The following is a 56324-nucleotide window of genomic DNA, read 5'->3' on the forward strand; positions in this document are numbered from 1 at the left end:
CACGCCGACGTCCGCCTCCTGGCTCAACATGGTCGAGCGCTTCTTCCGCAGTTTGACAACGGATCGACTCCAGCGCGGAGTCTTTCGTAGCGTCCATGAACTGACCGTCGCAATCCATGAATATATTGCGGCCCATAATCAGAATCCGAAGCCGTTTGTATGGACCGCCAAGGCTAACGACATCCTGCAAAAAGTGATCCGTGCCAATCGGAGGCTTAGTTCAAAGAATAACGAAGCACTACACTAGCTGGGTCGAAACCGGCCGGACCGCTGTTGACGGCCAGCCAGAACATCAGGCCGACACGGAAGAACCACACGCCGCTGACCGCCAGGAATAGCCGCAGCGCCCAGCGCCGGTGCGCGTGCCCTTACGCGTGGCGTGAATGACACGGCACAGTTGTAGCTGCGGGGCAGCAGCGCAACTTTGCCCGTCAGCCGCAGCTGTCTGTACCATTTCCGGAAGATGTGATTGCATTGATGGGCAACTGCAGCACCACCTTGCCGCGCGCGCGCCCCTGTGCCAGGTAAGCAAGAGCCTGTTTTGCCTCAAGAAAAGGAAATACCCGGTCGATCACAGGGCGGATGCTTCCCGTTTCCAGCAGGCCGGCGATCTGCGCCAGCTGGCTGCCGTCGGGGCGCACGAAGTGGAAGGCATACTCGGCGCCGCGCCGCTTTGCCAGGCCGATGATCTTGCGGCTGAGTAAACCAAACACCAGTTTCAGCACCACGTTCATGCCGCGCGCGCGGGCAAAAGCCACGTCTGGCGGGCCGATCAGCGAGACGACATGGCTGCCGGGCTTGACGATGCGCAAGGCCTTTTCCAGCCCGTCGCCGCGCACCGTGCCCAGCACGGCGTCGTAATCGCGCAGCACCTCTTCGAAGGCCTGTGTCTTGTAGTCGACCACTTCATCGGCGCCCAGGCCGCGCACCAGTTCGACGTTGGCCGTGCTGGTGGTGCTGCCCACGCGGGCGCCCAGGTGCCTGGCCAGCCTGCAACTGCATGCGCTCATGCATGGCTTGCCACGCCGTCAAGCCCACCATGGGAATCGACGCCGCTTGCACGAAATCGAGGTTGGCTGGCTTGAGGGCGGCCGCAGGCTCGAGCACGACGGCAAATTCTGCCAGGCTGCCATAGGGCGTGTCGAAGATGCTCGCATACACGGCGTCGCCCACCCGGAAGCGCGTGACGGCGCTGCCCACGGCGACGACGGCGCCGGCCAGGTCGCTGCCCAGGGTGGCCGGCAAGCGCAGTTTTAATATCGGCTTGAAGTCACCCTTGGGGATCAGATAATCGATGGGGTTCAGTCCCACGGCGTGCACCTGCACCAGCAATTCGCCGGGGCCGGGCGCGGGACGGGGCAGTTCGCCAAACGCAACATGATCGAGGCCACCGTATTGTTTGAGTTGCAATGCTTGCATGATGTTCTCGCTGAAGGATGGAAAAGGGCGGAGAGGCGTTCAGGCCAGGCGCAGGTCCTTGCGCAAGCCGGCGTCCATCAGCGCGGCGGGCATGAAACGGCGCATCAGGCGCAAACGCCCTGCCAGAGGACCAGCCGTGTAGCGCGACTTCGGCTGGCGTGCCTGCGCCGCCGCCAGGACGGTTTCGGCCACCGCGCCGGGGTCATCGGCGCCGGCCATCAGTTCCTGCAGCCGGCGCATGACAGCCGTGCGCACCTGCCGGTAGGCGGCGAGCGGCATGTCGGGCGCCAGCAGATTGGCTTCGAACGTGGTGTTTGTGTAGGCCGGTTCGATGACGCTGGCGCGGATGCCCCAGCCGCGCACTTCATGGTCTAGCGATTCCGTATAACCTTCGATGGCGTGCTTGGTGGCGGAATACAGTGCGCCGTAGGGCATGGGCAAAAAGCCCACGACGGAACCGATGTTGAGGATGCGCCCGCCGCCCTGAGCCCGCATGTGCGGCAGCACGGCCAAGGTCATGCGCACGACGCCGAAGAAATTCGTGTCGAAGATGGCTTGCGCCTGGGTAATGCTGCTTTCCTCGGCGCCCGCCGGGGCCACACCGAAACCGGCGTTATTCACCAGCAGGTCGATGCGGCCTTCCGCCTGCATGACGGCAGCGACGGCCGCCGTCACCGAGGCATCGCTGGTGACGTCGAGTGCCAGCATCGTGTAGCCAAGCCCGGCCGCCTGGTCGCCGCGGCGACTGGTGCCGTAGACCATATAGCCGGCTTGCGCCAGGTGCCGGGCCGTGGCGGCGCCGATGCCGGACGAGGCGCCGGTGACCAGGGCAATCTTGTGGTTTTTCATGGCAGTTCCTTCAGTGATTGACAGCTTGAGAAATGGAATATGACCATCATCATATTATTGTTGAAAAAAGCCCGGAGCGGACCAGCGCCACGGGCAGCACGGCTAGCTTGTTGCGGCTGGAAACTGCGCCAAGGTGGCCGCGCACAGCGCGTCCGACAGAGCGGGTTCGTCGACGGCGCGCGCCAGGATGGTGGTGCCGATCATGGCGCAGACCATGGCCATGGCTTGTGCGTGCGCTTCAGGCTGGCCCCAGTTCGGCAACTGGCGTGCGAACAGGTCAATCATTTCCTTGATGTGGATGGTGGCGGCGCGCCGCACTTCGGGCGCCTGGCGCGGCATTTCCGAGCCCAGCGCCGACACGGGGCAGCCCAGTTCGATGGCGGCGATGTGTTCGGGCGACAGATACGCAGCCAGCATGGCTTGCAGCGCCTGGCCGGGCGGGGCGGCGGCCGCTACCCTGGCCGCCAGCGCCACCGCTTCGGCGCCCGCGCGGTCGCCCGCTTCGGCCAGCAGGGCGTCGCGCGAAGCGAAGTGCGCATAAAAGCCGCCGTGCGTCAGGCCCGCTTCCTTCATGATGTCGGCCACGCTCGTGCCCGCATAACCGCTGCGGCGGATGGCGCGCGTGGCCACCTCGACGATGCGTTCATGGGTGGCTTCCTTGCGGCTTTGCGCCGCGGGTTTGGCAGCTGAGTTGTTAGATGATTTCTGCATGACGGTCATCATATAGCAATTTTCAGCATCGTGCACGCTGTGCGCCGCCACACGATTGACCTGCCCCACGGTGCAGGTGAATAATGTAATGGCCCGATTTCAGCACCATCGCGCTACCCATGGACTGGTTTCATGACTGGCTGGGTTAGCTGGAATAAGGAACGACAAAGGAGCGGCAATGACATCTTTTACAGCGGAAACGCCAGAACAGCTGTTTTCCTACGGCACCTTACAGCAGGCCGATGTGCAGCTGGCCACCTTCGGGCGCCTGCTGGACAGCCGGCCCGACCAATTGCCCGGCTACCGCCTGGCGCTGCTGGCCATCTCGGCGGATGAATTGCGGCAGGCGGACCAATACGAGGTGGCCGCCTACCGGTGCGAGCGCGTCACCCTGGCGTCAGGCATGCAGGCCTGGGCGTACGTAGATGCGCGCGATGCGACGCCGTGACCGCTGGTTCCGGCGTCGCTTGAATTGGAAAAAGAACGGCTAGTTTTTCAGGCTGCAGAAGGAAGTATAGTGGTCCTGCGTATAGTAGCGTTCCACCAACTTGCGTTTGCCCGCCGGAGTCTGCACCAGCAGTACCGCACGATGCGAACCTGCCCCGCCGTCGCCGCCGATACCCAAATAGTATTCATAATAAACCTCGTCCTTGCCGGCGGCGGGGAGGCGCTTTTCATTATTATTGAATACGGTATTGCCCGGCCCACCCGCCACCGCGCTCGTCTTGGCGTTGCGGTAGGCGTCATATTCGCTATTTTGCGGGGTAGGCAGGGTTTTGCTCGGTTCCCTTTTGCCGCAGTCAGGGATCTTCGCCGCATAGGCATGGGAAGATAACAGGGCGCCTGCCATAACAAGACCCAGCGACCATATTGTTGCGTGTTGAACTTTCATCGATCAGCTTTCGTTGGTGGTGCGTTTAACGGATAGGCTTCTTTTGATACGGGATACGGCCGGTGTTCGGTCGACCGGTGCAATCTCTGCAATACTGAATATAGTTAAAATTTTGGAAATGTAACTATCCAATTGTCACCTGCCGACAATAGTTTTATGTCTTCTTCAGAGAAATAGGAGGGATGCGGAGACAATGGCGAACAGATGGATGGTGTCATGCTGCGGGAAATAAATGCAAGGCTGGGCGCGCAGAGCAGTCGCATAGTCAAGCGCATTAACGTGACAATGTTACGAGGTTTTTTTGATTGGCAATTCGTTATGCTATGTAGCAGTTATTCATCGTCAATCTTTAACTTCTGATAAGAATGTGCATGAGCCATGACCACCGCGCTTGCGCCTGCTGCAACCTGCCTACGCTGACAAGCGGCCTGTTAACGTAAATGGATGGCTGCCGATGGCAGCGAGCAAGTGGCGGCACTGGGCATGGCCGGCGGCATCATCATTGCCACCGGCACGCAGCAAGATATGCGCCAGGCCATGCAACAGCAGCAGCCGCGCGATGTCGACCTGAACGGCAGCCAACTGGACCCGCTGAGCAGCACGGTGCCCATCCTGCTGATGAACTCTTCCAGCCACCTTGCCTATTTCAATACTGCAGCGATTGGGGGCTGGCGGTCACGCCCTTGCCGGCGGGTTTCAAGGGGCGAGTTTCAAGCTCAGGCCGGCTTGTGCTTGCCTGCCGAATAACGGTTCCAGCCATAGCCGGCGACGATGATGGCCAGGATGGCCGCTTGCGCCAGCAGGGTTTCCGCCGTGGGCAGGATACCCAGCAGGTCGATACGCATGAAATCGACGGGAGTCACACCAATCCAGCCCGCTTCTTGCAGCGCGGCCACGCCTTTACCCATCAGTATCACGGCCAGCACGGCCACGAAGGCGGACGTCCACGAGAAGAACTTGCCGATTGGCATGCGGGCGCTGGTGCGCAGCAAGGCCCAGGCGATCACGACCAGCAGCACGATGGCCACCAGGAAGCCGCCCAGCAAGGCGCCGCCATTGCCGTCCGCCGCCAGGGCGGAATAAAACAGCACGGTTTCAAAGACTTCGCGGTAGACGGCGATGAAGGCCAGGGCGAACAGGCCCCAGGCGGAGCGGCGTGACATCGCTGCCGTGAGTTTCTCGTGCAGGTATTGCTGCCAGCGTCCGGCGCTGCTCTTCTGGTGCATCCACAAGCCCACGCTGAGCAGGACCAGGGCCGCAAACACGGAACCGAGCCCTTCGCTCACTTCCCGGCTGGCGCCGCTGATGGTGACCAGGTAAGTTGCTGCCACCCACGTCAGGCCGCCTGCCACCAGCGCGCTGGCCCAGCCCGCATGCACGTAGGGCAGCACATCGTTGCGCTTGGCCTTGCGCAGGAAGGCGATGATGCCGATCACGATCAGCAACGCTTCCACGCCTTCGCGCAGCAAGATCGTCAGGGCGCCGATAAAGGTCGTCATCGGCTCGGCCTTGGCGTCGCCCAGCTCCGCTTCCACATGGCTGAACAGTTGTTGCAGCTTTTCGCCCGCCGCCTCGGCGTCCGCTACCGTGCCCTTCGCAACGGCGGAACGGTAGGCCAGCATGGCGTTTTCCACGGCCAGCAGCAAGGACTTGTTGCGCGCACCGACCATCGGTTCGATCGGCTCGAAACCGTCCAGGTAGGCCGACAGGCCCAGGCGCGTGGCGGCCGCGCGGTCACCCGCGTGCACGGCGGCCAGGCTTTCCGCCAGGCGCAAGCGCGACAGGGCCAGGCCGGCCGGCTTGTGCGCTTCGGCCTTGTCGGGATGGCTGCGCAGGTACGCCGTCAAGGCTTGTGCCTCAGCCGCGCCCAGCTTGGCGGCCGCCACTTCCTGTGTCACGGTCGTCACGGCAGCCAGGTCCGCGTACAGCTTTTTGGCCCGTGCATCGTCTTGCCACAGCTTTTCACCGTGTGCGCGCGCCGCCGCGTCGTGCGACATGCCGCCCACAAAAAAGGCCAGGTCCCAGCGCTCGTTGTCGGATAGCTGGCCAAAACTGGCCATCGAAGTGCCGGCCACGCCTTGCGAAATGACCTGGTACAGCGCCATCACGCTGCGCGACTGTGCCCGTTCGCCATCCGTGAAGGCGATCGGTTTCGGTTCCAGGCTGGCCGCCAGCGGACCGTCGCCGCCACCGGCCACGCCGTGGCAAGAAGCGCACTGGGCCGCGTAAAGGGCCGCGCCGCGCGCCAGCTTGGGCAACACTTTCGGCGCCACGGGAATCGGATATGCGGCAATCAGTAAGCCATTCGCATGGTGCGCCAGGCGCTTGACTTCCGCGCCATCCGCCTTGGCGACGACGGCCGCGCGCAGCTCGGCGATGGCGGCGGCGATGGCAGCCTGCGACGCGTGGGCGGGCAGGGCGCCGATCTGCGTCGTTGCGTTGTCGGTAAAATCGAGCATTTCAGCGTATTCGGCCTCGCTGACCACCTTGCCATGCTCGACCGCGCCGCTGTAATCGACGGCAACGTAGTCAATCAATTGCCACAACTGCTTGGCGCCGGCGCCGGCATCGGCCACTTGCGCCTGCGCGCCGCCGGCCAGTAACAGGCTGAGGCTGGCAGCGACGAACGGATAGCATACGAGCCATTTTTTCATTTTAATGAACATGATTCTCATTCTCATTTCTTGTTAACCCGGCGACTATAGGACAGACGGTGCAGGGTGTCAACGGCGCACGGGTGCGCCTGGACACCCCCGGGTTAATATTCTTGACCGGGGCAGCGTGGCTGGGAAATGGAACGAGGGGGAGGGAGCTTATTACTTCGCTGCCGGTTTCGCGTACAGGCCTCGGGCCAGGCTGCTGTCTGCATCGTCCACTTGCAGGCCACCCTTGACGACGCGCAAGGCCAGCTTCTGGAACGCCTGAGCCCGCAGCCACTGGCTGTCGGTGACGGCGAACGCGGCGATGCGTTCCTGCGCGCGCGCGGGCGGCACGGCCAGCCATTGATAGTCGGCCTGCGCGCCTTCGCGGCGCAAGCCGGCGCGTACCCAGCGTTCCGACGCCGGCATGTGGACGATGGCATCGCCGTTCGCCGTGCTGACGGCCGTGGCCGTCTTGCCGCTCTGCGCCTCGAACCTCACTTCCACGCCAGCCATCGGTCCCAGCCGGGGAAAGCCGACGATGGCTACCCACAGGCCCGCTTCGGCAGCTTTCTGGAGGCGCATTTCCGCTGCCTCGAACACGCGAAATTGCGGCTCCTTGCCGCCGTTACCCGTCACCAGGGTCAGCGTGTCCCCGGCAACACGCCATGCGCCGCTGGCTTGCTGGTCGGTATTGCCGTAACTCAGCATCCACTCGAAGGTGCCGTCCTTTTTTAGCAGCAGTTCGGAGCCCGTTTCCATGACGCCTTGCAAATAATAGTGTCCGGGCAGGGAGGGCGCGGACTGGTCGGCCGTGCTGGCAGCAAGCGGCCAGGCCAGGGCGGCGCAGGCCAGCAGGCAAGAAAGAGAAAGTTTCATCGATGTGTCCTTTGCAATATGCAATTATGGCAACAAAAATTCATTTGCCGTCGCACGACACACCGGCGCAGTTGGCGCTCTGCTCAGCCGTAACTCAATTAGCGCTGAAATCGAGCACGACGCGCGAGGCAACCTTGCCTTGCTCCAGGCGGCTGAAGATCTCGTTGATGGCCGACAGCGGCTGCAATTCGATGCCGGCCTTGACCTTGCCATTGGCGGCAAAGGCAAGCGCCTCGGCCATGTCCTGGCGGGTGCCGACGAAGGAGCCGCGTATGGTCACGCAATTGGCGACCACGTCGAACAGCGGCGTCGGGAAATCGCCCGGCGGCAAGCCCACCAGCACGCAGGTGCCGCGCTTGCGCGTCATCGCCACGCCTTGCTGGAAGGCGTCGAGCGATGGCGCCGTGATCAGCACGCCGTGCGCACCGCCACCGGTCGCCACACGCAGTGCCGCGACGGGATCGCCCTGGCGGGCATTGATGATCACTTCGGCGCCCAGGGCGCGTGCGTGCTCCAGCTTGCCTTCATCGATGTCGACGGCCGCCACGCGCAAGCCCATGGCCAGCGCATAGTCGACGGCCAGGTGGCCCAGTCCGCCGATGCCGGATACGGCCAGCCACTGGCCCGGCCGCGCCCCCGTTTCCTTGATGCCCTTGTAACTGGTCACACCGGCGCAAATGATGGGCGCCGCCTGCACGGCGGACAGCCCGGCTGGAATATGCGCGACGTAGCGCGGGTCGGCCAGGATGTATTCGGCGAAGCCGCCATTCTTGGTATATCCGCCGAACTGCGCCTCGGCGCACACGGTTTCCCAGGCTGCCAGGCAATGTTCGCAATGGCCGCAAGCCGAGTAGAGCCAGGGCACGCCGACCCGGTCGCCCAGTTGCACCTCGGTCACGCCCGTGCCCATGGCCACCACCAGCCCGATGCCCTCGTGGCCGGGAATGAACGGCGGCGTCGGCTTGACGGGCCAGTCACCGCGCGCCGCATGCAAGTCAGTGTGACACACGCCGCAAGCCTCCGTCTTGACCAGGATCTGGCCAGGACCGGGAACCGGCACGGGAACCTCGCGCAACACCAGGGGCTGCCCCAGTTGTTCGACGACGGCGGCTTGCATGGTAGTGGGGATCATATTATTCCTTAGGAAGTTGGTGTGGCGTCAATCACGCGCCCTGCCATGGGCTGGTCAACAGACCCTTGCGAATGATCATATTCTGCTGCATGCGATTCGAAAATTGATTGATCTACATCAATGTGTGAGCGCACGGCGCCTAAAACTTCAAGAGCAGCGACTTGCGTGCGAAATTCGCCAGCCAGACCGGCGTTGATATCCCGATCCGTAGCGTGTATGCATTCGGATATTGCTTGGCAGGCGAGATCGCGCTTGTCGACGGCCAGCCCATTGCAAGTGATGCGGCAAGATACATGGATGAGTATGGACAAAGCTATTGCATCGAACTACAGGCTGCCCGCCTACGCCACTGCACTCACCACATAGCGGTACTTGCCCGACGCCTCCGCCGCGATCTCGTCGACTTCCTCGATGGCGATGTCGACCTGCGCACCCAGCCTGGCTTGAAAGCCCGTCACGATGACGCTGCGGGTGGCGTCGTCCAGGCGCGGCAGGCAAACCAGCACCACGCGCGTGCGCAGCAGGCTTTCCTGGATGATCTTGAAGCTGCGCACCTGCGGCAGTTCGCGCACGATGTAGACGAAGGCCAGGCCGTGCATGACGGTGCCATCGAGCGCCGTGAGGAAATCCGTGCTGCGTCCTTCGATCTTTTGCAGCAGGGGCAAACCGCGTCCGCAGGTGCACGCTTGCGTGCCCAGCGCGCCCACGTCGCCCGTGGCGTAGCGGATGAACGGATAATCGCGCGTGGCCAAATGGGTGACGACGATCTCTCCCGTGGCACCAAAGGGCAGTGGCTGGCCCTGGCCATCGACGATTTCCACGATGACGTCTTCGGCCGTGATGTGCATGCCGCCTTCCGGGCATTCGTGGGCGATGAAGCCCGCATCGCGCCCGCCGTAGCCATTGGCCACGGGGCAGCCGAAGGCGGCGGCGATCTGCGCGCGCTGCTCGTCGTACAGGCGTTCGGCCGTGACGAACGCCACTTTCACGCCCAGGCCACCGAGCGGCAGGTCGCGCGCGCTGGCATGGCTGGCGATGCGGCACAGGGCTGACGGGTAGCCAAACAGCATGCGCGGACGCCAGCGGCGCAACTGCCGGACATAGCCATCGAGGCGCGCGGGCGACATGGCAAAGGCGGGCAGCAGGGTGCTGCGCAGCAGCGCATCGCGCAGGCGGCGCAGCCGGTCTTGCGCCTGCAGCTCGATGGGCGAGCCCCATAGCACGGCTTCGCGGTCGCCGATGTCGACGCCCCACCAGCGCGTGGCGCGCCACTTGGCGGCGATGTCGTGGCTGATCCTGCGCCGTCCGAGGAAAAACTGCAGCGGCTCGCCGCTGGAGCCGCCCGTGGAGAACGGGCGCAAGCCCACCGCGCCGGCGGATTTGAAACTGTCGCGCGCACCGGCAATATCGCGCTTGCGCAGCAGCGGCAGACGGGCCAAGTCGGCCAGTTGCCGCACCTGCTCAGGGTCGAAGCCGCTGCGGGCGAACAGCGCGCGGTAATGCGGCACGTGCTCGCCCGCGTGGCGCAGCAGCGCACGCAGGCGCGCCAGCTGCCACTGCTGCAGCTGCTGCGCGCTCCACCACTGCGAGCGTTCCAGCCGGCGCAGCAGGCGCGCGCTGTGGTGGCCCTTGAACCATTCGTGCAGGGGAAACAGCCAGCGGGCCACGCAGCGCGTGTAGGCGCCGGGGCGCGGCGCGGCGCGGATGCGGCGGTAATGCGCGGCCAGGCCGGGCGCGATGCCGGGCCAGCCGAAAGTGGCGGCGTGCGCCAGGCCCGCATCTGCCATCGCCTGCGCGCGCGGCGGGTCGCGCAGCAGCGCCAGGATGGCCTGCGCCATGGCGGCCGGCTCGCCGGGCGGCACCAGCAGGGCCGTCACGCCGTCCTGCAGCAGGGCGGGGATGCCGCCCACGTTGGTGCTGACGACAGGCACGCCGCAGGCCAGCGCTTCGAGCACGGAAATGGGCATGTTGTCGGCCAGGCTGGGATTGAGGACGATGTCGCTGGCCTGGTACAGGGCGGGCATGGCGGCGTTGTCGACAGGGCCGGCGAAGCGCACGGCACCGTCCACGCCGAGCGACCTGGCCAGGCGCGCCAGCGCGGCGCGCTGCGGCCCGCCGCCTGCCAGCACCAGGCGCGCCGTGGGATAGCTTAGTCGCACGAGGGCAAAGGCGCGCACGGCGCTGGCGTTGTCGTACAGGTGTTCCAGGTGGCGCGCCACCAGGATGGACGGCCCATCGGCGGGCGCACGCGATGGCGCCGGCGCAAAGCGCTGCAAGTCCACCACGTTGGGCACGATGTGGGCCGTATGGCCATGCTGCTCGAAGATGCCGGCCAGGTAGGCCGAAGGCACGACGATGGCGCTGGCGCGGCGCAGGCTGAATGCCACCAGGCGCGGCGAACGCGCCAAAAAGGCGGCCGCTTCGCCGCCCCGGTAATTGAGCAGGGCCGGCTTGCCTTTCAGGCTGGCGATCCACAATGCCGGTGCCGCGTGCAGATGCCAGGACCAGCCGGAATTGGCCATGATGTGGAACAGGTCGACCGTGTTGGCCGTGCGCCACAAACGCCACAGGTACACGGGCAGGCGCAGCGCCGCGCGCAGGTAGCGGATGCGCGCCAGCCAGGGTGGCGCCACGGGGCCGTTGACGGCCAGCAGCTGCACTTGCGCGCCATCGTCGCGCAGCTTGCGCGCCAGTTGCTGCGTTTGATTGGCCATGCCGCCGGCCGGCGGCGGCAGCGGGCCGACCAGCGCGATGCGCAGGCCCGTGAAGATCATGGCGCCGCTCCCGCCGCCCTGCGTGCCGCAGCCACGCGCGCATACACGGGCGCGTAGCGGCCCACGCTGGCGCTCCAGCTGCGCTCCGTCTCGACAAACGCGCGCGCCTGGCGCCGCAGCGCCGGCCAGCTGGCGGGCGCCAGCAGCAGGGCGAGTATCGTTTGCGCCAGCGCCTCGGCGTCGCCGGCGCGAAACAGCATGCCCGTCTTGCCATGTTCGACCAGTTCGCGATGGCCGCCCACGTCGGACGCCACCACCAGACGGCCCTCGGCCATCGCTTCGAGCGGTTTCAAGGGCGTCACCAGTTCCGTCAATCGCATCGACAGGCGCGGATACACGCAGATGTCGAGCAACTGATAATACGCGGCCACCTGCGCGTGCGGCACGCGTCCCGCGAAGACCACGGCGCTTTGGACACCCAATTGCGCCGCCAGCGCGCGCAGCGCCGTTTCCTGCGGGCCGCCGCCGGCCAGCAGCAGGCGCAGCGCCGGCTGCGCCGCCAGCAGGCGCGGCAGGGCGCGCAGCAGCAGGGCCAGTCCTTCGTAGGCATAGAAGGAGCCGATAAAGCCGATGACAGGACAGCCATCCAGGCCCAGGCTGTGCGCCAGCGCGGGATCGGGCACGGCATCGAAGGCTCTGGCGTCGACGGCGTTCGGGATCACGGTGATTTTATGCGCGGGCACGCCGCGCGCGCACAGCTCGCGCCGCAAGCCGTCGCAGATGGTGGTGACGGCATCGGCGCGGCGCAGCGCATGGCTTTCCAGCGCGCGCGTGAGCCGGTAGCGCAAGCCGCCGGGCCGGCTGCTGCCATGGTCGGCGGCCGCGTCTTCCCAGAAGGCGCGCACTTCATACACGACGGGAATGCCCAGCGCACGGCCCGCGTTGAGGGCGGCGATGGCGTTCAGGGCGGGTGAATGCGCATGCAGGATGTCTGGCTGGAGCCGCTGCGCCAGTTGGCGCAGGCGCACGGCCAGGCCGATGATGACGGCCACCTGGCGCAGCACGGGCAGGCGCGCCCACCAGCGTGCATTCGGCGCCGTGCGGTAGAAATGCCAGCCGTCGACCAGCTGCTGCGCGCTGTCGGACGGCCCCTGCTTGGCACTGGTGAGCTGCATGGTGTGCCAGCCCAGCGCGCGCTGCTGGCGCAGGATGGCCAGGGTGCGAAAGGTGTAGCCGCTGTGCAGGGGCAGCGAATGGTCGAGGATGTGCAGGATGCGCATGGCGTCACTCCAGCGCCATGGCCGGCGCGGGCACCGGCGCCGGGCGGCCATCAACGGGCAGCACCTGGCGCAGGAAGGCCTCGAACATCAGCAGCGACCACAGGGGCGCGCTGTAGTCGCGCCGTCCGCTCGCATGTTGCTCGAGCAGCAGGCGCACGTAGTCCATGTCGAACAGGCCGCACTGCGCCAGGGTGGGACCCAGCAGGCGCTGTTGCAGGCGCTGGCGCAGCGGGCCGCGCAGCCAGTCGGCCAGCGGGACCGAAAAGCCCATCTTCTGGCGGTACAGCAGGGTGTCCGGCAGTAGCGGGCGCAGGGCTTTTTTCAGCAGGTACTTGCCGACACCGCGGCGTAGCTTGAATTGCGGCGGCAGGCCGGACATCCACGCCACCAGTTCATGGTCGAGCAGGGGCGAACGCACTTCCAGCGCATGCGCCATGCTGGCCCGGTCCACCTTGGTCAGGATGTCGCCGGGCAGGTAGGTTTTCAAGTCGAGATACTGCAGTTGCGACAGCGGGTCTTGCGCGGGGCTGGCCAGCGCGTGCCGACGCAGCACTTCCACGGCGCGGTAGCCGTGCAGGCTGCGCCGCAATTCTGGGCTGAACAAACGCGCGCGCATGGCGTCGCCCAGCAGGCTGACGCCGTGAAAATACGCATCCGTCGTGTCGCGCGCCAGGCCCTCGCAGGTGGTCTTGGCGCGCAGGAAACGGGGCGCCCAGTCGGCCTTCGGGTACAGCCGCCCCAGGGTGCTGAACAGCGACTGGCGCAGGCCGGCCGGCAGCAAGCCGCGAACTCTCTCCTCGCGCGCGTGCAGGCGGTAACGCCGGTAGCCGGCCAGGCTTTCATCGCCGCCGTCGCCCGACAGGGCCACCGTGACCCTCTGGCGCGCCAGCTGGCAGACGCGGTAAGTGGGCATGGCGGAACTGTCGGCGAACGGTTCGTCGTACAGGTTCGCCAGCAGGTCGATCAGCTCGAAGTCGTCCTGCTCCACCTGGCGCGCATGGTGCGCCGTGGCGTAGCGGCGCGCCACCAGGTTGGCATAGCGCGCCTCGTTGTACGCCGGGTCGCCGAACGAAATGGAGCAGGTGTTGACGGGCGTGGCACTGGCGCCGGCCATCAGCGCCACGACGGCGCTGGAATCGACGCCGCCCGATAAGAAAGCCCCCAGCGGCACTTCGGCCACCATGCGGATACGCACCGCTTCGCGCAGGCGCGCCAGCAGTTCGTCGGCCGCCTGCGCCTCGCTGGCGGGCGGATTCGGCGTGAAGGGGATGTCCCAGTACGCTTGCGGCGCGGGCAGCGGCTGGCCGGCGCGAATCGACAGGGTATGCCCGGGCGGCAGCTTGCGCGCGTGCTGGAAGATGCTGCGCGGCTCGGGCACGTAGCCGTAGGCGAAATACTCTTCCACGGCCAGCGGGTCGAGCACGCGCGGCATGGCCGGATGTGTGAGCAGGGCTTTCAGTTCGGAGCCGAACAGCAGGGTGCCATCCTGCGCCTCGCCGTAATACAGGGGTTTCACGCCCAGGCGGTCGCGCGCCAGGAATAGCAGATGGCGGCGCCGGTCCCAGAGGGCGAAGGCGAACATGCCGCGCAGGTGCCGCACGCAGCGTTCTCCCCATTGTTCCCAGGCGTGGACGATGACTTCCGTGTCGCTGCCGGTGCGGAACTGATGGCCGAACTGGCGCAGGTCGGCCATCAGGCTGCGGTAATTGTAGATTTCGCCATTGAAGACGATGGCGATGCTGCGGTCGGCGTTGAACAGCGGCTGCTGGCCGCTGGCCAGGTCGATCACGGACAAGCGCCGGTGCGCCAGCCCCAGCCCCGGTTCGCGGTGCAGCCCCCCTTCGTCCGGCCCCCGGTGGCGCAGGCTGTGGTTCATGCGCGCCAGCAGCAGCACGTCGATGTCGCGCTGGCCCTGCAAATCAAAGATGCCGCTGATGCCGCACATGGGAGGCCTTTCAGGGATAAGTGGACAGGGGAGAGGGCTGGCGCGCACCCGTCAGGCGGTCGTATACGGCCAGGTAGGCGCCGGCCATGGCGGGCAGGCTGTGCTCGGCCAGCACCTGGCGCCGCCCACGCGCGCCGTGGCGCGGGCCCAGCTCGGGCATGCTGTAGTAATCGAGCATGGCGTCGGCCAGCATCTCGGGCGAACCGGACGGCACCAGGGTGCCGCTCCAGCCCGACTGCACCAGTTCCGCGTTGCCGCCCACTTGGGTGGCAACGATGGGCAGCCCCGTCGCCATCGCTTCGAGGATGGTGTTCGAGCTGCCTTCGGCCAGCGAGGGCAGCACGAACAGGTCCATGGCGCGCAGCAGCTGCGCCACGTCGTCGCGCGCGCCGGGCAGCCAGGCCAGATGGGCCACGCCGGCCTGCTGCAGCAGTTCCAGGCAGGTTTGGCGGCACGGCCCGTCGCCGACGATGAGCAGGCGCAAGCGCGCGCGGGCGCCCGGCTGCGCCAGCAACAGCAAGAACGCCTGCACCAGCGAGGCATGGTCCTTGACGGCGGCCATGCGGCCCACGCTGCCGATGACGAAGCTGCCGTTGCACAGGAAGCCGGGCGGCCCCACGGCGGCCGGCGGCCCCAGGCGCGGATGGAATTGCACGCTGTCGACGCCATTGCCGATGTGCGATACTTGCGCGGGTGCCGCGCCGATGCTGTCCACCAGCCAGTGGCCCAGGTCGGCGCTGACGGCGATGAAGTGCTGTATCAGCGGCAGCATGCATTTGCGCAGTAGCCGGTATTTGCGGCGGGTACCGTGCAAGTCGCTCATGTCGCGCCCGTGTTCGCCATGCACGCGCAGGCGCACGCCGGCCAGGCAGGCCAGCAGTTGCGCTTCGAGGCAACCCAGGTTGCGCGTGTGCACGAGTGCCGGGCGCAGCTGTTTCAACACGCGGTACAGGCGCAGATAGTGGCGCCAGTCCTTGCCTTCGCGCTTGTCCAGGCTGATGACATCGACACCCGGCGTGGTCAGGCGCTGGCGAAACGCGGTGGCGTTCTTCAGGCAGACGATGGCGTGACGGTAGCGCTCGGGCGGCAAATGGTTGATCAGGTTCACCAGGCCGTTTTCCAGCCCGCCCACGTCGAGCTGGTGGATCACGTGCACGATCAGGGGGGCGCTGCTGATCCCCGGCGTGCTGCCGGCATCGGTGTCAAGGGCCATGCGGCAACTCCTGCAAGCGTCGTTCGATGACGGGCATCGCTGCCTGCAGGAAGGCTTGCAGGCGCGCGCGCGGTGGCGGCGCCAGCTCGTCGTAGGCGGCAAAGACGAGGATGTCGACGCCATCCTGGCGCCTGCCCAGCAGCTTGGCTTGCGCCAGCAGCAGTTTCACCAGCACGGGCCGGGCCGTGAGGATGCCGCCCTGGCGGTAGACGCGCCACACCAGCAGGCGTTCGCCGCCGTGCCCCAGCACGCTTTCGCGCACGTCCAGGGTGCCGCCTGCCAGGCTGACATGCTGCACGCGCTGCGCCAACGGCATCCAGCGCGCGCCATACGGCATGGCTTGGTGCGTCAGCAGTTCGGCATCGCGCGCCTGGCGCGCATACCAGTGCAGCTGCAAGCCCACCGGCGCGCCGTCGCCATTCTGGCGCGCATACGTGGCGGCAAACCGCGCGGGCGCGCCCGCATATGGCGCTTGCCAGGCTGCCGCGGCATCGTGCAGGCGCTGCCAGGCGGGCGGATCGGACAAGGCCAGTACGCTCGCTGGCATCGCGGCGCCGTCGTGGCGGTGGCTGGCCAGCGCCAAAGCCGGCCACAGCGACGCCAGCAGCAGGCAGGCCACGCTGGCGCGGATGGCAGCGCGCATGCCGGCCATGCCAGCGCCAGGGCACACGGACGGCACGACGCGTGGGGGCGGCAATTCGCGCCAGCGCGCGGCCAGCCAGAACAGCAGCAGCACCACCACGCCAAAGAACAGCCAGCCATAGATCAGGTGGTCGACGCCCGCGGCCAGGCGCATATCGCTCAGGTGACCCAGCATCACGATCAGGTAAGCGCGCACGCCATTGGCCAGGATGGGTACCAGCAGGGCAGCGAGCATGACGGCCAGGCGCCGCCCCATGCTGTGGAAGTGCACATGGGCGTACAGGGCGCCCAGGGCCAGCGCGGCAATCAGATAGCGCAAGCCGCTGCACGCTTCCACCACCGACCAGTTACCGGTAGGCAGAGAAAAATTGCTGCCATCGCGAAACACGGGCACGCCCGCCCATTGCAGCGCGGTCACCGTGAAAGCAGCCGTGAAGTCGATCAGGGGTTCCAGGAAGACTTCCCCAAACGGCACGGCGAGAAACAGGTACGCCAGCGGAAAGGCCAGCAGGCGCACGGCCGGCCAGCCGAGGATGGCCAGCACGCAGGCCGGTAGCATGGCGGTGGCGGCATATTGCGCCACCACGGGCACGTTGGCGGCGTCGGCCAGCAGCCAGGCCAGGCCCAGCGCGCCCAGCAGCAGCAAGCCTGGCCGCGACGGCTGGGGCGCCAGCGTGGCCAGGCGGGCGCGCTGGCGCCAGGCCAGCCAGCAACTGATGGGAACGATCAGGAAACCGTGCGCGAATGTCTGCGAGCGGGCCCACAATTGCACCATCGACCAGAAAGTGGCGTGATACAGCAGCACGATGGCCGCCAGGGCCAGCAGCAGGGCCGCCAGGGCGACCTGGCGCCGGTGCTCGCCATGCGGCAGGACGGCCACGTCCGGCAAGCGTATCGCCTGGTCGAGCAAGCGGCTCATGTGGATATCTCCCCCACGGGCTGTGTCGGCGCGGCGACGCCGCTGCCGGCCGCTTCCGCCTCGGCAGGCAAGCCCAGCATGGTTCCCAGGCTGCGCAGATTGCGTTCCCAGTCGTAATCCTGCAAGACCAGCTGGCGCGCCGCCGCGCCGATGGCTGCGCCGCCCTGCGCGTTGCGCAGCACGCGCGCGGCATGGTGGATGAATTCGGCGTCGTCGCGCGCCAGCAGCAGTTCCAGGCCCGGCTGGGCGGCGATGCCTTCCAGCGCCTGCGGCGTGGCCAGCACGATCTTGCCCATCGCCATCGCTTCAAGCACCTTGTTTTGCACGCCGCGGGCGATGCGCAGGGGCGCCACGGCCAGCGCCGCGCCGGCCAGGTAGGGCCGGATGTCGGCCACCTTGCCCGTCACCACCACGCCGGCCACTCTTGCCAGCGCCGTCACGGCGGGCACGGGCGCGCTGCCGACGATATAGAACTGCAACTGGGGAAACTGGCGCCGCAGCGCGGGCCAGACGTGGCGCACGAACCATTGCACGGCGTCGATGTTCGGCCAGTAATCCATGGCGCCCGTAAACACCAGCGTCTGCGCGCCCGGTGGATACACGCCCGACCGGGCCGGCATGGGCGTGAAATACGCCGTGTCGACGCCATTGTTGACATGGCCCGTCTTGCGCCGCGCCATCGGCGCGCACTGGCGGAACAGGGCCGCTTCGGCCGGCGAGACGAAGCTGGCGGCTGTGAACTGCTGGGCGATATGGCGCTCGTACTGCAGCAGCAGCTGCGCTTCGCGCCGGTACAGCAGCGACATGGGCCAGGGCTTGCTTTCGCCGTACTGGCGCCATTTGTCGGAATCGACATCGACGAAATCGATCACGCGGTGCAGGGCACGGCCCGCGCTGCCATCGATGTATTGCGCCATGGGCCCGGAAAAGGCCAGCGCGTGGCGCACCTTGCCGCCCGATAGCAGGCCTTCGACCCATTGCAGCAGGCGCGCATCGCGGTAGTAATGCACGCTCATGGCTTGCCGCGACAGCAGCGCCTGCATGGCGCGCCAGCGGGCCGGGCCGCGCCGCAAGTCGATGAAGCGCGTGCTGGCGCACAGGGCGGCCACGGTTTTCGCATGTTGCCAGTCGTCGTCATCGTCGATGAAGCAAGCGAGGTGCACGCGGAAATGCCGGCTCAGGTACTGCAGCATGTGCCACGAGCGTATCTTGTCGCCTTTGTTGGGCGGATACGGCAGGCGGTGGGCGAGGAAGAGCAGTTCACGCATGGTGTGTCCCCTTGCTTAGCCCAGCTGGCGCACGATGTGCGGCCCCAGCAGGTTGGCCAACGGCAGCGGCAGGCGGCGCCAGGCGCGGATGAACAGCGCATACTTGGGATTGAGCGGGTTGACTTCCGGCAAGGCCGTGGCGCGCACCAGTTGGTAGGCATACGGCAGGGGCTGCGGCGCAAAACCCCAGTTCTTCTTGAAGGCGTAGGCGCCCGTACCCAGCTTGCTGCGGCCGAAATCGAACAGGTGGCAGCCGCGTTCGCAGGCGCGACGCATCGCTTCCCAGTACATGAAGTCGTTGGCACCCGTGCTGCGCGCCAGCGGCGTGCCGCCGCCGTAATATGGCAGCACTTCATCGCGGAAATAGAATAGCAGCACGCTGGCCTGCGCCTGCTGGCCGTGATACACGGTGAGGATGTCGCAATCGCTGCCGAAGACCGTGCGCAGCAGAGCAAAATGGCGGCGCGCGAAGACGGGCGTGCCCAGCCGGTGCACGCTGGCCGCGTAGATCGGATAGAAACGTTCGAGGTCATGCTCGACGGCGCTGTGCAGGCCGGCTGCCATGGCCTTGCGCACGACGGCACGCTGCTTGCGCGGTATCGCCAGCAGATTCTGTTCTGCCTCGGGGAGCAATGGACGGCGGAAGGTCGCGTACAGGGGGCTCTGCAGCCAGGATGCATGCGCGTGTTCCTGTGCTTTTTCGTGCACCTCGCGCCAGCGGTATTCCAGATGCCCCACGCCGAGGCGCCGGGCCAGCACCTGCGCGGCGCCGTCGAGGGCCAGTCGCACGGCCGCGCTGCCGCCGGCGATGCCGCCGTACACGCAAAACGGCAGCGAGACGAGGGACGAGCCGAACAAACGGCTGCGCACATGCGCCAGCGGCAGCACGCCGGCGATGCGCCCGTCCTGTTCCGCGTACAGGAAATGGCTGTCGTGGCGGAAACCTTGTTGCATGATGGTGTGCCAGCCGGCGCGGTGAAAGAAGGTGGCCTCGGGACAGGCCTCGACAAAGGCATCCCAGCGCGCATGCTCATGTGCCTGCAGCGAGCGCACGGCAATGGCGGCGCCGGACGGCGCGGGGTCGGGAGCAAGGCTGGCCTCGTGCATCATTTGCTTTCCAGAAAAATACGGTCCATGCGGTCCCAGCTGAAGTCGTCCGTCAGGCGCGCCAGCCGCGCTTCCATGCGCCCCAGGTTCAGGTAGTGGCGACAGCGCGTCTTTGCGCTCAGGCCGGGCGGGCACGGCTGGCCGGGATCGAGTTCCCAGGGATGAAAATAGAATATGCCAGCTTGCCCGTCGCGCGAATTGATGCGTCGCAAAAGCCAGCGCGACAGTGCATACGGCATCAAGCGGAAATAGCCGCCGCCGCCGGCCGGCACGTTGCGTCCGCGCAGGCGCACGGTGCTGACGGGCAGTTCCAGCACGCCTTGCGGCCCCCTTGGACGCCAGGCGAAGCGGGGAGCCTCGGGCATGCCGTAGTGGTCGTGGCGGATCGGGTAGATGCTGGAACTGTAGCGGTAGCCCGCTTCCTGCAGCACGTCGAAGGCCCACAGATTGGTTGCGCCGATGGAAAAGCTGGGCGCCCGGTAGCCGTGCACGGCCAGCCCCGTCAATTGCTCCAGGATGGTCTTGCTGTGGCGTACATCGTCGGCGAACTGCGCGGCCGACTGCTCACAGGCGCGCAGGTGCGCATAGCCGTGGCTGGCCACTTCATGTCCGGCGGCCGCCACGCGGCGCAGCATGGCCGGATAGCGCTCGGCGATCCAGCCTAAGGTAAAAAAGGTGGCGTGGATGCGGCGCCCTTCCAGCAGCAGCAGGATGCGCTCGATGTTCGCCTCGATCCGGCATTCCAGGCGGGGCCAGTCCGCGCGCGCGATGTGCGGCGCGAAGGCGGACACCTGGAAATAGTCTTCCACGTCGATGGTCAGGGCATTGCGTAATATCAAAGAGCAAGGCGGCGCCGTCATGGCGTGCCCCGGCGCGCCGCCAGCCAGGGCACGATGACGGCGGCGATGCGCGTGGCGGCGTGGCCATCCCACAGGGGCGGAATGCGGCCCCGCTTGCCACCCGTCGCCAGGATGGCGCGCGCCAGCGCCAGGATGGCGGCCGGGTCCGTGCCGGCCAGGGTATTCGTGCCGTCGCTGACGGTGACGGGCCGCTCCGTATTGTCGCGCAGGGTCAGACAGGGCACGCCCAGGGCCGTGCTTTCTTCCTGGATGCCGCCCGAATCGGTCAGCACCAGGCGTGCGCCCTGTATCAGGCCCAGCATTTCCAGGTAGCCCAGCGGCGGCAGGCAGACGATGGCCTGCTGCGCCAGCAATGCTTCCAGGCCTGCCAGGCGCAGGCCGGCCAAGGTACGCGGGTGGATGGGAAACAGCAGCGGCAGCTGGCATGACAATTGCCCGAGCACCCGCAGCAGCGCTTCCAGTTGCACCGCGTCATCCACATTCGATGGCCGGTGCAAGGTCAACACGCCGTAGGCGGGCGGGCAGGCGTGGCCATGCGCGCGCAGCGTGGCGACGGGCTTGACTGCGCGCGGCAGTTGCTGGCGCAGGCTGTCGATCATGACGTTGCCCGTGAAGTGGATGCGCTCGGGGGCGACGCCTTCGCGCAGCAGGTTGGCGCGCGCGCTGTCCTCGCTCGTCAGCAGCAGGCTGGATAATTGATCCGTCAGCACGCGGTTGATTTCCTCGGGCATGCGCCGGTCGCCACTGCGCAAGCCCGCCTCGACATGGATTACGGGCGTGCCGCGCTTGGCCGCCACCAGCGCGCACGCCAGCGTGGAATTGACGTCGCCCACCACCAGCACGCAATCGGGCGCCAGCGGCGGATGCGTGTCGAGCACGGCATCGAAGCGGCGCATGATTTCGGCCGTCTGCTGCGCGTGATTGCCGGAACCGACGTCGAGGGCGATGTCGGGCGCGCGCAGGTCCAGGTCGGCAAACAGCTGGCCGTTCATGGCTGTGTCGTAATGTTGTCCAGTATGCAATAAAGTCACGCGCACGGCGGGCGCCTGGCGGGCCAGGGCGGCCAGGATGGGGGCCATTTTCATCAGGTTGGGGCGCGCGGCTACCACGCACAGCAGGTGCGCCGGCGCGCCGGACGGAAGAGAAGGGTCGGACATGCTGCGGCCTCCTTAGAACTGCATGGTGAGCGTGGCGCTGACGCCGTTTTCGCGGTAATCGCCGCCCCGGTTGCTGGTGTGCTGCATGTGCCGCACGTCGATGCTGGCCGTCATGTTCGGCTGCAGGATGCGCGTGTAGCCCGCCGTCACGGTGACGTTGTTGTCGCGCCGGGGCACGCTCAGCGAGCGCATGCTGGCGTAGCCGGCATTGACATTGACGCTGGTGCGCGAACTGGCTTGCCAGCTCCAGCCCAGGTTGCTGCTGAACTGGCGCGTGCGCTCTTCGCTGCCGAACTCCATGCCAGGCAGCAAGGCGCTCTCGATGCCGCTGGCCGTTTGCGCCGTGCGGTCGACGGCCGTGACGCCGACGACCAGCGTGCTTTTCGGCGTGGCGCGCGCCATCGTCAGCTGCAGCTGTTTTTGCAGGAAATAGCGGTGGCTGAAGTAATTGATGGCGCCCTGTTCCGGCCCCAGCTTGTTGGCGTAGCGCAGGAAGGCAGCGATGCGCAAGCGTCTGTCGCGCGCATTCGGAAAGATGCCACGCCATAATTGATCGAGCAGCTGGCCCGCGTCGCGGTCGCCCAGGCGCGCAAACTGCGTGGGCAGGGTGGTGATGTTTTCGCTGTAGCTCAGTTGCCAGTTGCTATGGCGCTGCAGGAATGTGGCATCCAGGCTGTAGGTGTTGCCAAAAAAGCGCTTGCCCGTGCTGAAGGCCACGCTGCTGCGCGGCGACGGCGTCCACACGCCGCCCAGCGACCAGAAGCGGCCTGCCGGCGCCTTGCCGGTGCTGGACAGATAGCCTTCCTTTTCCGTGCCGCCGCTGGCCGTGGCCGCCCATTTTCTGCCGACCGGATAGCGCAGGCCCACGCTGCTGCGCTGCATGCGCACGGGCGCCAGCTTGCTATCCTGCGTGCGGCGCACGTCGTGACTGGCGTGCCAGGTCCAGCCATTGCCGCGCGGCTCGCCGCTGAGCAGCAATGCCATTTCATCGCTGTGTACGGACAGCAATTCGCCGCTGGCTACCGTATCGCGCGTATAGCGCAGCTCGGCCGTAGCCAGGCCGCGGAAGCGGTGGCGCAGGTAGGGGCTGAAGCCGGCGGTGCGCACCGTGCTGGCATTGTCCGTGTCGGGCAGCTCGGCTATCAGTTGCGGGCCGAACGGCGAGATGTTGCGCCGGCTCACGCTGGCGTTGGCATCGATGAAGAACCAGTCCTGCAGCAGTTCGGCGTCGGCCGAGGCGCGCAAATCGTGCTTGTCGCTATTGCCGCGCTGCCCCGCGAGGAATTTCTGCCAGCGGTAATCGAGGTCCACGCGCAGGCGCGGGCCCGTGCCGATGAGGGCGATGGCGGGCGCGATTTCCGTGATGAAGTCCGATTGCGCCTTGCCGGGCGGCGCGCGCAGCGCATTGTCCGTATAGCTTACACGCTGGCGCAGCGAGGGTTTTACCAGCCAGTCGACAGCAAAGGCCGGCAGGGGCAGCAGCAAGGACAGCAACGGTAGCAGCGGCAGCGCCAGGGGCGTGCGGCGGCTAGTCGTAATAACCATAGCCGTAGTAGTCGTTGCCGGGGAACGATTTGGTCTTGTTGTAGATCAAATGTATGTGTTCGCACGAGTCGATCTGGCGCAGCGCTTCCTTGACGGCGTGCTGGGTCGTCGTTTCCGCCTCGACCACCATTACCACCTGTCCCATCTGTCCCACCAGCGCGTGCGCTTCGCTGGTGATCAGCAGCGGTGGCGAGTCGAAGACGACGACGCGGTCGGCGTAGCGGCTGGCGATCTCGGCCAGCAGCCGGCTCATGGCCCGGCTGGCCAGCAATTCCGTCGCATGCTTGTTGCTGCGCCCGGCGGGCAGGATGCGCAGGTTGGCCACGTTGGTTTTCAGGATCACGTCCGCCATGGCCAGTTGCGGGTCGAGCAGCACATCCATCAGCCCTGGCTCGGGCGACAGGCCCAGCACTTTCAGCACGGACGGGCGCGCCACGTCGGCATCGACCAGCAGCACCGTGATGTCCATTTCCATGGCGATGCTCATGGCCAGGTTGACGGCGCAATACGTCTTGCCTTCGCCGGGCATGGCGCTGGTGACGACGATCAGGTTGCCGTGGCGGATGGCCTCGGCGCCGCTGGCGCGCGCCTGGCGCAGCAGCGGGCGCTTGATGATGCGGAAATCTTCGGCCACAGAACTGCGTCCGCCGTCCTGCGTGAGCATGCCTTGCTCCGCCAGCCGGGCCAGGTTCAGGGGGCGGTACTGAGGGGTGCCAGCCGCCGCCACGGTGTCCGCGCTGTCGCTGTCATTCGCGCTGTCCGCTGCGTACGGCGCGGGGGCTTCGGCGACGCCCAGGATGCCGGGTTCCTGCCTGCCGCTGTCCTTGCTGCTGCGTTCCTTGCTGGTCATCGTCGCTCCCGTGGCGTGGTCTAGAATTTGAACAGCGCAGCCGTCATGACCCCGCCGTACAGCAGGAACAGGCTGCCCAGGCAGCCGGCAAAGCCATAGCGGGCGCGGCGGCGGCGCACCTGCTGCAGCGGCGTCCACTTCATCGACACCGTGCCCAGCACGTTCAAGCCCGTGGCATCGCGCAGTTCGGCGGGGCTGAGGAAGGTGGGGCGCACCTGGCTGATCAAGAGGGCCGTGGCGATGCCGGCCACCAGGGCCGCGCCCAGCGCCGCGCTGAACAGCAGCGGACGGTTCGGGCCGATGGGCGCATATTGCACCGTGGGCGGGTCGATGATCTTGAAGGCCATCATCTCGGTGGTGGAACTGAGTTCGCCCGACAGCTTGGCCGCTTCGCGCCGGCCGATCAGCTTTTCATAGTTTTCCTTGTTGATGATGTAGTCGCGGTTCAGTTGCGCCAGTTGCGATTCCACCTCGGGCACGGCATTGCTTTGCGCCAGCAGGCGCGCATTGCGCGCGTTGTATTCCTGCACGCGGGCGCGGATGGCGGCCACCTTGGCGTCCGCATCCGTCAGCGCCACCTTCAACTGCTGCAGCATGGGACTGTAGTTCTTGCCCGGGTCGCCGGATGCCGTTTTCAGCTTGCTTTCCTCGATCTTGCGCTCTTCCAGCTGGGCAATGAGGCGCTTCGAGGCGATGATGTCGGGATGCAACTCCGTAAATTGCATGCGCAGGCTGTCGAGGTTCTTGTTGAGTGAGGCGATGCGCTCGTCGAGTTCCGGATTGGTGATGGCCGACGCGTTTGGCTCCAGGTCGAGCACGGGCTCGTCGCCCTCGATCTGGCTCAGGATGGCCTTGCGCGATTGTTCCGCCTCGACCAGTTCCAGCTTGGCATTGTTCAGGCTATCGGATGACATCAGCAGCTGGCTGCCATAGTCGATGCCCTGGCGCGGCAGCAGCAGATTGTTGCGGATCTTGAATTCCTTCACCAGGTTTTCCGCCGCGCTCAGCTTGTCCTCGTAATTCTTGATCTGCTCGTCGATGAATTGCACGGCTTTCTGCGAATCGCCCTTTTTGCCCTGGAAACTGCCTTCGACAAAGATGGTCAGCAGGCTTTGCACCACGTCGCGCACCAGCTTCGGGTCGCGCCCGCTGTAGCTGATGGTATAGATGTCGTAGGCGTTGGTGCCGGTGATCTTGATGCGGCGCATCAGCTCATCGAGCCGGGCTTCGTGTTCGCCCACGGTCTTCGAATCGAGGTCGAGGTCGACCATGCGCATGACGCGCTCCACGTTCGGGCGGCTGAGCAGGGTGCGGCTCATGATGGCCACCTGCTGTTCGGTGTTCGGCACGCTGGTCATGCCGGCCAACAGCGGCTTGAGGATGGTTTGCGTATCGACAAACACGCGCGCCGACGTCTGGAAGTCGTCGGGCAGGGTGATCACCTTGATGAAGCCGGCTATCACCACCAGCCACGCCACCAGCACTGCATGCCAGCGGTACTTCCAGATGCCTTTCAGGCTGGAAAGCAGTTGCTGTATCAATTCCTCCATGTCGCTTCCTTCTGGTGACGGTGCTGCACGGTCGATGGCTGGGCGGCGCGGACAACGGCGTTTTGCAAGAAATGCTTGCCTGTTAAGTAAGCAAAGTATAGGGCGCCTGTCGAGCAAGATTTCCCAAGATGATTGCTTCTTGATACGCCTCAAGGTTCACTTGCCGGGTTTTAATAATCATGGGAAGTTCGCGGCCCAGGCTGGTTCTGCGGGGCCAGCCATGGACGCGCCATCGACTCGAAGAGGTCCCGCATGAATCCGTTTCGCCGTGCATTTGTATGCCACACGCTGGTACTGGCGGCTAGCGCCAGCTTGCTGGGGGGCTGCCGCACACGCTATCCGCTGGCGCCCGCCGACGACAGCGCGCCCATGCACGACTACCTGATCGGCCCGGGCGACTCCGTCAACATCATTGTCTGGCGCAATCCGGAAGTGTCGCTGACGGTGGCCGTGCGGCCGGACGGCAAGATCACCACGCCGCTGGTGGAGGATCTGGCCGCCAGCGGCAAGACCTCGACCCAGCTGGCGCGCGACATCGAGCAAGCCCTTGGCAAGTTCATCCAGCAACCGGTGGTGACGGTCATCGTCACCAATTTCTCGGGCCCGTACGGCGAGCAGATCCGGGTCATCGGCGAGGCGGCCAAGCCGCAGGCGCTGCCGTACCGGCTGGGCATGTCGCTGATGGACGTGCTGATCGCCGTCGGCGGCATCACTGATTTTGCCGCCGGCAACAAGGCCAGCATCATCCGCATGCGCGACGGCAGCCAGCAGCAGCTGGGCGTGCGCCTGGAGGACCTGCTCAAGCATGGCGATATTTCCGCTAACGTCATGATGCGGCCGGGCGACGTGCTGTTGATACCGGAGAGCTTCTTTTAGTAGCGATCTCAGCAATGTCAAAACAGCAGTTATAGTGGTCTTTTTGTACTTTTCGGCAAATTTTAGCGTGCATTTTTGCTAGCTAAAGATAAATTTCTTCTGCTTTTTTAGCTGATGGTGGGAACTTTTCTCGTTTTTTTCTTGTCACAAGGCATTGGCTTCAGTCCGTCTCGACGGTGGCCGATGGATGTGAGGACAAGATGAGCTTTCAAGATGAACCCATTGTTTCCTTCGACACGCCAGGCACTTTCAGTGACCTGGTGGTGGGCGAGGGGCAGATCGACCCGGCCATGGAGCACGAGCTCGACCTGCAGCGCTTTCATATCCGCATGGCCAATTCGCGTGGCCGGCGCGAAGCGGCCAGTTTGCTGATCCGCAAGATGTACGGCTGGCGCGGCTATGCCGTCGATCCCGGCATTGCGCATGCGCTCAATAAGATCAGCCTGTTTGCGGAAACGGCAGGCTCCACCGTCGGTACCATGACCTTGTGCCTGGACAATGACGAGACGGGCTTGCCCGCCGATGAAAACTTCCGCGACAAGCTCGATGTGCTGCGCGAGCAGGGTCGGCGCCTGTGCGAACCGTCGCGCCTGGCCATCGACAAGGGCGTAAGCAAGCGCGTGTTTGCGGCGCTGATTCATATTTCTTATATCTATGCCCACAATATTCACGGTTTTACGGATTACGTGATTGAAGTCAATCCACGGCATGTGGTGTTTTACAAGCGCATGCTCGGTTTCAAGGATTTTGGCGGCGAGCGAGAGTGCACGCGCGTGGGGGCGCCGGCCGTACTGCTGCGCCTGGACCTCGACTACATGGGCGCCCAGATCAGCAAGTACGGCGGCATGATGGAACAGCATGGGGGTGAACGATCGTTTTACCCCTTTTTTTTTCCGACATGGGATGAACCCGGCATCACCGACCGGCTGCGGCAGGGGCGCAACTGAAACTCATCTATTTTTCAGCATGATCGCCTGTATGTGGCTGCCCGGAATCGCATACGTGATGCCGCTGGGCGCGCTGATGGCGGCCTCTTTCAAGCCTTTGACATATACCATGTTGACGATGCCGTAGACGAGACCGGTCTCGGGATCGAACAGGGGGCTGCCGCTGCTGCCCGGATATGCCGTCGCGTCCAGCTGGAATACCGTGTACGGCGCTTTTTGCAGTTGCGCCAGGCGCCTGGTGTCGAGGCGCTGCGCCGTTGCGCTGGGCCTGACCACCGGCGTCAGCGACGATACGGTGGCGCGGTGCGTGACGTGGTGCAGACCCAGCAAAGTACCCAGCGGGAACCCGGTAAAGGCCATGGCCTGGCCTTCGCGCACCGTCGTCGCGTCGCCCAGCGTCAGGGCCGGCAGCGGCGCGCCAGCCAGGCGCAACAAGGCCAGGTCGTGCTCCATGTCCAGTGCCTGGATTTTGGCAGGGCGAAATTGCGCCGCCTCGCCCTGGCCCGTGAGTATGCCGATCACTTCGTTGGGATTGGCATCGAGCAGTTTTTGAATCACATGGGCGCAGGTCAGCACACTCAAACCGTCGCCCGCCACGAACCCCGTGCCGAGGAAACTCATGGGCGGCGTGCGCGTCTTTTGCAGGCTGCCGACGCCGACGATGGACGGTTTGACGCGTGCAATGACTTGCGCCAGGGCTTCGTCGGCACGGCAGGGCGCGCTGGCCAAGGCAAGGCAGGACAGCAGGACGGCGGAGAATGTCAACGGCAGGGCTTTCATGGCGGCGCACTTTCAGCAGGACGAGGTGGCGGGGGTGGCGGGGGCTGCAGCAGCGCGCACAGCAGCATCAGGTAACACAGCAGGGCAATGCGCGGCACGTCGAGCAGGCTGTCGAACAGGCCGACGACGAGAAAACCCAGCAGGGCGGCGGCCCAGGCCAGCGCGCCCTGGTCGCCTCGCGCGGCCTGGCGCAGCAGACGCAGGCCGGCCAGGGCCAGCAGGCCCAGCATGGACAGTGCGCCGCACCAGCCCGTTTCCACCAGCAACTGCAGCGCCAGGCTCTTGATATGCCACGGCAAGTGATGGTGGTCGCTGCTGAAAAACCAGTAATTGTTTGCCTGCGTAAAGCGTCCGTTGAGTATCAATTCCTCGCCGCTTGGCGCGCGCAGGCTCAGATTGTCGACCTCGATCACGGATGAGGTGGCCGTGCCGCTGGCCGCCAGTTCCAGCTGCACGGGCGGGCGCAGCAGCCAGGTGCCCGCACCCAGCCATCCGCTGTCGAACGGCACTGCATAGTGCTGCCAGGCCGCCACCGGACTGCCAGGTGGCTGAGGGTGCAGGCGCAGGGGGATATGCACGCAACCTTGTGCATATAGTAATTGTCGCTGGCACAGGCGCACCAGCAGCACGGGCATCGGGCCGCTTCTACGCGCGTCGAGCGCCAGCGTGTAGCGCGTGGCCGGCTGTACCGACAGGCGTTGCAGCAGCCGCAGCAGTTCGCCGTAGCCGGCGCTGTAGCCGGGACTGGCCAGGCGGACAAAAGTGTTGCCGGAGTTACCAGGCTCGCCGCCTTCCTGCGCATAGGCGATGCTGGCCGGCACCTCGCGCCCGGGATTGTGCCAGTAATACGTGGCGGGAAAGCTGCCCATGCCCATGCCGAACAGCTGATCGCCCCAGTCGGATGGCTGCATGGCCAGCACTTGGCGCCAATGGCGCCAGCGGCCTTGCAGGTCGAAGGCGGTGGTGGCGAAACGTTCGGTGGCGTAATAGCTGGCCGAGACGGGTATGGCCAGCAGCAACAGGATGCCGGTCGCGCCCGCCATGCTCAGGCTGGCGCGGTCCAACCGCCATAGCGGTGGGCGCAAGCGTCCATTGCACAGCATTAACATGGCCAGCAGCACGACCAGGCAGGCAGGCGCCAGGGCCGGCGGTCCCGCCCAGTGCCAGCCTATCCAGACGAGATTGCACGCCAGCAGGGTCCACGCCATCATCGCCAGGCTCAGCCTGACTGGGCCTTTGCCGGCAGCGCCGCCCGGCCAGAGGTGGCCGGGCAGCAGCACGGCGGCCAGCAGCGCGGCCGCCAGCAAGAACAGGAAATACGGGCCTTTCAGCCAGCCGGCAGCCGGCTGGCCGGCCCCTTCCGGCCACCAGCTGGCCAGCAGGCCCTGCAGGCACAGCGCGCACAGCAGGCTGGCCGGCGCCATGCGCCACGGCAAGGGCCGCGCCGCCAGCACGAAGCTGGCCGCCAGCAGGACCACGGCGGCAAGCAAGCCCCGGTAGCCGGCCACGCTGAACATGGACACGAGCAGGACGGTGCCCAGTCCGGCCAACAGCAGCCTCAGCAAGAGTTTCTCCATGGGTCGCCGGCCCGTCGGGCGCGGCGCCGCGCCGTGGCCTGTGCGCAGGGTTTGCCACAAGGCCAGCAGCATGGCCGCTGCCAGGGCCGCGTACAAGCCCCGTGAAAAAGTGGTGCATGCCGCGTGCAGGGCCAGTGCCAGCAGCAGCAAGGCCAGCGCCGCCTGCCAGCGGCTGCGCGCGCGCGCCAGCCACAGTCCCGCAAATGGCAGGCTCAGGGCCAGATAGCCGTCCAGCGCGGCGCCGCCCGTGTGCATGGCGGAAAACGGCGCCGTGATGCGGTAGTCGCTGGACAGGTTCATCAAACCGGGAAACACGGCCCGTTCCCACAGCGCGAACAGCGATACCATGGCCAGCCCTGCCAGCATGCCCGGCAGCGCGTAGCGGCGCAGGGCGGACGGATCGCCGTCGCGCAGCAACAGCGGCAGCAGCAGCATGCTCCAGGCCCAGGCCTTGCCCAGCCGCAAGCCGTTGTAAGGGCTCAGATAATTATCCCAGGCAGGCGCGGCTAGGGGCGGCAGCGGCAGGACGCCGCGCAGCAGCGCCGCCAGCCAGGCCAGGCTGCACAGCAGCAGGCAGGCGCGGGCGGCGGGCGAAAGCCGCGCCGCTGCAGGCCGGGCGGGCCCGCCCAGGCGCCAATAGCCGCAAGCCACCGTCAGCAATAGCAGCACGTCGAGTTCTTCGAGGAAGAACCAGCCCGTCCACGGCGCCAGGTCCAGCACGGGCAGCAAGGCGGGCAGGCAGAACAGCCAGCAGGCGGGACGCCAGCACAGCAGCAGGAAATAGGCGGGCAGCAGGGCGGCAAACAGCAGGCCGGGCCAGCTGTGCCCCAGCGGATAATGGCGCAAGGCCAGCATGCAGCCCGCGCCCGCCAGCAAGGCCAGCAGCCGCAGCGCCAGGCCGGGCAGGGCCGCGTGTGCCAGCATGGCCTAGAGCTGGGTCAGCAAGGCCTGCGCCTCGGCCCGCTGCGGGAAATCCTGGTTGGCGGCCAGCAGCTGTTCCAGTTGCTTGCGCGCCCCCGGCTTGTCGCCAGATTTCGCCAGCGCCGCGCCCAGGTGGTACTGGATGTCGGGCGACTTCGGCGCCAGGCTGGCTGCCTTGCGCAGCAGGGTGGTCGCGCGCTTGACGTCACCCTGTTCCAGCACGATCCAGCCCAGGGTATCGAGCACGGCGGGATTGTCGGGCGCCAGCTTGAGCGCCTGCTCGGCCGTGGCCAGCGCGCGCGGATCTTTTTCTTGCTGATACACCCAGGCCAGGTCGTTCAACGCCACCACGTTGCCCGCATCCTTGGCGACGACATACTGGAAGTGCTCGATGGCGGCGCGGTATTGCTTCGCTGCCAGCCGGGTACCCGCCAAGTAAGTGCGCGTCGGCAAGTCTTCCGGATGGTCTTTCAGCCAGGTGGCCATGCGCGCATCGGCTTCGCGCTCCTGCCCCGACGCCTGCAAGGCGCGGTACAGTTGCACCTGCATGGGGCCGATCTTGCTGATCTGGAGGGCGTGTTCGTACAACTTGACGGCTTGCTGCGGCAGTTTCTGCGCCATCAGCACGTCGCCTTCGAGCTTGTAACCGGCCGCCAGCTTCGGCTGCTGTTCCTGCACTTGCCGCGCCACGGCCAGCGCCTCGCGCTGGCGGTTCAGGCTCAGCAGCATGGCCACTTCCACCACGCGCGCTTCGAGCAGGGTGGGATCGAGCGCTTGCGCCCGCTTGACGGCTTGCAGCGCATTGTGGCCGTCGCCCAGTGCCAGACGCAGGCTGGCGATGCGCATCTGCAGCGGTGCCGACGTCGTCTGCCGGCTGGCCAACTTGCTGTAGCTGTCGAGCGCCGCCTGCATCTGGCCAGCGCTGTACTCCACCTGGGCGCGCAGGGCCAGCGCATCGGCGTCGTCCGGGTGGCCAGACTGCAGGGTGCGCGCCAGTTCCAGCGCCTTGTCGGGCGCGCCCGTCTGCAGGTAAAAGTTACTCAGCAGCAGGGCCGGCGCGACGGCGTCGGGATTGTCGCGCTGGGCCCGCCCCAGCCAGCTCCGCGCCTCGTCCGTCTTGCCTTGCGAGGCGGCCAGCTTGGCCAGCGCCGCGCACAGGTCGGCATTTTTCGGCGCTTTCGCCAGCGCGCGCTCGAAGCGCTGTTTCGCTTGTTCCGGCTTTTTCCCGGCCAGGTCGATCTGTGCCAGGTTGTTCAGGGCGGGTAAATAGACAGGGTCCATCCCCAGAGCTTGCTCGAAACTGGCGCGCGCGGCAGGGACGTCGCGCAAGGCCATGTAGACGCCGCCTTTCAGGTTCAACAGCAGGGGATTCGTGCCTTTCTGCTGCTGTTCCAGTATCTTCACGGTGGCCAGGGCCTTGTCGTACTGTTTGTTGCGCAGCAAGGTCATCACCAGCATGGTGCCCACCTGCGGCGTGCTCTTGTCGAGCATGCTGGCGCGTTCCAGTTCGTCGATGGCACGGCTGTTCTCGCCCATGCCCAGGCGGCTGATGCCCAACGCCGCATGCAGCCTGGCCGTGTCGGGTGCCAGGGTATTCGCCTTGTCGAAATACGCCGCTGCCTTGTCGTAGCGGCGCGCGCGCAAATGCGACTCGCCGGCCAGCGACAGCAGTTCCACGTCGTCGGGAAAGGCGGACAGCACGGGCAGCAGCAGGTCGAGGGCGGCGTCCGTCTTGCCGCGCATCAGTTCGATCGACGCCATCATCTTGAGCGCGTACAGATGTTTGGGATAGACGGCCAGGAAGCGCTGCAGATAGCTTTCCGCCAGTTGCGGCGAACCCAGCTTCAGTTGCACGGCGCCGGCCAGCAAGATGGACGGCATGTGCTCGGGCGCCACCTTGAGCACCAGTTGCAACGATTGCAGGGCCGCCTTGTTCTTGCCCTGGCGGAAATCGAGCAGTGCCTGGGTCTGTAGCAGGCCCAGGCTGTTGGGCGCCGTCTTGCGCGCCGTGGCCAGCTGGGCCGCCGCTTCCAGGTAGCGGTTTTCCACGATATCGAGGTTGGCCAGGTCGATATGGGCCTGGGTATTGTCCGGCTTGAGCTTGAGGATCTGCAGGTAGGCGCGCCGCGCCGCGCCGTTCTTGCTTTGCAGGCGCTGCAGGTCGCCCTGCAGGCGCAAGGCATCGAGGTTGGCGGGCGCGTTTTTCAAGGCTTGCGCCAGCAGCAACTCGGCCGCCGTCACCTGCTGCTGCAGTGCCGCCAGACGCGCCAGGCCCAGCAGGGCCTCGACCTGGCCCGGATGGGTTTCGAGCAGGCGCGCAAACACGGCGCGCGCTTCGTCCTGGCGGCCCAGGGCCAGCAGGGCATCGCCACGCAGGGACAGCAGGGCTGGCGGCTGCACCGCATCGTCGGCGATCTCGGCCAGTACCTTGTCGAACTGGCCCAGCATCAGCCAGGCCTTGCCCAGCAATGGCATGACGCGCTGCGATGCCAGCCCCAGCAACTTTGCCTTGCGCAATTCTTTCTCGGCAGACAGCGCCTCGCCCGTGTCGATATAGATGCTGCCCAGCAGCAAGCGGGCTGCGCCGTTGTCCGGCTCCTTTTGCAGCAGGTTCTTCAACTGGATGATGGCGGCGCGCGCCTCGCCCTTCTGGCGGTACTGTTGCGCGTCGGCCAGCAGGGACGCACTGCTCTGCGTGCCGTGGCACGCCGTCAGCAAGGGCAGCAGCAGGGTACAGCACAGCGCGGCGGCCGGCAGGCCAGGAAAAGGGCGGGGCAGGGAACGGGCCATGGAAGTCTCCGGTAGCGGCATGCACGAGGGATGGGCATGGCCTAGCTTAAAAAGATGGCCGCCGGTCTCCTTGATTGCGCTCAACAAGCCGCCGATTGTTCGCGCGCGGACTAGCCGCTGCTCCTGGTTCCTTGTTCCCGCTCAAGAATGGCCGGACCGGCGACCGTAGAATTTCCCGGACGGCGATGCTCAGGCCGCAACTATTTGGAGCGATGCATATGGACAGCAGCGTGGATAGCAAGGCGGACGTGGTGGCGGTGGTGGGGCTCGGTTATGTCGGCTTGCAACTGGCCGTCGCGTTTGGCATGCGCCAGCGCACCATCGGCTTTGACTTGTCGGCACGCAAGGTGGAGAGTTACCGCAACCACGTCGACCCCACGGGCGAAGTGAGTACGGAACAGTTGCGTGCGGCGCAATGGCTGAGGGTGGGCTGCGATCCGGCCGAGCTGCAATTGGCCGATTTCATCGTCGTGGCCGTGCCCACGCCCGTCGACAGCGCGCACAATCCCGATTTCTCTGCCCTGGCCGGCGCCAGCGCGGCCGTCGGCCGCCACATGCGGCGCGGCGCCATCGTCATCTACGAATCGACCGTGTATCCGGGCGCCACCGAGGAAATCTGCATTCCCATCCTGGAGCAGCATTCGGGCCTGCGCTGGAAGGAAGACTTTCATGTGGGCTTTTCGCCGGAGCGCATCAACCCCGGCGACAAGGCGCACACCCTGCACAGCATCCGCAAGGTGGTCTCGGGTGACGACGCCGCCACCCTCGACAAGGTGGCCGCCCTGTACGAAGGTGTGGTCGAGGCGGGCGTGCACCGGGCATCGAGCATCCGCGTGGCCGAAGCGGCCAAGGTGATCGAAAACACGCAGCGCGACCTGAACATCGCGCTGATGAACGAGCTGGCCATCATCTTCGACCGCATCGGCATCGACACCCTGGAAGTGCTGCAGGCGGCGGGCACGAAATGGAATTTTCTGCCCTTCCGTCCAGGGCTGGTGGGCGGGCATTGCATCGGCGTCGACCCCTACTATCTGACGCACAAGGCGGAAATGCTGGGCTACCACCCGCATGTGATCCTGGCCGGGCGCCGCATCAATGACGGCATGGCCAAGTTCGTGGCGGAAAAAACCATCAAGGAAATGGTGCGCGCCGGTTTTAAACTGAAGGGCGCGCACGTGAATGTGCTGGGCCTGACCTTCAAGGAAAATTGCCCGGACTTGCGCAACTCGAAAGTGGTCGACATGATCCACGAACTGCAATCGTACGGCGTGCAGGTGCACGTGCACGACCCCGTCGCCGATGGCCACGAAGCGCTGGAAGAATACGGGCTGGCGCTGGAAAGCTGGGAACAGCTGCCGCGGGCCGAGGCCATCATCAGCGCCGTCTCGCACCAGGCCTTGCTGGCCCGCCCGCTGGCCGACTTCCAGGCGAAGGTGCTGGAGAACGGCTGCTTCATCGACATCAAGTCGCATTTCGACCCCCGCCCGCTGCAAGACGGCGGCCTGCACGTGTGGCGGCTATGATGGCGGCCGACGCTGTCGATTCGGCAACCGACACGGCGCATGGCGCGGCAGGCACGGCTGCCGGCGCGTACGCGCTGGCCTGCGCGCAGCTGGCGCAAACGCCGCGGCGCTGGCTGGTGACGGGCGTGGCCGGCTTCATCGGCTCGCACCTGCTGGAAACCTTGCTGCAGCTGGGCCAGGAAGTGCGCGGCCTGGACAATTTCATGACGGGCCACCGCCACAATCTGGAACAGGTGCGCGCCAGCGTGGGCGAAGCGGCGTGGCGGCGCTTCACCTTTCTCGAGGCCGATATCCGCGACCCGCAAGCGTGTGCGCGCGCCTGTGGCGCGCCGGCACCGGCCGCCAGCCGTGGCGACGGTAAGGCAGGTGGGGGCGGCGGCAGCTTGAACGAGCACGGCCGTGCCGATCCGGGCGGCCCTGTCGCCGTCGATTTTGTGCTGCACCAGGCGGCGCTCGGTTCCGTCTCGCGTTCGCTGGAAGACCCGCTGCTGTGCCATGCCGTCAATGTCAGCGGTTTCCTGAACATGCTGGCCGCCGCGCGTGACGCGGGCGTGCAGCGCTTCGTGTACGCCGCGTCCAGCGCCACCTATGGCGACCACCCGGCCTTGCCGAAGGTAGAGCAGCACATCGGCGCGCCCCTGTCGCCGTATGCCTTGAGCAAATATGTCAATGAACTGTATGCGCAGGTGTACGCGCGCTGTTACGCCATGCAAACGGTGGGGCTGCGCTACTTCAATGTCTTCGGTCCGCGGCAATATCCGCTGGGCGCCTACGCCGCCGTCATTCCCCGCTGGATCGCCGCCATGCTGGACGAGCAGACCGTGTACATCCATGGCGACGGCGCCACCAGCCGCGACTTCTGCTTTGTGCACAATGCCGTGCAAGCCAATATCCTGGCCGCCACGCATGCCGATCCGGCAGCCGTGAACCAGGTCTACAACGTGGCCGTCAACGCCCGCACCAGCCTGACGCAGCTGCACGCCACCATGCAGCAAATGTTGCTGGCCGCCCGCCCGCAGCACGTGCCGCTGGCGCCGCACCATGGCGAGTTTCGCGCCGGAGACGTGCGTCATTCGCAAGCGGACATCGCCAAGGCGGCCCGCTTGCTCGGTTACGTACCCACGCACGACCTGGCGCAAGGATTGCGTCAGACTATCGCCTGGTATGTGGCGCAGGCGGACCGGGCATGAGGTAGAAGCTGGCCGCGCATCGGCTACATGCTGGCCGCACCTGAGGTGCGCGCGCTGGCGGCCCGCATCATATTGCCCGCAAAATATATGTCCAATACAATGCCGCACCCGCGTTCTTGCCTGCCGCCTAATGCTGCACGGGCATAGCTGTCGGTGATGGAGGTGCTGGCGGCTCGGGTACGCCGTCGGTCTTGCTGTGGAGAATATGGGGGGTGCCCCGGAAGTCGGCCGTGTGCAGGGTGACGGGACGGCGCCAGATGCGGGCGATATACGCCAGTACCTGTTCCGCCCGCTCCAGGTCGAGGCCGCGACCATCGCGCTGGTGATCGTGATGCAGCACCAGGCTACCGTCATCGTTGAGCAGGGTGACGGCGATGCACGGCGCACCATAATTGTATTTGGGCGCCAGGATGGCTTCGCGGATGGCCCGCAAGTCGCGGCTGGCCAGGCGCGTTTCGCCGTCGCGGCGGCTTTCATGCACGAACAGCCCCAGGCGGTCAGCCAGTTCCCCGTCCAGATAGTTGCGGATGAAACTGCAATCGTCGTCGTCGCGGCAAATCTGGCGCGCCCGCGCCAGTCCTTCGCGCTCGATGATGTGTTCCCACATGCAAAAGCCCAGGTGATAGGGATTGATGGCCAGCGCCTGCTGGTGCTCGCCCGCGTAAGGGCGCACCACGTCCGAATGCGACTTGATGGCGGACAGATACAGTGCCGGGGGCAAGAAGTCGGCTTCGCGCAGCAGCCGCGCATGCCAGTACGAGGCCCAGCCTTCATTCATGATCTGGCAGGCGTACAGGGGGTAGAAATAAAACGACTCTTCGCGCACAGCCAGAAAAATGTCGCGTTCCCAGTCGGCCAGCTCCGGCCCGTGGTGGGCGATGAACCACAGCAAGTCGTACTCGGCTTGTGGCGGCACGAGCGGGCGCTGTGCCAGGCACACCCTGGCCGCCTCGCACGCCGCCAGTGCGGCTGCTTCACCGGGCAAGCGCCGGTAGCGTTGTGTAAAGGGATCGTCTGCGGCGCCTTGCTTGCCCGCCACGCCGGCTGGCCCCGATGCCGCAGCATAGGGCCGACGGTGCAGCTCGGCGTGGACGTCCACATGCTGTTCCAACGCCAGTGCGGCGTCGAGCACGGCTTCCACCTGCTCCTGCCCGTGCTGTTGCAGTGCCGTTTCGAGACGCCGCGCCCTGGCCGCGCTTTGTTCCAGGATGTGCTGGCCCGCCATGGCGCCGAAACGCAGGAACAGGGCATTGCGGCTGGCAAAGTCGGCGTGGCCCAGCACATGCGCCGTGACGAGCGTGTTTTCGGCCACGGAATTGTGTTCTGCCATGTAGGCATGGCAAGGGTCACCGGGAAACATGACTTCGAAAATGTGCGAATTGCCCATCTTTTGATGCACGAACTGGTGGATGTAGCGCACGCCGAACGACCAGTGGCGCATGCGCACGGGCAAGCCATAGATGGCGATCTCGGCCATGAAGCTGTCCGGCACCAGTTCGAAGGCGACAGGGGGAAATGCCAGGCCCAGTTCCCGCGCCAACGTTTCGATGCGCGCCGCGTAGCCGTCCAGGCCCATTGTGTCTGCCTGGTCTGTCGCGTCGCCGCGCAGCTGTGCATCAGGCTGCGTCATGGCGCCTCCTGCGTGTCGGCTGCCTCGTGCTGGAAAAAGGTACGGATGGCCGCCCACACATCGTCGGTCCTGCTGAGGATGCTGCTGTGCAAGGGCAAGCCCCGCCGTTCGTGCTCGGCGCACAGGCTGTGCATTTCCGTTTCCAGGCTGCGCGGCACGCCGGGCAAGGTTTCCACATAGCCCATATAGTTGAGCAAGGCGGCCAGGTCGCCCAAGGCCAGGCTGGCCGCGCCCCGGTCTTCGCTGAAATTTTCGCCATCGGAGGCATAGAACAGGTAGGCGTTATAGCGCGCCGGCGCATAGTGCTCCCGCAGCAGCGCGCCGCTCAGGCAAAAGGCGCTGGACGCCATGGTGCCGCCCATGCCGTTGACCTGGAAGAATTCGGCTTCGGAAAACTCCCAGGCCCGCGTCGTATGGGCGATGAAGCGCGTTTCCACACGCGCATATCTGCGCCGCAAGCCCTGCAAGGCAAAGAAAAAGAAGGATTTGGCCAATTTGCGCTCGGCTTGCGCCATGCTGGCCGACACGTCCAGTACGAAAAACACCACGGCATTCGTGCTGGGCCGGGGCTGTGGCAGCACCTGGCGGTAACGCAAGTCATCATTGGTGAAGGGCACGGGCTGCGCCTGCACCGCGCGCCGCTTGATCGCTTCCTTGACGGTGCGGCGCCGGTCCAGGCGCGAACGGGCGCCATGCCGGTCCAGGCCGCTGCGTACCAGCCGCACGTCGTCGATGGCGCCCAGGTGACGCGGCTTCAGGTGCGGCAACGCGAAGGCTTCCCATAGCCAGTCGAGTATGTCGTCGATGGGAAACTCCAGCAGCAGGCGCACCGCCCCCTCGCCATCGCCGCCTGGCGCGCCGGCCTCGCCCGTGGCGGCGGGGCGCGCCGCGCGCAGCAGATCGCCGGGCTGGCCTGTACCCTGGCCTGCACCCACGCTGTTGCGCGCGGGTGCCAGGCGAAAACGCGCATGTTCGAGCAGGCGCATGGGCACGTGCACCGTGCGCTGCTGGGCGCCACCGATCAGATCAGGCGTGGCGATCAGCTCGGGCAAGTGCGCCTGCACGGCTTCGCGCACTTTCTGGTTGTGGCGCAGCCAGTCGCGCGCGCCGCGCGAGAACAAGGCGTACCAGGGCTGGGCCAGGGCAGGCGCGGGGGACTCTGGCGAGGTCGGGGCGGACATGGTTATTCCTGCGCCAGCAAGGTGGTGACGTAGTTGAGCGCTTCGCGCGCGCTATGGGCGTCATAGCCATATTCGTCGACCAGGCGCTTCTCGACGGCGGAAATCCTGGCCCGCACGTCGTCGTCGGGGCGCTTGGCCGAGCCGACCAGGCGCAGCACGTCGCGCCGCTGCTCGAACAGATATTGCTGGATAGCATCATGCAATTGCGCATGGCTGCCCAGGCCAAAGGCCTCGCCCCGCTTGAAGGCGCTCATGGCCTTGCGCACCACTTCTTGCCGGAAAGACTGCTTGCCCGAGTCGCTGATATGGATTTTTTCTTCCACGGAGCGCAGGAAGCGCTCGTCGGGACGGCGTTCTTCGCTGGTGATGGGATCGCGGAGCTGGCGGTTGTCGAGCATGGCTTCGACTTCATCGAGATATTTGCTCAGCAAGTCCTGTGCTTCTTGCTCGAAGGACACGAACAAGGCCTTGTGCACGTCGGCCTTGACCCAGCGGTTGTAGAAATCCTTGCGCGTAAGCACCAGGTAATCGACCCACTGACGCTTGCGCCGCGGTTCGATGCGCGCATCGTTTTCGATGCCATCCTTCAGGGCCAGCAGCACGTCCATGGTGGAGAGGCTGTTGCGCTGGGCGGCAATGATGGCGTGCGACAGGGCATTGATGACGAAACGGGGCGACACGCCTGACAAGCCCTCGTCGGGCGACTTGTCGCGCCCGCGCAGGCGGCGGATGTCGGCATGCTGCAAGTCGCCGACGTCTTCGTGTGCATACACGCGCAGCTTCTTAACCAGCTCGGCTTCATTGTCCTCGCCCTCGGGAAAGCGGCTGAGGATGGCGAACACAGCCGCTGCATGCAGCACGTGCGGATCGAGGTGCACGTCGCGAAAGGCGGGCGCGGCCGCCAGGATCAGCTTGCGGTAGATACGCGCTTCTTTGCGGTAATTGAGCGTATACGGCACTTGCACGATAACCATGCGGTCGAGCAGCGCCTCATTTTCGCTTTCTTGCAGGAATTTGCGAAATTCGGCCAGATTCGTGTGCGCGAGGATGGTTTCATCGAGGTAAATCAAGGGAAAACGTGACACCTTGACATTTTTTTCCTGCGTCAGCGTCAGCAGCAGGTACAGGAATTCGCGCTTGACCTTGAGGATCTCGATCATCTCCAGCATGCCGCGGCTGGCCGCATACACGGCGCCGGACCACGACCAGGCGCGCGGATCGCCTTCATCGCCGTACTGCGCCACTTTCGACAGGTCGACGGACCCCACCAGGTCGGCCAGGTCGGCCGTGGTGGGGTCGTGCGGCGCATACGTGCCGATGCCGCAGCGGCCCGCCTCGGACAGGTGGATGCGCTCGACGGGCATGCGCAGGAAGTCGCCCGCGTACTGTTCTTCCAGGCGGGCGCGGCAATGAGGACACAGTTCGCCATGCAGCTCGGCATCATAGCTGGCGCGAAAGTCGGCGCGCATGTTGTGCGGCACCAGGTGCAGCGGCGATTCGTGCACGGGGCAGCCGGCGATGCCGTACAGCGCGCCTTCGCTGCTGTGGCTGTATTGCTCCAGCCCCCGCTTGAGCAGGATTACCAGGGTCGACTTGCCGCCCGATGGCGGGCCCAGCAACAGCAACATGCGCCGGCCCACCTCGGAGCCGGCGGCGGCCGCCTTGAAGTAGGCGGCAACCCGGTCGATCGCTTCGTCGATGCCGAACAGCTCGTCGTCAAACAGGCGGCAGCGGAAGCGGCCGCTGTCATCGGTCTGGCCGTTCCCGCGCATCATGTCCCACAGGTACTGGTGCGCGCTGCGCGTCAGCAGGGCCGCGCGGCCGGGCAGGATTTGCTCGATGAAGTCGGCAAAACTGCCGCCCCAGGGGTTGATGCGGTGTTTTTCCGCCCAGGCCGCCATGCCGTGCATGAAACCGGCATGCTGGCCTGCGCCAGAGGCATCTGGGGCGCTGTGGCCTGCTTGCTCGCCCGCAGGCGCGTCGTCGTGGCGTGTCATACCAGGGCTCGTCATTTTTCCCCCATCCCTACCGTTGCTGGCCTTGCTGTTGTTGCCAACCTTGCTGCCATGGAGCAGGCCCAGTTCCAGGCTGTTGGCCCAGTATACGGCGCCGCCTCTGCCCGCACGCCTGATCTCGCTCAACCTTGACGAGGGAACTATTTTTGCCTCCTTTGGCCCTGTTGGCGCAGGGCGGCCACGCGCCTGTGCAGTTCAATCCAGATCAATACCGGCCGGCGCGGCCCGTCCACACTGGTGGTTCGCAGCCCCCCACGAGGAGAACATGATGATCGGCAACGAAAATGGTTTCAGCGCCCCGCCGGGCAGCAGCGGCAGGGGACAAAGCGCGGACGATGAAGAGGCCGTCGGCCAATTTTCCGTCCCCGGCGAAGACGACACGACGATCGAGAGCGCATCCGTCCCGGACATGCCCGACGCCCTGGGCGGCGTCAGCATGGAATTGCTGGAAATCAAGCGCAGCATCGAAGACGGCATGCGCCAGTCCATTTCCCAGGCGGGCGGCGTGCGCGCCGCCGATGCCTTCAGCGACGGCGGCAATATCCAGGGCGTGTCCATCGGCCTGGGCGAGGGTGCCAGCGACAGTTCGTCCGGCGAGCCGGGTATGCCAGCCCTGACCCTGTACGTGGCCGAACCCACTTCCGTCGACCGCGCCAAGGCCGCCATCGTGGGTGCCATGGGCGTGCGCGCCGTGGCCAGCGACAGGGTGCCTGTCAACATCGTCGTCACGGGCATGATCGACGCGCAGCCCCACCGTTTCCGCCTGCGTCCGGCGCCGGGCGGCGTCTCGGTCGGACATTTCCGCATCACGGCCGGCACCATCGCTTGCCTGGGCGTGGGACGCAGCGCACCGCGCAACAACCGCTTGATGATACTGAGCAATAATCACGTGCTGGCCAATTCCAACGGCGGCGCGTTCAACGACTGCATCGTGCAGCCGGGCCCCATCGACGGTGGCCGCTGCCCGCAAGACCAGGTGGCCGTGCTCGAGCGTTTCGTGCCCATCAATTTTAGCGGCGGCGTCAATTTTGTCGATTGCGCCACTGGTTGGGCCTGGCCAGACCGCGTGCGTCCCGAACTGGTCTACCTGAGCGGCGGCGTGCCCGCCTATTTTCGTATCAGCAACGCGCTGGTAGCGCCCGCGCTGGGCATGATGGTCGGCAAATCCGGACGCACGACGCAATTGACGCAGGGCCGCATCACGGGGCTGGGCGCCACCATCAACGTCAATTATGGGGGCGGCAGGATCGCCTTGTTCCAGGACCAGATCGCCATTACGGGCGTCAGCGGGGCATTCAGCGCGGGCGGCGACTCCGGCTCGTCCATCTGGACCTGGAACCAGCAGCGCAATCCCCTCGGCCTGCTGTTTGCCGGCGGCGGCAATATCACCTTTGCCAACCAGATGCGGCACGTGGTGGTGGCGCTCGACATCAATTTGTATACCTGAGCATTGTCACAGAAACCGGCGCGGCGGCGTGATGCTTCCTTGCACTGCGCCGCCTTTTGCACGATGATGATATGGTCAGGTGTGGCTGCCATGCATGGCCTGGCGGGCAAGAGGCGCTGCCGTGCCTCCTTGGCCCACGGGTGCCATGGGCAGCATCAGGAGGATGTGTCATGTCAAACAGTAAATTCGTACCAGCGCCATACGCCGTCTTCGAGGATGCGGCCATGCCGTATTTGCCGGATGAGGCCGGTGGCTACGCCGTGGCGGGCCTCGCGCATGTCGCACCGCCGCCTGGCCGGCTGGAAGCGGCAAAGCGGCGCAACGAGCGGGCCCTGATGGCGATCGATGGGGTCGAAGGCGTCAGCCTGGGGCAGACCGCCATCGGCGGCGAAGCCCTCGTCGTGTATCTGCGCGATGCGTCCGTCAAGCGGCGCGTGCCGTCGCAGGTCGACGGCTATCCGGTGGAAACGAGCATCACGGGCCAGATCGATATCCAGCGCTGCTAGGCACGCGGGCCGGGCGGCCAGTCCGGCTGCCGCTGAGTGCTGCGCCAAAAGGCCTGTTGCCAGGCCTTTCGGCCTGCTTTATTTGCTCAGGCGGCCGATCGCTTCGGCCACGCCTGCGCCGTAGGCTGGGTCGCACAGGGTGCAGTTGCCGATGTGGCGTTGCTTGACTTGCTGCGAGGCGCCCGAGATGGCGCGCGCCGTGTTGTCGAACAAGACTTGCTGCTGTGCTGGGGTCATCAGGCGGAACAGGGCCCGCGGCTGCGAATAGTAATCTTCGTCGACGCGGTGGTTCCAGTGGTCGGCCGCGCCTTCTATACTCAGCGGAGGTTCGCGGAAATCCGGCTGTTCGGCCCATTCCTGTTCGCTGTTCGGCTCATAGGCCAGGGTTCTGCCCTGGTTGCCGTCGACGCGCATCTGGCCGTCGCGGTGGTAGCTGTGGAACGGACATTTCGGCGCGTTGACGGGTATAAGGCTGTGGTTGACGCCGAGGCGGTAGCGCTGCGCGTCGCCATACGAAAACAAGCGGCCTTGCAACATCTTGTCTGGTGAAAAACTGATGCCGGGTACCACGTTGGCCGGATTGAAGGCTGCCTGTTCCACTTCCGCGAAATGGTTGTCGGCATTGCGGTTCAGTTCCAGCACGCCCGCCTCGATCAGCGGGTAGTCGCCGTGCGGCCACACTTTCGACAGGTCGAAGGGGTTGAGATGATACGTGCCTGCCTCTTTTTCCGGCATGATCTGCACGTACAGGGTCCAGCGGGGGAAATCCTTGTTTTCGATGCTTTCGTACAGGTCGCGGTGCGAGCTCTCGCGGTCCTTGCCCACCAGCGCCTCGGCTTCGGCATCCGTCAGGTTTTGTATCCCTTGCTGGGTTTTAAAGGTGAACTTGACCCAGAAACGCTCGTTTTGCGCATTCAGGAAGCTGAAGGTATGGCTGCCGAAGCCGTGCATGTGGCGGAAACTGCGCGGCAAGCCCCGGTCGCTCATCACAACCGTCACCTGGTGCAGCGCTTCGGGCAGCGAGGTCCAGAAATCCCAGTTGCTGTTGGCGCTGCGCACGCCCGTGCGCGGGTCGCGCTTGATCGCGTGGTTCAAATCGGGGAATTTCAGCGGGTCGCGCATGAAAAATACGGGCGTATTGTTGCCGACCAAATCCCAGTTGCCTTCTTCCGTGTAGAACTTCAGGGCAAAGCCGCGGATGTCGCGTTCCGCGTCCGCCGCACCCCGTTCGCCAGCCACCGTGGAAAAGCGCGCGAACATGGGCGTTTGCTTGCCCACGGCGCCAAAAATCTTGGCCCTGGTGTAGCGCGTGATGTCATGCGTGACGGTAAATGTGCCGTGCGCGCCGGAACCCTTGGCATGCATGCGGCGCTCGGGGATGACTTCGCGGTCGAAGTGGGCCAGCTTTTCCAGGAACCACACATCTTGCAAGAGGGCAGGGCCGCGGGGGCCGGCCGTCTGAATGTTCTGATTGTCGACAACAGGCGCGCCAAAGGCGGTGGTCAGCTTTTTCATTGGACTCTTTCTTTATAGGGAGGTCGACGGACGAGCCAGGGCCTACCCAAACACTGGCTGGGCTGAGCTTACGACATGCTCACCGAGGCTGGTCCAGAGTAACAAATTTCTAAAAAGCAAATACAGTGTGCCATTTCGGGGCCGGCAACAGCCCTGCCGCTTCCGCGGAAGCAGCCAGTCCATCATAGCCCCTCGGCAAAGTCCCGTCCAACACGATTGACCTGGCACAAGGCATAGCGGTATGTTCCGGCCTGCTAGCGATATGTGGCCCAGTTCACCCGCAGCCATCGATGTCCGTGCCAGGCAAGCGTTTGCCTCCAGCATGCATTCCATTCAGCAATATGGCGTAGCCTTGATCTGGCTTAAAACTTGTTCCAGTTATTATGCCGGTGTTCCGTCGCTTCCTTCATCAGGTGCCCCGCGCGCAGGGCGTCATCGGCTTGCACCGTCATGGCCAGCTCCTGGATGGCGGGCGGGTATTCGTGGTGGGCCGCTTCTTCCAGCAATGCATGGGCCTTGACCAGGTCGCGCGGCACGCCGCGGCCTTCGCGGTAGGCGTTGTATAGAAGGAACATGGCGTGTGGATTGCCCAGTTCGCTCGATTTTTCCAGCCAGCGCGCGGCTATCGCGGGATCTTGCGGCACGCCTTCGCCGTTGGCCGCCAGCAAGCCCAGCATCAAGGCCGCCTTCGCATGGCCTTGCTGCGCCGCCTGGCGGTACCACAGCCAGGCTTGCCCGGGCGTGGCCGCGCGCAGCATTTGCCCCAGCTCGAATGCCGCCTCCGTGTCGCCGGCGCGGGCCGCTTGTTCGAATAGACTCAGCGCATCGGCGCGGCGTTCCGGACGGGGCTGGTAAATCAGCGCCAGTTCGCGCTCGGCTACCGGCATGTCCTTGCTGGCCCAGCTGCGCACACGGCGCTCGGCCAAGTGGTCGCCCGCCTGGCGCGCCTGCATGGCGACGGCTTCGATTTCGGCCGCCGTGGGCGGTGGCGACGCCTGGCAGGCGGCCAGGACGGCGGCCAGCACCACGGTGGGCAGGGAGAGTGCGTGTTTCATCGGGATCACCTTTCATCAAAACAGGCCGGAACCACCGCAGTCCCGGCCCATGCACCTTATTTGCTCAGGTCGATGCGGTATTTGGCGAAACCGCTGGCGTCGAGTCCGCCTTCAGCCGCCACATTGGCGATGCCGCTGCTTTGCGCCAGCGCCAGATGGCCCGGCGCCGAGCGCAGGATCACGGGACCGGCCGTGGCCGTCTTGACGAAGCTCCAGCTGCGCGCGCTGCCATTGTTGGCCAGGGTCACCTTGCCGCCCTTGGTGCTGAGCGACGCCAGGTAGTTGCTGACCACGGCCTGGTTCGCATCGGGCGACTTGATGATGGTCTTGCTGCCATCGATGCCAGGCACGGCGCCGCCGCCACCGGCGCGGTAGTCGTTGGTGGCAACGATGAAATCATCGCCATCGGCCACGGGTGCACCCTGGTACGTGAGGTTGACGATGCGGCTGCCCGGCTTTTTCGTCACGTCGATCTGGTACGTGAGCGTATTGTTTTCCGCATAGAACACGTCGTAGTTGTAAATCGTGCCATACGACGGCACCAGGTCTTGCTCAGCCGTACTGACTGGGTCGATCTGGCCAAATTGCTTGGCCGACGTTTCCAGCCAGGCCTTCAAGTCCGCTCCCTTGATTTTGACGGCTTGCAGGTTGTTATTGCTATACAAATACAAGTCGCCCGGATTGCGTACCTGCAAGCCGATTGGCGCGGCCGGCGTCGCGCCCGCGGCCACGTCCGTGAAGTCCGATGGTCCGTTGCGGCCCGCCTTGAACGGTGCGCTGCACGAGATGACGGGGATGTTCTTGTAGCTGGACAGGGTGGCATCCGTGCTGGTGGCGATGAAGTTCTTCACATAATCGAGCTGCGCCTGGTTCACCAGCTCGATAGCGCTGACGTCGCCCACCAGCGCAAAGTAGGCCGACATTTCGAAATCCGTGCTGATGCCCAGTGGCTGCTTGGCGTAGGCGATGGTGGCCGCGTGCTCGGTGGCCACCAGCGGCGCGATGGCCGGGTCGGCTTTCACCAGGGTCTTGCCATCGGTGTACTTGAAGCCGCGCGATTCCACCGTCGTCTTGGCCGGCTGCACCACCCATCGTCCGCCCTGATACACCATCGTCAGCTTGATGATGCCCAGGCGGCGGCCCCAGCTTTGCGCCATGACGGTCGGCACGCCGTTGACGAAGCCATTTTCGGCGTCGATCTTCGCGCCGGCCGGGAAGGCGGCAAACGAGGCGTCCACCGCGGCCGCGCCGTCTTCCTTGCCTTTCGGGAAAATCAAGTGCGAGTGGCCGATCATCAGCGCATCGATGCCCGTGCTGGTCAGGTGATAACTGCCGTTTTCCATCTTCGGGCTATAGGCGCTGGTGTCCAGGCCGCCATGCGACAGGGCCACGACGAGGTCGGCGCCCTTGTTGCGCAATTCCGGCACATATTGCTTGGCCGCTTCCTGCACGCCCGTCACGCTGACCTTGCCGGCGAGCACTTTCTGATCCCATTCGAGGATTTGTGGCGGCACAAAGCTCAGTACGCCCACATTGATCTTCACGTTCAGCTTGCTGCCGTCTGGCTTCACGGCCGTGAAATCGCGGGGCAGCAGGGTGTAGGGCTGGAAGATGGGCTTGCCGCTGGCCACGCCGACGACGTTGCTCAGCACGGAAGGGAAGGCGGGCGCGCCGCAGCTACCCGTCGGCTTGGCGACGCCAGGTATGCCGAAATCCGTGTTGGTGATCTGGCTCAGGTAAGCCAATCCATAGTTGAATTCGTGGTTGCCCATGCCGCCCGCATCGTATTTCAGCGCGTTCATGGCCTTGTGCACGGCCAAGGTGCCGGAGCAGGGCACGGGCGCAGCCACGGCCTGCAGGTCGGCGAGTAAAGTGCCCTGGATGACGTCGCCATCGTCGAGCAGCACATTGTTCGGATTTTCCGCGCGCGCAGCCTGGATCAGTGTGGAGGTGCGCTCCAGGCCCAGGCTGGTGTCTTCGGCCAGCGCGTAATAGTTGTAGCTCAGGACATTCGAGTGGATATCGGTGGTTTCCAGCAGCGCCACGCTGACCGTCGTGCCTTCTGGAATGACCTGCGCCGTCGTCGCGCCGCCGTTGCAGCCGACCAAGCCCACACTTGCCAGCGCCGCCAGCATGACCCAATTTGTTTTCATTACCGCCCTCGGAAAGATTCAAAGGACGCGACTGTAACGCGGGGATATGACGCCACCATGACAGCGTATCAATGCGCCGGCAGCTGTTTCAGCACTGCATTGCTAAAGTATGGCTCGTCTTCTACCCAGAAAATATAGTCCAGGCCCAGGTAATTGCGGGAAAAATCGAGCAAATCTTTCACCGAATTTTTCTTCCCGGTACGCGGATTGATCTGGCGCAGGTTGCCACTTGATGGTATCCACATAGTGCTGCGGCTTGAAATCGTCGGGGAAAATCGTATTTCCCTTGCTATCTTCGACGCCGATCTCGATCGAGCTTTCGCTGAAATTGATGCCCTCGATCTTCCCTTCAAATTCCTTGCCTGGCGCCCGGATCAAGCGTTGATAACGTTCGCGCACCGGCGCTTCCCACATTTTTGCCGACCAGCCGTATTCATCATCCGTCACCGGCTTGCGCGGGTCGCGTTCTGGCGCGGACAGCATGCTTTGCTTGAGGATGCCGCCCTGATACAGGGGATCAGTGCGCAAGTAGTCCGGCACATTATGGCGTGGCGTGAAGGATTTTTCCTGCAGTTGTATTCACAGTTTTTTTCCGATTGTATTCAGATAGCGCAAGTCGTGCCGAATCGCCGAAAAATCATGGCGGTCCTGTTCCGGCTCCAGGCTGCGCCAGGTGTAGACGATTTGCGCGCCGCTGAAGCGGGGATCGTTTAACGCCTTATCCGAGCGGATGTTTTCCCCCTCCGGCGCGCGGTGATTAAAGTAAATAGAGTGCTTGATCGGGGGTTTTATGTCTGCGGCAATGGCGCTGCCGGTCATCAAAATGTGTGCTGCAAGAAGCATGGTATAGCTGCGTAAGATCATCGATTCCTTGGTGCTGTGAGAGTTGGGCTTTTCCGCGGCCAGGCGCTTGCTCCGATAGCATGGCCGCCGAAGTGCCACTGTAGTACGTTGAAGATGGTGCCAAATGAATGCCGCACAAATGAAATCGACTTGCATTATAATTCGCAAATGCAATCGACTTGCCTATACATCGACCATTCCGAACTCACCAAGCCCAAGGATTAACCATGCCACAGAGCAAACTCCCCGTCACCGTCTTGTCCGGCTTTCTCGGCGCCGGCAAGACCACCTTGCTCAACCACATACTGCGCAACCGCGAAGGCAAGCGCGTGGCCGTCATCGTCAACGATATGAGCGAAGTCAATATCGATGCCTCGCTGGTCAAGGATAGCGCCGAGGCGGCTGGCGCGGCCCTGTCGCGCACGGAAGAAAAACTGGTGGAAATGTCCAACGGCTGCATCTGCTGCACCTTGCGCGACGATTTGCTGCTGGAAGTGCGGCGCCTGGCCGCGGAAGACCGCTTCGATTATTTGCTGATCGAATCGACGGGCGTGGGCGAGCCGATGCCCGTGGCCGCCACCTTCGACTTCGAGGATGAGCACGGCGCCAGCCTGAACGATGTGGCGCGCATCGACTGCATGGTCACCGTGGTCGACTGCGCCAACCTGCTGACGGACTTTCACAGCGAAGACAGCCTGGAGCAGCGCGGCGAGATTGCAGGCGAGGGCGATGACCGGCAACTGGCCAACTTGCTCACGGAGCAGATCGAGTTTGCCAATGTTATCGTCCTCAACAAGGTTGATATGGTCGATGCGGCCGAGCGCCTGCGCGTGCTGGCCGTTTTAAAAGCCCTCAATCCCGGCGCGCGCATCATCGAAACCAACCAGTCCGTCGTGCCGCTCGATGCCATTCTCGGCACGAACTTGTTCGACCTGGAACAGGCGGCCAGCATGCCGGGCTGGGCACAGGAGCTGGCCGGCGTGCACACGCCGGAAACGCAAACGTATGGCATCGCCAGCTTCGTCTACCGGTCCAAAGAACCATTCCATGCGCAGCGCTTGCACGCCTATATTGCACAGCCGATAGCGGACGTGGTGCGCAGCAAGGGCTATTTCTGGCTGGCCAGCCGACCAGAATGGGTGGCCAGCCTGTCCGGCGCGGGCAAGCTGATGAATATCGAGCCCGTGGGCCTGTGGTGGGCGTCCGTGCCCAGGGAGCGCTGGCCTACGGATGCGGCTTCCCTGGCGGAAATGAAAGCGGGCTGGAGTGAAACGTACGGCGACCGCTACCAGGAGCTCGTCTTCATCGGCCAGGACATGGACCAGGCCGCCATCGAGGCGGATTTGAAAAAATGTCAACTCAACTATACGGAAACGCGCCAGGGCATGGCTGCCTGGCGCACGCTGCCCGACCCGTTTCCCCAGTGGCAGCGCATGGAAGAACTCGAAGATTAACCTTGAACAGGAACACACTATGACAGAACTCATCCCCGTCACCATCATCACGGGTTTTCTCGGCAGCGGGAAGACCACCTTGCTCAAACGCATATTGCAGGGCGATCACGGCGTGCGCATCGCCGTGATTGAAAATGAATTCGCCGCTGAAAGCATCGACCATGGCTTGCTGGTGCAGGACAGCGACGAGCAGATCGTGGAAATGAACAATGGCTGCATCTGCTGCAGCGTGCGCGGCGACTTGATCCGCATCCTCGGTGAATTGCAGGCCAAGCGCGCAGCCGGGAGCATCGCCTTCGACCACGTGATCATCGAAACGACGGGCCTGGCCGCGCCTGGCCCCGTGGCGCAAACCTTCTTTGCGGAGCCCTCAATCAGCGAGTTTTACCTGCTGGACGCCATCCTGACGATGGTCGATGCGCGCCATGCGCAGCAGCAACTGACCGAGCACCGGGAAGCGCAGGAGCAGGTGGGCTTTGCCGACCGCATCCTGCTGTCGAAGACGGACCTGGTCAGCAAGGACGAGCTGGCCGCGCTGCGCCAGCGGCTGGTCGCCATCAATGGCCGCGCCAGCCTGCAGAAAGTGCGCTTTGGCAACGTGCCTCTGCGCGATATCCTGAACATCCGCGGTTTCAATGTGAACGCCATCATCGAGCTGGAGCCGGATTTCCTGGGAGAACTGGGCCACCGCCATGGCGACGGCGTGCAATCGTTCGTGTACCACCAGTCCCAGCCCCTCGATTTGCTGCAGGTGGAAAACTTTCTCGATGCCGTGGTGCAGCTGTTCGGCACCCAGCTGATGCGCTACAAGGGCATCCTGCACGTCGCCGACTTGCCATGCCGCGCCGTCTTCCAGGGCGTGCACATGTTGATGGGCTCGGAACTCGGCGCGCCGTGGCGCGACGGCGAGACGCGCGCCAGCAAGATCATCTTCATCGGCCGCGACTTGCCGCAGGATATGCTAACGCGGGGGCTGGACCGTTGCGTGACCAAGGTGGACAGTCCGGCCGAGGTGGCCGCATGAGCGCGGACGCGGGCTTGCCCGCCCTGGCGCTGATTTTTCTGCTCGGCATGCGGCATGGGCTGGAACCGGACCACCTGGCCGCCGTCGATGGCCTGACCCTGCGCAGCCAGCTGGCATCGCCGCGCTGGACGCCGTGGATGGGCGCGCTGTTTGCGCTGGGGCATGGCCTCTGCGTGCTGGCCATCGTGGCCGTGGCGGCGCTGGCAGCGCGGCAATTGTCTCCCTCGGAAAACGTGTTTGACTGGCTGGAGTGGCTGCCCATCGCCTTGCTGCTGCTCATCGCCGGCCTGAATGCGCGCAGCGTGCTGGCTGGCGCGCAACTGGCCGAGGTGCGCGGGCGGCTGCTGCCAGGCTGGCTGCGGGGCGTGTCCGGGCCGCTGGGCGCCATCCTCGTCGGCATTCTGTTCGCGCTGGTCTTCGACACGGCCCTGCAGGCGGCCGCCTGGGGTTATGCGGCCGTCGCGCTGGGCGGCATGCAGCCGGCCTTGCTCACGGGCCTAGTGTTTGCCGTGGGCATGGGCGTGACGGATACCTTCGATGGCTGGGTCACGGCAAAGGTCATGCGCACCGGCAAGATGGATATCGTGCGCGCCTTCCGGCGCCGCCTGGGCTGGCCCATCGTCGCCATCTGCGTGGCCATGGCTGGCTATATGGCTGCCGGCAAGCTGGACCCAGCGTGGTCGCTGCCGGAAAGCTGGGTGGTGGCGCTGGGTGGGGCCATGCTGCTGCTGATGGCGGCCCTGTACGGCTGGACCCTGCATGGCTTGCGCACGGCAAGGGTGCACTAAGGGGGCCGGGCGGCTAGTCTACGCCTCAGCGGGTTATTTGCAGCGCGGGCACAGGCCCTTGATCAAATAATCGACTTCGCCGCCGCTGAAACCTTCCGGCAAGAGCACAGGCGGGGGCAGCTTGACTTCATTGAAGCAGGTGACGTTGGCGCACTTGGTGCACTGGAAATGCGCGTGTTCGTGCGCCTGGTGGCCGGCGCCGGCGCTGAAGCGCCATACCTGGTCCACGCCCGCGATGCGGTGCACCAGTTCATTTTCCGTCAGCCATTCCAGCACCCGGTACAGGGTGACGGAATCGATGTCGCTGTCCTGCGACAGCGATTGCTGGATTTCATGGTGGGTCAGCGAACGGCTTTGCAGCATTAAAAAGTCGAGCACCTTCACGCGCGTCTTGGTGACGCGGGCGTTGGTGTTGCGGATCAGCGATTCGGCTTGCGGTGTAGAAGATGATGTCAACATGATAGGCCTGCTTGCGGGGGATCGGCTGGCGGCGTCATCGCCGTGCCCGTTGCCACCCTCTGGGCCGTATCTTAGCATGCGTGCCGCAGCGGATGGAACGGCGTCATGGTTTGAATGTCCAATAGCGGCCGGCGAGCGTATCGACGGGGTCGAGAAAGCGCTGGTCGGCGCGCGCCTGCTTGCGTATCAGATAAAACATGTCGGACAGGGCCGAGCGCTTTTCCGCAAAATAACTATGTTTCATGAAGCTCGTGTCCACCCCGGTGGCGTCGATGGTTTCCACGCCCGCCACGATCAGCATGCCGGCGCCGCTGTCGCCCGCGCGCGGGTAGCCGTGCACGGCTTTCGAGGCGGCCAGGGCCAGGTCTTGCGACGAGGCATACAAAGTGACGGGATTGCGCGCGCCAGCCAGTTGCGGCGCGATATCGTGCTTGAAGATGGCCGCGTCGATGTCGGGCGCGGCCAGGATGAGCTCCGTGATCTTTTGCGCCAGTTGCGGCTGCGTGGCCAGCACGTCGGCCACGGCGCGCGCCAGTCCGCGGCTGCCCATGCTGTGGCCCACCAGATACACTTGCGCCGCCTCGGTGCTGGCGAGAAAGTCGGCCAGGAAGGCCGTGATATGGGGCGTGCTCCACTCGATATTGTTTTCATCGATGGTGTAGCCTGCCAGGTCGCCCCGCGATGGCCAACTGTAGAAGACGGGCGCGCCGTCAAAGCCCAGGTCGTAGGCCATCTGTCCCGTGCGCCGCGCCGCATCCTCGAAACTCACGTTATAGCCATGCACGAAGACAAAGGCGCTCTTGGCGGCCGAGGCGCGGATTTGCGTTGTTAATGCTGCAAAGAAGTTGTCGCGGTCCTGCACCTCGGCGGATAACAGCACCACGTGCTTGGCCGGGTCGTCGCGAAATTCCAGGCGCCACAGCGACGGCGATTCCAGCTGGCCCATGCGGTGGTCGCGGGGGATGCTGATGTCGCAACTGCCATAGCTGAGCGGACCGTTGCCGCCCATGATGTTGCGTTCGCCGCTGAAGCGCTGCGCCGGCGGCTTGCCCACGTCGCGCTGGCGATCCGTGGCGAAATACACTTTTACCACCGCATAGTTCGAGACGACGGCGCTCTTGTCGGCCGGAGAGGGCGCGGCTAGTACCTCGGGGAGCTGGGGGAAGGGCCGCTGCAGCGCATTGAGCAAGCCTTGCGCGGCAAACAGGGTTTCCATGTCGTCCGGCACCTTTGCCGTGGCCAGGGCGGCCGACAGCGCCAGTTGCAGCTGCGGATGGTCAGGCGCCGCTTCCAGCGCGGCGATGGCGGCCAGGATGGCGGCGGCACTGTCGAACTTGGCGATGGCCAGCTTGAGCCGTTGATAGTGGCTGGCGACGACCTCGGACGCATGGCCGGGTGCGCCATGCCCGATGGCCGCCACGACGGCGGAAGTGATCAAGTCCATGCGCCACCTGCCTTTCAAGTCAATCTGGATTGAATGTCAACCCATCTTGCCATAAAAGCACGCGCAAAGCGACTTGTCCAGCAGCGCGCGCAGGCGGCGCGCGGCAGATCAATGCTGCTTGTCGTCGCCGGACTGTTGCGCCAGCGATTGCAGGGGCGCTACCGTCAGGCCGCCACGGCTCACGTGGTCGGGGATGGCCACGCGCACGGGCTTGCTGTGCATGTTGGCCGACGACAATACGTTCGTGGTGGTTTCCGGCGCCGCATTCCACACGGGATCGACGATGCCTTCGAACACATGTTTCAATTGCTCGCCCCAGGTATCGCGGATCATACGGAAATACTGGTTCTTTTCATCGATGGTGACGAAGCGCGTGACGGCCAGGCTGCCCGTCTCGTAGACGAGCAGATCGAGGGGCAAGCCGACGGAAATGTTCGAGCGCAGGGTCGAATCCATGGAAATGAGCGCGCACTTGGCCGCCTCGTCCAGGCGCGTGCCCGGGTTGATGACACGGTCGATGATGGGCTTGCCATATTTCGCTTCGCCGATCTGGAAATACGTGTTTTCATCGTGCGATTCGATGAAATTGCCGGCCGAATACACCTGGAACAACCGGCAGCGCTCGGCGCCTATCTGGCCGCCCAAAATGATGCTGACATTGAAATCGATGCCGCAGTCTGCCAACGCCTTCGCTACGCGCAGGTACACGGTGCGCACGGCGTCGCCCACGATGCGCGCCGCGTCGTACATGCTGGCCACGTTCCAGATGCTGCGCCCGTCCGCATCCACGTGTTCGGAGACGATCTGGCGTATCGCTTGCGAGATCGACAAATTGCCGGCCGTCATCAGGACCAGCATGCGGTCGCCCGGGTTCTCGAACACGCTCATCTTGCGGAAGGTGCCCACCTGGTCCACGCCGGCGTTGGTGCGGGAGTCGGACAGGAAGACCAGGCCTTCGTTGAGGCGCATGCCTATGCAATAAGTCATCGTCGTAAATCAAGTCAAAAGGGGAAGCATTCTACACCAGCCGGGCCCTGCCACCTGCTGGCAAGGCCCGGCCAGCCTCATTCCTGCCCGGTTACACGGGCACGATCTGCACATCGACTCTCAGGGTTTCCGTGCCGCCACCCTGCCGCACGCCCCGCACGGGCGCCGCCGAATCGTAGTCGCGCCCGATGGCCAGGCGGCAATACGCATCCGTCATCAGGCGCGCATGCGTGACATCGATGCTGACCCAGCCCGCGAAATCCGTGTCTTCCGTCCAGGCGTCGACCCAGGCATGGCTGGCCGCATGGCCCGTCGTGCCCGGATCGATATAGCCGGACACATAGCGGGCGGGGATGCCCCAGGCGTGGCAGCAAGCCAAAAACAGATGGGCGTGGTCCTGGCATACGCCGCGCCCCAGCGCCAGGGCGTCGCCGGCTGTGGTGGTGACCATGGTGGCGCCGCTTTCATACGCCACCATGCCCACGATGTGCTCGGCCAGGCGCAGCAAATGTCCCGTTCCCGCCGTCACGCGCCGGTCTGGCAGGCTGGCGGCCGCCAATTCCAGGATGGCGGGGTTGGCCTGCGTCAGGGCTGTCGGCATGGTAAACAACAGCGGCGACAAGGTATCGATCAGGTTCAGGCGTCCCTTGTGCGGGTAAATGGTTTCCACCACGCCCTGCGCCACCAGACTCAGCGACTGATGGCTGCCGCTGATGGTCAGCATGTGCGATAGATTGCCGTAGGCATCCGTGTAGGCGTGGCACCGGCCCGGCGTGGTGATTTGCCAGGACAGGGCCCGCTGCTGCGGCTCGATACGCGGCGTCAGGTGCAACTGCTGGATGGTGTAGGCCAGCGGCGCACTGTAGGCGTAATGGGTTTCGTGGCGGATGGTAAGCTGCATCAGGCCGCCAAGGGGACGAGGAAATCGCGGCTGACCCGGTTGCCCAGGTCATAGATGTTTTCCAGAAACTCCGTCAGGGTCAGGTGCAAGCCCGCCTTCATGATGTCGTCGATATGGCCGAATTTCAGCTGGGCGTGCAGCTTGCCCGCAAACCTTTCTGTATCGGCGGAAACATCGTTGCGGATATGCTTGAGGTTTTCCACCACGTCATCCATGCAGGCAAGTAATGACCTGGGCATGTCGCCGCGCAGCATCAGCAATTGCGCCACCCGCGCCGGCGTGATGACGTCGCGGTAGACCTTGCGGTAGATTTCAAAGCCGGAAACGGAGCGCAGCAGGGCCGCCCAGTAGTAAAAGTCGCGCTGTGTACTATCTTTCGAGGTGTCGCGCGCGCCGTGGAACTTCACGTCGAGGATGCGCGCCGTGTTGTCGGCCCGCTCCAAAAAGGTACCGAGGCGGATGAAATGGATGGCTTCATCCTTGAGCATGGTGCCCAAAGTGACGCCGCGCGACAGATGCGAGCGGTACTTGACCCATTCGAAGAACTGGCTGGGGTCCGTTTCCAGCAGATTGCTTTTCAAACGCTTCTGCATGTCGAGCCAGGTGGCGTTCTGGATTTCCCACACTTCGGTCGTCAACGTCCCCCGAACGGCGCGGGCGTTTTCGCGCGCGCCCGTCAGGCAGGCGAGGATGGAAGACGGGTTGTTCGGGTCGCGCACCATGAAGTCGAGCACGTCGCGCGTGTGG

The 56324-nt window shown here is 65.0% G+C and carries 46 protein-coding genes and 2 pseudogenes (1 of these 48 running past the window's edge); 12 read left to right on the forward strand and 36 right to left on the reverse strand.

Going from position 1 to position 56324, the window contains the following annotated elements; genetic code table 11:
* Positions 1 to 247, forward strand: a pseudogene (locus CSZ94_RS03910) (IS630 family transposase); the annotation flags it as partial.
* A gap of 184 nt (positions 248 to 431) precedes the next feature.
* Here the strand turns inward: CSZ94_RS03910 and CSZ94_RS03915 are convergent.
* The 3 genes and pseudogenes from CSZ94_RS03915 to CSZ94_RS03925 form a co-directional block, all read right to left on the reverse strand.
* Positions 432 to 1419 (reverse strand): annotated as a pseudogene (locus CSZ94_RS03915) (NADP-dependent oxidoreductase).
* A 39-nt stretch (positions 1420 to 1458) separates the two neighbouring features.
* Positions 1459 to 2268: an oxidoreductase gene (locus tag CSZ94_RS03920; RefSeq protein WP_102120314.1), complete on the reverse strand. Its 810-nt coding sequence runs from the start codon at positions 2266 to 2268 to the stop codon at positions 1459 to 1461.
* Between the two features lie 102 nt (positions 2269 to 2370).
* Complete coding sequence (locus CSZ94_RS03925) at positions 2371 to 2991, reverse strand: TetR/AcrR family transcriptional regulator (RefSeq protein ID WP_102120409.1); 621 nt, start codon at positions 2989 to 2991, stop codon at positions 2371 to 2373.
* Between the two features lie 166 nt (positions 2992 to 3157).
* Here CSZ94_RS03925 and CSZ94_RS03930 point away from each other — a divergent pair, with 166 nt between their 5' ends.
* Complete coding sequence (locus tag CSZ94_RS03930) at positions 3158 to 3427, forward strand: gamma-glutamylcyclotransferase family protein (protein WP_102120315.1); 270 nt, start codon at positions 3158 to 3160, stop codon at positions 3425 to 3427.
* Between the two features lie 39 nt (positions 3428 to 3466).
* Here the strand turns inward: CSZ94_RS03930 and CSZ94_RS03935 are convergent, their stop codons facing one another.
* Positions 3467 to 3871, reverse strand: a complete 405-nt coding sequence (locus CSZ94_RS03935) for a ribonuclease domain-containing protein (RefSeq protein WP_102120316.1) — start codon at positions 3869 to 3871, stop codon at positions 3467 to 3469.
* Between the two features lie 483 nt (positions 3872 to 4354).
* Here CSZ94_RS03935 and CSZ94_RS03940 point away from each other — a divergent pair, with 483 nt between their 5' ends.
* Entirely contained in the window at positions 4355 to 4618 is a 264-nt protein-coding gene (locus CSZ94_RS03940; RefSeq protein ID WP_146009730.1) for a hypothetical protein, read from the forward strand.
* Here CSZ94_RS03940 and CSZ94_RS03945 read toward each other — a convergent pair.
* From CSZ94_RS03945 to CSZ94_RS04015, 16 genes are all read right to left on the reverse strand, one after another.
* The gene (locus CSZ94_RS03945) at positions 4588 to 6537 is read right to left on the reverse strand and encodes a cytochrome c/FTR1 family iron permease (protein ID WP_102120318.1); all 1950 of its coding nucleotides are present in this window, start codon (positions 6535 to 6537) and stop codon (positions 4588 to 4590) included. The genes CSZ94_RS03940 and CSZ94_RS03945 overlap by 31 nt on opposite strands.
* Positions 6538 to 6687: 150 nt before the next feature.
* A complete protein-coding gene (locus tag CSZ94_RS03950; protein WP_102120319.1) occupies positions 6688 to 7389 on the reverse strand; it encodes a hypothetical protein in 702 nt (233 codons plus the stop codon).
* 94 nt (positions 7390 to 7483) lie between these two features.
* A complete protein-coding gene (locus tag CSZ94_RS03955) occupies positions 7484 to 8518 on the reverse strand; it encodes a zinc-dependent alcohol dehydrogenase (RefSeq protein ID WP_219725964.1) in 1035 nt (344 codons plus the stop codon).
* A gap of 11 nt (positions 8519 to 8529) precedes the next feature.
* Positions 8530 to 8832, reverse strand: coding sequence for a hypothetical protein (locus CSZ94_RS27515; protein ID WP_146009731.1), 303 nt, complete (start codon positions 8830 to 8832; stop codon positions 8530 to 8532).
* A gap of 30 nt (positions 8833 to 8862) precedes the next feature.
* The gene (locus CSZ94_RS03960) at positions 8863 to 11295 is read right to left on the reverse strand and encodes a glycosyltransferase (RefSeq protein WP_102120321.1); all 2433 of its coding nucleotides are present in this window, start codon (positions 11293 to 11295) and stop codon (positions 8863 to 8865) included.
* Positions 11292 to 12515, reverse strand: a complete 1224-nt coding sequence (locus CSZ94_RS03965; protein ID WP_102120322.1) for a TIGR04063 family PEP-CTERM/XrtA system glycosyltransferase — start codon at positions 12513 to 12515, stop codon at positions 11292 to 11294. Before CSZ94_RS03965 ends, CSZ94_RS03960 begins: the two co-directional genes overlap by 4 nt.
* A gap of 4 nt (positions 12516 to 12519) precedes the next feature.
* A complete protein-coding gene (locus CSZ94_RS03970) occupies positions 12520 to 14460 on the reverse strand; it encodes an XrtA/PEP-CTERM system amidotransferase (protein ID WP_102120323.1) in 1941 nt (646 codons plus the stop codon).
* Positions 14461 to 14470: 10 nt separating this feature from the next.
* Complete coding sequence (locus tag CSZ94_RS03975; RefSeq protein WP_102120324.1) at positions 14471 to 15673, reverse strand: TIGR03088 family PEP-CTERM/XrtA system glycosyltransferase; 1203 nt, start codon at positions 15671 to 15673, stop codon at positions 14471 to 14473.
* Positions 15663 to 17234 carry an exosortase A gene (gene xrtA / locus CSZ94_RS03980; protein ID WP_102120325.1) on the reverse strand — a complete coding sequence of 524 codons (1572 nt, stop codon included), beginning with the start codon at positions 17232 to 17234 and terminating at the stop codon, positions 15663 to 15665. The genes CSZ94_RS03975 and xrtA overlap by 11 nt, the downstream gene beginning before the upstream one ends.
* Positions 17231 to 18502, reverse strand: coding sequence for a TIGR03087 family PEP-CTERM/XrtA system glycosyltransferase (locus tag CSZ94_RS03985; protein WP_102120326.1), 1272 nt, complete (start codon positions 18500 to 18502; stop codon positions 17231 to 17233). The genes xrtA and CSZ94_RS03985 overlap by 4 nt, the downstream gene beginning before the upstream one ends.
* 15 nt (positions 18503 to 18517) lie before the next feature.
* Entirely contained in the window at positions 18518 to 19609 is a 1092-nt protein-coding gene (locus CSZ94_RS03990; RefSeq protein ID WP_102120410.1) for a FemAB family XrtA/PEP-CTERM system-associated protein, read from the reverse strand.
* Complete coding sequence (locus CSZ94_RS03995) at positions 19609 to 20469, reverse strand: XrtA system polysaccharide deacetylase (RefSeq protein ID WP_102120327.1); 861 nt, start codon at positions 20467 to 20469, stop codon at positions 19609 to 19611. The genes CSZ94_RS03990 and CSZ94_RS03995 overlap by 1 nt, the downstream gene beginning before the upstream one ends.
* Positions 20466 to 21626 carry a non-hydrolyzing UDP-N-acetylglucosamine 2-epimerase gene (wecB, locus tag CSZ94_RS04000; protein WP_102120328.1) on the reverse strand — a complete coding sequence of 387 codons (1161 nt, stop codon included), beginning with the start codon at positions 21624 to 21626 and terminating at the stop codon, positions 20466 to 20468. The genes CSZ94_RS03995 and wecB overlap by 4 nt, the downstream gene beginning before the upstream one ends.
* A gap of 12 nt (positions 21627 to 21638) precedes the next feature.
* Positions 21639 to 23171 (reverse strand): TIGR03016 family PEP-CTERM system-associated outer membrane protein, encoded by a 1533-nt coding sequence (locus CSZ94_RS04005; protein WP_102120329.1) that lies wholly within the window; start codon positions 23169 to 23171, stop codon positions 21639 to 21641.
* The gene (locus CSZ94_RS04010) at positions 23155 to 24021 is read right to left on the reverse strand and encodes an XrtA-associated tyrosine autokinase (protein ID WP_102120330.1); all 867 of its coding nucleotides are present in this window, start codon (positions 24019 to 24021) and stop codon (positions 23155 to 23157) included. Before CSZ94_RS04010 ends, CSZ94_RS04005 begins: the two co-directional genes overlap by 17 nt.
* 20 nt (positions 24022 to 24041) lie before the next feature.
* Complete coding sequence (locus tag CSZ94_RS04015; protein WP_102120331.1) at positions 24042 to 25571, reverse strand: XrtA system polysaccharide chain length determinant; 1530 nt, start codon at positions 25569 to 25571, stop codon at positions 24042 to 24044.
* Positions 25572 to 25823: 252 nt separating this feature from the next.
* Between CSZ94_RS04015 and CSZ94_RS04020 the strand changes: the two genes are divergently transcribed.
* Both CSZ94_RS04020 and CSZ94_RS04025 read left to right on the forward strand, forming a co-directional pair.
* Positions 25824 to 26447 carry an XrtA/PEP-CTERM system exopolysaccharide export protein gene (locus tag CSZ94_RS04020; RefSeq protein WP_102120332.1) on the forward strand — a complete coding sequence of 208 codons (624 nt, stop codon included), beginning with the start codon at positions 25824 to 25826 and terminating at the stop codon, positions 26445 to 26447.
* Between the two features lie 200 nt (positions 26448 to 26647).
* On the forward strand, positions 26648 to 27394 hold the full coding sequence (locus tag CSZ94_RS04025) for an N-acyl amino acid synthase FeeM domain-containing protein (protein ID WP_102120333.1): 747 nt from the start codon (positions 26648 to 26650) through the stop codon (positions 27392 to 27394).
* 3 nt (positions 27395 to 27397) lie between these two features.
* On the opposite strand, the gene CSZ94_RS04030 is transcribed toward CSZ94_RS04025, so the two are convergent.
* The 3 genes from CSZ94_RS04030 to prsT are packed head-to-tail and all read right to left on the reverse strand — an operon-like array spanning position 27398 to position 33462.
* On the reverse strand, positions 27398 to 28174 hold the full coding sequence (locus CSZ94_RS04030; RefSeq protein ID WP_102120334.1) for a S1 family peptidase: 777 nt from the start codon (positions 28172 to 28174) through the stop codon (positions 27398 to 27400).
* Complete coding sequence (locus CSZ94_RS04035; RefSeq protein WP_102120335.1) at positions 28171 to 30675, reverse strand: hypothetical protein; 2505 nt, start codon at positions 30673 to 30675, stop codon at positions 28171 to 28173. Before CSZ94_RS04035 ends, CSZ94_RS04030 begins: the two co-directional genes overlap by 4 nt.
* A 3-nt stretch (positions 30676 to 30678) precedes the next feature.
* Positions 30679 to 33462 carry an XrtA/PEP-CTERM system TPR-repeat protein PrsT gene (prsT, locus tag CSZ94_RS04040; RefSeq protein WP_102120336.1) on the reverse strand — a complete coding sequence of 928 codons (2784 nt, stop codon included), beginning with the start codon at positions 33460 to 33462 and terminating at the stop codon, positions 30679 to 30681.
* A 218-nt stretch (positions 33463 to 33680) separates the two neighbouring features.
* Between prsT and CSZ94_RS04045 the strand changes: the two genes are divergently transcribed.
* Both CSZ94_RS04045 and CSZ94_RS04050 read left to right on the forward strand, forming a co-directional pair.
* Entirely contained in the window at positions 33681 to 34985 is a 1305-nt protein-coding gene (locus CSZ94_RS04045) for a nucleotide sugar dehydrogenase (RefSeq protein WP_102120337.1), read from the forward strand.
* Positions 34985 to 36175: an SDR family oxidoreductase gene (locus tag CSZ94_RS04050; RefSeq protein WP_180977364.1), complete on the forward strand. Its 1191-nt coding sequence runs from the start codon at positions 34985 to 34987 to the stop codon at positions 36173 to 36175. The genes CSZ94_RS04045 and CSZ94_RS04050 overlap by 1 nt, the downstream gene beginning before the upstream one ends.
* 127 nt (positions 36176 to 36302) lie before the next feature.
* Here the strand turns inward: CSZ94_RS04050 and CSZ94_RS04055 are convergent, their stop codons facing one another.
* From CSZ94_RS04055 to CSZ94_RS04065, 3 genes are read right to left on the reverse strand one after another with little or no spacing between them, the layout of a single operon-like run.
* A complete protein-coding gene (locus CSZ94_RS04055; RefSeq protein ID WP_258000756.1) occupies positions 36303 to 37805 on the reverse strand; it encodes a SpoVR family protein in 1503 nt (500 codons plus the stop codon).
* A complete protein-coding gene (locus CSZ94_RS04060; RefSeq protein ID WP_102120339.1) occupies positions 37802 to 38986 on the reverse strand; it encodes a DUF444 family protein in 1185 nt (394 codons plus the stop codon). Before CSZ94_RS04060 ends, CSZ94_RS04055 begins: the two co-directional genes overlap by 4 nt.
* 2 nt (positions 38987 to 38988) lie before the next feature.
* Positions 38989 to 40983: a serine protein kinase gene (locus CSZ94_RS04065; protein ID WP_102120412.1), complete on the reverse strand. Its 1995-nt coding sequence runs from the start codon at positions 40981 to 40983 to the stop codon at positions 38989 to 38991.
* 283 nt (positions 40984 to 41266) lie between these two features.
* On the opposite strand from CSZ94_RS04065, the gene CSZ94_RS04070 reads away from it, so the two are divergent.
* Both CSZ94_RS04070 and CSZ94_RS04075 read left to right on the forward strand, forming a co-directional pair.
* Entirely contained in the window at positions 41267 to 42448 is a 1182-nt protein-coding gene (locus CSZ94_RS04070) for a S1 family peptidase (RefSeq protein ID WP_258000757.1), read from the forward strand.
* Between the two features lie 170 nt (positions 42449 to 42618).
* A complete protein-coding gene (locus CSZ94_RS04075; RefSeq protein ID WP_102120341.1) occupies positions 42619 to 42954 on the forward strand; it encodes a hypothetical protein in 336 nt (111 codons plus the stop codon).
* 78 nt (positions 42955 to 43032) lie between these two features.
* On the opposite strand, the gene CSZ94_RS04080 is transcribed toward CSZ94_RS04075, so the two are convergent.
* The 5 genes from CSZ94_RS04080 to CSZ94_RS28260 form a co-directional block, all read right to left on the reverse strand.
* Positions 43033 to 44469, reverse strand: coding sequence for a catalase (locus CSZ94_RS04080; RefSeq protein WP_102120342.1), 1437 nt, complete (start codon positions 44467 to 44469; stop codon positions 43033 to 43035).
* Between the two features lie 362 nt (positions 44470 to 44831).
* Positions 44832 to 45524 (reverse strand): tetratricopeptide repeat protein, encoded by a 693-nt coding sequence (locus tag CSZ94_RS04085; RefSeq protein ID WP_102120343.1) that lies wholly within the window; start codon positions 45522 to 45524, stop codon positions 44832 to 44834.
* 56 nt (positions 45525 to 45580) lie between these two features.
* On the reverse strand, positions 45581 to 47677 hold the full coding sequence (locus CSZ94_RS04090) for a bifunctional 2',3'-cyclic-nucleotide 2'-phosphodiesterase/3'-nucleotidase (RefSeq protein WP_102120344.1): 2097 nt from the start codon (positions 47675 to 47677) through the stop codon (positions 45581 to 45583).
* A 102-nt stretch (positions 47678 to 47779) separates the two neighbouring features.
* Positions 47780 to 48205 (reverse strand): hypothetical protein, encoded by a 426-nt coding sequence (locus CSZ94_RS28255; protein WP_219725960.1) that lies wholly within the window; start codon positions 48203 to 48205, stop codon positions 47780 to 47782.
* A gap of 51 nt (positions 48206 to 48256) precedes the next feature.
* Positions 48257 to 48541, reverse strand: coding sequence for a hypothetical protein (locus tag CSZ94_RS28260; protein WP_219725961.1), 285 nt, complete (start codon positions 48539 to 48541; stop codon positions 48257 to 48259).
* Between the two features lie 206 nt (positions 48542 to 48747).
* Between CSZ94_RS28260 and CSZ94_RS04100 the strand changes: the two genes are divergently transcribed.
* Genes CSZ94_RS04100 through CSZ94_RS04110 form a run of 3 tightly spaced genes read left to right on the forward strand, consistent with a single transcriptional unit; the run spans position 48748 to position 51786 of the window.
* The gene (locus CSZ94_RS04100; RefSeq protein WP_102120345.1) at positions 48748 to 49974 is read left to right on the forward strand and encodes a GTP-binding protein; all 1227 of its coding nucleotides are present in this window, start codon (positions 48748 to 48750) and stop codon (positions 49972 to 49974) included.
* Positions 49975 to 49993: 19 nt separating this feature from the next.
* A complete protein-coding gene (locus tag CSZ94_RS04105; protein ID WP_102120346.1) occupies positions 49994 to 50998 on the forward strand; it encodes a CobW family GTP-binding protein in 1005 nt (334 codons plus the stop codon).
* Positions 50995 to 51786 (forward strand): HoxN/HupN/NixA family nickel/cobalt transporter, encoded by a 792-nt coding sequence (locus tag CSZ94_RS04110; protein WP_102120347.1) that lies wholly within the window; start codon positions 50995 to 50997, stop codon positions 51784 to 51786. Before CSZ94_RS04105 ends, CSZ94_RS04110 begins: the two co-directional genes overlap by 4 nt.
* Positions 51787 to 51819: 33 nt before the next feature.
* Here the strand turns inward: CSZ94_RS04110 and CSZ94_RS04115 are convergent, their stop codons facing one another.
* From CSZ94_RS04115 to CSZ94_RS04135, 5 genes are all read right to left on the reverse strand, one after another.
* Entirely contained in the window at positions 51820 to 52245 is a 426-nt protein-coding gene (locus tag CSZ94_RS04115; RefSeq protein WP_102120348.1) for a Fur family transcriptional regulator, read from the reverse strand.
* A 103-nt stretch (positions 52246 to 52348) separates the two neighbouring features.
* Complete coding sequence (locus tag CSZ94_RS04120; protein ID WP_102120349.1) at positions 52349 to 53689, reverse strand: alpha/beta hydrolase; 1341 nt, start codon at positions 53687 to 53689, stop codon at positions 52349 to 52351.
* Between the two features lie 108 nt (positions 53690 to 53797).
* Entirely contained in the window at positions 53798 to 54676 is an 879-nt protein-coding gene (locus tag CSZ94_RS04125; protein ID WP_102120350.1) for a peptidase, read from the reverse strand.
* 91 nt (positions 54677 to 54767) lie between these two features.
* Positions 54768 to 55577, reverse strand: coding sequence for a transglutaminase family protein (locus CSZ94_RS04130; protein WP_102120351.1), 810 nt, complete (start codon positions 55575 to 55577; stop codon positions 54768 to 54770).
* Positions 55577 to 56324 carry the 3' portion of an alpha-E domain-containing protein gene (locus tag CSZ94_RS04135; protein WP_102120352.1) on the reverse strand. The gene runs 197 nt beyond the window's last position, so only the last 748 of its 945 coding nucleotides appear in the window; the start codon falls outside the window, past its right edge — the gene reads right to left on this strand; the stop codon is at positions 55577 to 55579. The genes CSZ94_RS04130 and CSZ94_RS04135 overlap by 1 nt, the downstream gene beginning before the upstream one ends.

The organism is Janthinobacterium sp. ROICE36 (assembly GCF_002869965.1).
Classification (GTDB): Bacteria; Pseudomonadota; Gammaproteobacteria; order Burkholderiales; family Burkholderiaceae_D; genus Janthinobacterium.

What these genes read in the sequence shown, in the direction of transcription:
- CSZ94_RS04130 (WP_102120351.1), bottom strand. Translation starts at nt 55,577, where the DNA reads ATGCAGCTTACCATCCGCCACGAAACCCATTACGCCTACAGTGCGCCG.
- prsT (WP_102120336.1), bottom strand. Translation starts at nt 33,462, where the DNA reads ATGGCCCGTTCCCTGCCCCGCCCTTTTCCTGGCCTGCCGGCCGCCGCG.
- CSZ94_RS04065 (WP_102120412.1), bottom strand. Translation starts at nt 40,983, where the DNA reads ATGACACGCCACGACGACGCGCCTGCGGGCGAGCAAGCAGGCCACAGC.
- CSZ94_RS03935 (WP_102120316.1), bottom strand. Translation starts at nt 3,871, where the DNA reads ATGAAAGTTCAACACGCAACAATATGGTCGCTGGGTCTTGTTATGGCA.
- CSZ94_RS04100 (WP_102120345.1), top strand. Translation starts at nt 48,748, where the DNA reads ATGCCACAGAGCAAACTCCCCGTCACCGTCTTGTCCGGCTTTCTCGGC.
- CSZ94_RS04085 (WP_102120343.1), bottom strand. Translation starts at nt 45,524, where the DNA reads ATGAAACACGCACTCTCCCTGCCCACCGTGGTGCTGGCCGCCGTCCTG.
- CSZ94_RS03965 (WP_102120322.1), bottom strand. Translation starts at nt 12,515, where the DNA reads ATGCGCATCCTGCACATCCTCGACCATTCGCTGCCCCTGCACAGCGGC.
- CSZ94_RS03945 (WP_102120318.1), bottom strand. Translation starts at nt 6,537, where the DNA reads ATGTTCATTAAAATGAAAAAATGGCTCGTATGCTATCCGTTCGTCGCT.
- CSZ94_RS04075 (WP_102120341.1), top strand. Translation starts at nt 42,619, where the DNA reads ATGTCAAACAGTAAATTCGTACCAGCGCCATACGCCGTCTTCGAGGAT.
- CSZ94_RS04005 (WP_102120329.1), bottom strand. Translation starts at nt 23,171, where the DNA reads ATGGTTATTACGACTAGCCGCCGCACGCCCCTGGCGCTGCCGCTGCTA.
- CSZ94_RS04090 (WP_102120344.1), bottom strand. Translation starts at nt 47,677, where the DNA reads ATGAAAACAAATTGGGTCATGCTGGCGGCGCTGGCAAGTGTGGGCTTG.
- CSZ94_RS03975 (WP_102120324.1), bottom strand. Translation starts at nt 15,673, where the DNA reads ATGGCCCTTGACACCGATGCCGGCAGCACGCCGGGGATCAGCAGCGCC.
- CSZ94_RS04055 (WP_258000756.1), bottom strand. Translation starts at nt 37,805, where the DNA reads ATGACGCAGCCTGATGCACAGCTGCGCGGCGACGCGACAGACCAGGCA.
- CSZ94_RS04030 (WP_102120334.1), bottom strand. Translation starts at nt 28,174, where the DNA reads ATGAAAGCCCTGCCGTTGACATTCTCCGCCGTCCTGCTGTCCTGCCTT.
- CSZ94_RS03960 (WP_102120321.1), bottom strand. Translation starts at nt 11,295, where the DNA reads ATGATCTTCACGGGCCTGCGCATCGCGCTGGTCGGCCCGCTGCCGCCG.
- CSZ94_RS04035 (WP_102120335.1), bottom strand. Translation starts at nt 30,675, where the DNA reads ATGCTGGCACACGCGGCCCTGCCCGGCCTGGCGCTGCGGCTGCTGGCC.
- wecB (WP_102120328.1), bottom strand. Translation starts at nt 21,626, where the DNA reads ATGTCCGACCCTTCTCTTCCGTCCGGCGCGCCGGCGCACCTGCTGTGC.
- CSZ94_RS04105 (WP_102120346.1), top strand. Translation starts at nt 49,994, where the DNA reads ATGACAGAACTCATCCCCGTCACCATCATCACGGGTTTTCTCGGCAGC.
- CSZ94_RS04120 (WP_102120349.1), bottom strand. Translation starts at nt 53,689, where the DNA reads ATGGACTTGATCACTTCCGCCGTCGTGGCGGCCATCGGGCATGGCGCA.
- xrtA (WP_102120325.1), bottom strand. Translation starts at nt 17,234, where the DNA reads ATGAGCCGCTTGCTCGACCAGGCGATACGCTTGCCGGACGTGGCCGTC.
- CSZ94_RS04045 (WP_102120337.1), top strand. Translation starts at nt 33,681, where the DNA reads ATGGACAGCAGCGTGGATAGCAAGGCGGACGTGGTGGCGGTGGTGGGG.
- CSZ94_RS04015 (WP_102120331.1), bottom strand. Translation starts at nt 25,571, where the DNA reads ATGGAGGAATTGATACAGCAACTGCTTTCCAGCCTGAAAGGCATCTGG.
- CSZ94_RS03940 (WP_146009730.1), top strand. Translation starts at nt 4,355, where the DNA reads ATGGCCGGCGGCATCATCATTGCCACCGGCACGCAGCAAGATATGCGC.
- CSZ94_RS03995 (WP_102120327.1), bottom strand. Translation starts at nt 20,469, where the DNA reads ATGACGGCGCCGCCTTGCTCTTTGATATTACGCAATGCCCTGACCATC.
- CSZ94_RS03970 (WP_102120323.1), bottom strand. Translation starts at nt 14,460, where the DNA reads ATGTGCGGCATCAGCGGCATCTTTGATTTGCAGGGCCAGCGCGACATC.
- CSZ94_RS04115 (WP_102120348.1), bottom strand. Translation starts at nt 52,245, where the DNA reads ATGTTGACATCATCTTCTACACCGCAAGCCGAATCGCTGATCCGCAAC.
- CSZ94_RS04060 (WP_102120339.1), bottom strand. Translation starts at nt 38,986, where the DNA reads ATGTCCGCCCCGACCTCGCCAGAGTCCCCCGCGCCTGCCCTGGCCCAG.
- CSZ94_RS04070 (WP_258000757.1), top strand. Translation starts at nt 41,267, where the DNA reads ATGATGATCGGCAACGAAAATGGTTTCAGCGCCCCGCCGGGCAGCAGC.
- CSZ94_RS04050 (WP_180977364.1), top strand. Translation starts at nt 34,985, where the DNA reads ATGGCGGCCGACGCTGTCGATTCGGCAACCGACACGGCGCATGGCGCG.
- CSZ94_RS03950 (WP_102120319.1), bottom strand. Translation starts at nt 7,389, where the DNA reads ATGAAACTTTCTCTTTCTTGCCTGCTGGCCTGCGCCGCCCTGGCCTGG.
- CSZ94_RS04025 (WP_102120333.1), top strand. Translation starts at nt 26,648, where the DNA reads ATGAGCTTTCAAGATGAACCCATTGTTTCCTTCGACACGCCAGGCACT.
- CSZ94_RS03930 (WP_102120315.1), top strand. Translation starts at nt 3,158, where the DNA reads ATGACATCTTTTACAGCGGAAACGCCAGAACAGCTGTTTTCCTACGGC.
- CSZ94_RS04110 (WP_102120347.1), top strand. Translation starts at nt 50,995, where the DNA reads ATGAGCGCGGACGCGGGCTTGCCCGCCCTGGCGCTGATTTTTCTGCTC.
- CSZ94_RS03925 (WP_102120409.1), bottom strand. Translation starts at nt 2,991, where the DNA reads ATGATGACCGTCATGCAGAAATCATCTAACAACTCAGCTGCCAAACCC.
- CSZ94_RS28260 (WP_219725961.1), bottom strand. Translation starts at nt 48,541, where the DNA reads ATGATCTTACGCAGCTATACCATGCTTCTTGCAGCACACATTTTGATG.
- CSZ94_RS04020 (WP_102120332.1), top strand. Translation starts at nt 25,824, where the DNA reads ATGAATCCGTTTCGCCGTGCATTTGTATGCCACACGCTGGTACTGGCG.
- CSZ94_RS03990 (WP_102120410.1), bottom strand. Translation starts at nt 19,609, where the DNA reads ATGCACGAGGCCAGCCTTGCTCCCGACCCCGCGCCGTCCGGCGCCGCC.
- CSZ94_RS04080 (WP_102120342.1), bottom strand. Translation starts at nt 44,469, where the DNA reads ATGAAAAAGCTGACCACCGCCTTTGGCGCGCCTGTTGTCGACAATCAG.
- CSZ94_RS04010 (WP_102120330.1), bottom strand. Translation starts at nt 24,021, where the DNA reads ATGACCAGCAAGGAACGCAGCAGCAAGGACAGCGGCAGGCAGGAACCC.
- CSZ94_RS03920 (WP_102120314.1), bottom strand. Translation starts at nt 2,268, where the DNA reads ATGAAAAACCACAAGATTGCCCTGGTCACCGGCGCCTCGTCCGGCATC.
- CSZ94_RS03985 (WP_102120326.1), bottom strand. Translation starts at nt 18,502, where the DNA reads ATGCGTGAACTGCTCTTCCTCGCCCACCGCCTGCCGTATCCGCCCAAC.
- CSZ94_RS04125 (WP_102120350.1), bottom strand. Translation starts at nt 54,676, where the DNA reads ATGACTTATTGCATAGGCATGCGCCTCAACGAAGGCCTGGTCTTCCTG.